General features: G+C 67.8%; 55 protein-coding genes (1 of these 55 running past the window's edge). 29 read left to right on the top strand and 26 right to left on the bottom strand.

Translation table 11 applies throughout. The features are described from left to right. Positions 1 to 3 precede the first annotated feature (3 nt). Positions 4 to 1,419: a hypothetical protein gene (locus tag FHW81_RS28280; protein WP_004346594.1), complete on the top strand. Its 1,416-nt coding sequence runs from the start codon at positions 4 to 6 to the stop codon at positions 1,417 to 1,419. 7 nt (positions 1,420 to 1,426) lie between these two features. On the opposite strand, the gene FHW81_RS28275 is transcribed toward FHW81_RS28280, so the two are convergent. The 10 genes from FHW81_RS28275 to pilG form a co-directional block, all read right to left on the bottom strand. Next, a complete protein-coding gene (locus FHW81_RS28275) occupies positions 1,427 to 2,038 on the bottom strand; it encodes a LysE family translocator (protein ID WP_003084610.1) in 612 nt (203 codons plus the stop codon). 75 nt (positions 2,039 to 2,113) lie between these two features. Further along, entirely contained in the window at positions 2,114 to 2,908 is a 795-nt protein-coding gene (locus FHW81_RS28270) for an AraC family transcriptional regulator (protein ID WP_003117898.1), read from the bottom strand. A gap of 7 nt (positions 2,909 to 2,915) precedes the next feature. Next, on the bottom strand, positions 2,916 to 3,422 hold the full coding sequence (locus FHW81_RS28265; RefSeq protein ID WP_003106119.1) for a chemotaxis protein CheW: 507 nt from the start codon (positions 3,420 to 3,422) through the stop codon (positions 2,916 to 2,918). Continuing rightward, entirely contained in the window at positions 3,419 to 4,450 is a 1,032-nt protein-coding gene (locus tag FHW81_RS28260; RefSeq protein WP_004352093.1) for a chemotaxis protein CheB, read from the bottom strand. Before FHW81_RS28260 ends, FHW81_RS28265 begins: the two co-directional genes overlap by 4 nt. Beyond that, positions 4,443 to 11,861 (bottom strand): chemotaxis signal transduction system protein ChpA, encoded by a 7,419-nt coding sequence (gene chpA / locus FHW81_RS28255; protein ID WP_070698095.1) that lies wholly within the window; start codon positions 11,859 to 11,861, stop codon positions 4,443 to 4,445. Before chpA ends, FHW81_RS28260 begins: the two co-directional genes overlap by 8 nt. Positions 11,862 to 11,872: 11 nt before the next feature. Beyond that, the gene (pilK, locus tag FHW81_RS28250) at positions 11,873 to 12,748 is read right to left on the bottom strand and encodes a type 4 fimbrial methyltransferase PilK (RefSeq protein WP_003100938.1); all 876 of its coding nucleotides are present in this window, start codon (positions 12,746 to 12,748) and stop codon (positions 11,873 to 11,875) included. 60 nt (positions 12,749 to 12,808) lie between these two features. Continuing rightward, positions 12,809 to 14,857 carry a chemotaxis chemoreceptor PilJ gene (pilJ, locus tag FHW81_RS28245; RefSeq protein ID WP_003084592.1) on the bottom strand — a complete coding sequence of 683 codons (2,049 nt, stop codon included), beginning with the start codon at positions 14,855 to 14,857 and terminating at the stop codon, positions 12,809 to 12,811. A gap of 84 nt (positions 14,858 to 14,941) precedes the next feature. After that, positions 14,942 to 15,478: a chemotaxis protein CheW gene (locus tag FHW81_RS28240; protein ID WP_003084590.1), complete on the bottom strand. Its 537-nt coding sequence runs from the start codon at positions 15,476 to 15,478 to the stop codon at positions 14,942 to 14,944. 50 nt (positions 15,479 to 15,528) lie between these two features. Then, positions 15,529 to 15,894 (bottom strand): twitching motility response regulator PilH, encoded by a 366-nt coding sequence (gene pilH, locus FHW81_RS28235; RefSeq protein WP_003084587.1) that lies wholly within the window; start codon positions 15,892 to 15,894, stop codon positions 15,529 to 15,531. A gap of 46 nt (positions 15,895 to 15,940) precedes the next feature. Next, positions 15,941 to 16,348, bottom strand: coding sequence for a twitching motility response regulator PilG (pilG, locus tag FHW81_RS28230; protein ID WP_003084583.1), 408 nt, complete (start codon positions 16,346 to 16,348; stop codon positions 15,941 to 15,943). A gap of 254 nt (positions 16,349 to 16,602) precedes the next feature. Here pilG and gshB point away from each other — a divergent pair, with 254 nt between their 5' ends. From gshB to FHW81_RS28195, 7 genes are all read left to right on the top strand, one after another. Further along, positions 16,603 to 17,556 carry a glutathione synthase gene (gshB, locus tag FHW81_RS28225; RefSeq protein ID WP_003100943.1) on the top strand — a complete coding sequence of 318 codons (954 nt, stop codon included), beginning with the start codon at positions 16,603 to 16,605 and terminating at the stop codon, positions 17,554 to 17,556. A gap of 146 nt (positions 17,557 to 17,702) precedes the next feature. Further along, positions 17,703 to 18,596, top strand: coding sequence for an energy transducer TonB (locus FHW81_RS28220; protein WP_003162015.1), 894 nt, complete (start codon positions 17,703 to 17,705; stop codon positions 18,594 to 18,596). A gap of 48 nt (positions 18,597 to 18,644) precedes the next feature. Further along, positions 18,645 to 19,214: a YqgE/AlgH family protein gene (locus FHW81_RS28215; RefSeq protein WP_003084577.1), complete on the top strand. Its 570-nt coding sequence runs from the start codon at positions 18,645 to 18,647 to the stop codon at positions 19,212 to 19,214. Continuing rightward, a complete protein-coding gene (ruvX, locus tag FHW81_RS28210) occupies positions 19,214 to 19,648 on the top strand; it encodes a Holliday junction resolvase RuvX (RefSeq protein WP_003084575.1) in 435 nt (144 codons plus the stop codon). The genes FHW81_RS28215 and ruvX overlap by 1 nt, the downstream gene beginning before the upstream one ends. 111 nt (positions 19,649 to 19,759) lie before the next feature. Beyond that, positions 19,760 to 20,272, top strand: a complete 513-nt coding sequence (pyrR, locus tag FHW81_RS28205) for a bifunctional pyr operon transcriptional regulator/uracil phosphoribosyltransferase PyrR (RefSeq protein ID WP_023097137.1) — start codon at positions 19,760 to 19,762, stop codon at positions 20,270 to 20,272. A 23-nt stretch (positions 20,273 to 20,295) separates the two neighbouring features. Then, a complete protein-coding gene (locus FHW81_RS28200; RefSeq protein WP_049305985.1) occupies positions 20,296 to 21,300 on the top strand; it encodes an aspartate carbamoyltransferase catalytic subunit in 1,005 nt (334 codons plus the stop codon). Beyond that, on the top strand, positions 21,297 to 22,568 hold the full coding sequence (locus FHW81_RS28195; RefSeq protein ID WP_070698094.1) for a dihydroorotase: 1,272 nt from the start codon (positions 21,297 to 21,299) through the stop codon (positions 22,566 to 22,568). Before FHW81_RS28200 ends, FHW81_RS28195 begins: the two co-directional genes overlap by 4 nt. 227 nt (positions 22,569 to 22,795) lie before the next feature. On the opposite strand, the gene FHW81_RS28190 is transcribed toward FHW81_RS28195, so the two are convergent. The 3 genes from FHW81_RS28190 to FHW81_RS28180 form a co-directional block, all read right to left on the bottom strand. After that, complete coding sequence (locus FHW81_RS28190) at positions 22,796 to 23,980, bottom strand: cystathionine gamma-synthase (protein WP_070698092.1); 1,185 nt, start codon at positions 23,978 to 23,980, stop codon at positions 22,796 to 22,798. Continuing rightward, on the bottom strand, positions 23,977 to 25,350 hold the full coding sequence (locus tag FHW81_RS28185) for a pyridoxal-phosphate dependent enzyme (RefSeq protein ID WP_003100955.1): 1,374 nt from the start codon (positions 25,348 to 25,350) through the stop codon (positions 23,977 to 23,979). The genes FHW81_RS28190 and FHW81_RS28185 overlap by 4 nt, the downstream gene beginning before the upstream one ends. Before the next feature lie 242 nt (positions 25,351 to 25,592). Continuing rightward, the gene (locus tag FHW81_RS28180) at positions 25,593 to 25,997 is read right to left on the bottom strand and encodes an NINE protein (RefSeq protein WP_003084560.1); all 405 of its coding nucleotides are present in this window, start codon (positions 25,995 to 25,997) and stop codon (positions 25,593 to 25,595) included. Positions 25,998 to 26,150: 153 nt separating this feature from the next. Between FHW81_RS28180 and czcD the strand changes: the two genes are divergently transcribed. Next, positions 26,151 to 27,050 carry a CDF family zinc transporter CzcD gene (czcD, locus tag FHW81_RS28175; RefSeq protein ID WP_003100957.1) on the top strand — a complete coding sequence of 300 codons (900 nt, stop codon included), beginning with the start codon at positions 26,151 to 26,153 and terminating at the stop codon, positions 27,048 to 27,050. A 7-nt stretch (positions 27,051 to 27,057) separates the two neighbouring features. Here czcD and pilU read toward each other — a convergent pair whose 3' ends face one another. Continuing rightward, positions 27,058 to 28,206, bottom strand: coding sequence for a type IV pilus ATPase PilU (gene pilU / locus FHW81_RS28170; protein WP_003100959.1), 1,149 nt, complete (start codon positions 28,204 to 28,206; stop codon positions 27,058 to 27,060). Between the two features lie 177 nt (positions 28,207 to 28,383). Then, positions 28,384 to 29,418 (bottom strand): type IV pilus twitching motility protein PilT, encoded by a 1,035-nt coding sequence (pilT, locus tag FHW81_RS28165; protein ID WP_003084552.1) that lies wholly within the window; start codon positions 29,416 to 29,418, stop codon positions 28,384 to 28,386. Positions 29,419 to 29,632: 214 nt separating this feature from the next. Between pilT and FHW81_RS28160 the strand changes: the two genes are divergently transcribed. From FHW81_RS28160 to FHW81_RS28105, 12 genes are all read left to right on the top strand, one after another. Beyond that, positions 29,633 to 30,325: a YggS family pyridoxal phosphate-dependent enzyme gene (locus FHW81_RS28160; protein ID WP_003084549.1), complete on the top strand. Its 693-nt coding sequence runs from the start codon at positions 29,633 to 29,635 to the stop codon at positions 30,323 to 30,325. A gap of 11 nt (positions 30,326 to 30,336) precedes the next feature. Continuing rightward, the gene (gene proC, locus FHW81_RS28155; RefSeq protein ID WP_003084546.1) at positions 30,337 to 31,158 is read left to right on the top strand and encodes a pyrroline-5-carboxylate reductase; all 822 of its coding nucleotides are present in this window, start codon (positions 30,337 to 30,339) and stop codon (positions 31,156 to 31,158) included. A 10-nt stretch (positions 31,159 to 31,168) separates the two neighbouring features. Then, entirely contained in the window at positions 31,169 to 31,762 is a 594-nt protein-coding gene (locus FHW81_RS28150; protein ID WP_003084544.1) for a YggT family protein, read from the top strand. Then, entirely contained in the window at positions 31,759 to 32,055 is a 297-nt protein-coding gene (locus FHW81_RS28145; protein WP_031628073.1) for a DUF167 domain-containing protein, read from the top strand. The genes FHW81_RS28150 and FHW81_RS28145 overlap by 4 nt, the downstream gene beginning before the upstream one ends. Positions 32,056 to 32,162: 107 nt before the next feature. Then, complete coding sequence (locus FHW81_RS28140) at positions 32,163 to 34,130, top strand: dynamin-like GTPase family protein (protein WP_003121751.1); 1,968 nt, start codon at positions 32,163 to 32,165, stop codon at positions 34,128 to 34,130. A gap of 88 nt (positions 34,131 to 34,218) precedes the next feature. Beyond that, positions 34,219 to 35,358: a homoserine O-succinyltransferase MetX gene (gene metX, locus FHW81_RS28135; RefSeq protein ID WP_003084535.1), complete on the top strand. Its 1,140-nt coding sequence runs from the start codon at positions 34,219 to 34,221 to the stop codon at positions 35,356 to 35,358. Between the two features lie 7 nt (positions 35,359 to 35,365). Continuing rightward, a complete protein-coding gene (metW, locus tag FHW81_RS28130; RefSeq protein ID WP_003084530.1) occupies positions 35,366 to 35,986 on the top strand; it encodes a methionine biosynthesis protein MetW in 621 nt (206 codons plus the stop codon). A gap of 131 nt (positions 35,987 to 36,117) precedes the next feature. Next, positions 36,118 to 36,537 (top strand): DUF4426 domain-containing protein, encoded by a 420-nt coding sequence (locus tag FHW81_RS28125; protein WP_003084528.1) that lies wholly within the window; start codon positions 36,118 to 36,120, stop codon positions 36,535 to 36,537. After that, positions 36,534 to 37,127 carry an RdgB/HAM1 family non-canonical purine NTP pyrophosphatase gene (gene rdgB / locus FHW81_RS28120; protein ID WP_003084527.1) on the top strand — a complete coding sequence of 198 codons (594 nt, stop codon included), beginning with the start codon at positions 36,534 to 36,536 and terminating at the stop codon, positions 37,125 to 37,127. Before FHW81_RS28125 ends, rdgB begins: the two co-directional genes overlap by 4 nt. 120 nt (positions 37,128 to 37,247) lie before the next feature. Next, a complete protein-coding gene (gene hemW, locus FHW81_RS28115; RefSeq protein ID WP_058187009.1) occupies positions 37,248 to 38,402 on the top strand; it encodes a radical SAM family heme chaperone HemW in 1,155 nt (384 codons plus the stop codon). A gap of 80 nt (positions 38,403 to 38,482) precedes the next feature. Further along, positions 38,483 to 38,806 (top strand): DUF3392 domain-containing protein, encoded by a 324-nt coding sequence (locus FHW81_RS28110; protein WP_003084525.1) that lies wholly within the window; start codon positions 38,483 to 38,485, stop codon positions 38,804 to 38,806. Positions 38,807 to 38,867: 61 nt separating this feature from the next. Continuing rightward, positions 38,868 to 39,125, top strand: a complete 258-nt coding sequence (locus FHW81_RS28105; RefSeq protein ID WP_003084524.1) for a hypothetical protein — start codon at positions 38,868 to 38,870, stop codon at positions 39,123 to 39,125. A 12-nt stretch (positions 39,126 to 39,137) separates the two neighbouring features. Here the strand turns inward: FHW81_RS28105 and FHW81_RS28100 are convergent, their stop codons facing one another. The 5 genes from FHW81_RS28100 to FHW81_RS28080 all read right to left on the bottom strand — a co-directional run bounded on the left by FHW81_RS28100 (position 39,138) and on the right by FHW81_RS28080 (position 43,008). Then, the gene (locus FHW81_RS28100; protein ID WP_003114884.1) at positions 39,138 to 40,484 is read right to left on the bottom strand and encodes a DUF1329 domain-containing protein; all 1,347 of its coding nucleotides are present in this window, start codon (positions 40,482 to 40,484) and stop codon (positions 39,138 to 39,140) included. A 162-nt stretch (positions 40,485 to 40,646) separates the two neighbouring features. Then, positions 40,647 to 41,318, bottom strand: a complete 672-nt coding sequence (gene trmB / locus FHW81_RS28095) for a tRNA (guanosine(46)-N7)-methyltransferase TrmB (RefSeq protein WP_216660322.1) — start codon at positions 41,316 to 41,318, stop codon at positions 40,647 to 40,649. 153 nt (positions 41,319 to 41,471) lie between these two features. Further along, positions 41,472 to 42,269, bottom strand: a complete 798-nt coding sequence (locus FHW81_RS28090) for a thiazole synthase (protein WP_003084517.1) — start codon at positions 42,267 to 42,269, stop codon at positions 41,472 to 41,474. A gap of 58 nt (positions 42,270 to 42,327) precedes the next feature. Next, a complete protein-coding gene (gene thiS / locus FHW81_RS28085; protein ID WP_003084514.1) occupies positions 42,328 to 42,528 on the bottom strand; it encodes a sulfur carrier protein ThiS in 201 nt (66 codons plus the stop codon). 102 nt (positions 42,529 to 42,630) lie between these two features. After that, positions 42,631 to 43,008 carry a DUF423 domain-containing protein gene (locus FHW81_RS28080; protein ID WP_003084513.1) on the bottom strand — a complete coding sequence of 126 codons (378 nt, stop codon included), beginning with the start codon at positions 43,006 to 43,008 and terminating at the stop codon, positions 42,631 to 42,633. Positions 43,009 to 43,044: 36 nt separating this feature from the next. Between FHW81_RS28080 and mtgA the strand changes: the two genes are divergently transcribed. Continuing rightward, complete coding sequence (gene mtgA / locus FHW81_RS28075) at positions 43,045 to 43,776, top strand: monofunctional biosynthetic peptidoglycan transglycosylase (protein ID WP_003100972.1); 732 nt, start codon at positions 43,045 to 43,047, stop codon at positions 43,774 to 43,776. Positions 43,777 to 43,780: 4 nt separating this feature from the next. Here mtgA and FHW81_RS28070 read toward each other — a convergent pair whose 3' ends face one another. The 5 genes from FHW81_RS28070 to ftsY all read right to left on the bottom strand — a co-directional run bounded on the left by FHW81_RS28070 (position 43,781) and on the right by ftsY (position 48,443). Next, on the bottom strand, positions 43,781 to 44,386 hold the full coding sequence (locus FHW81_RS28070; protein ID WP_003084511.1) for a hypothetical protein: 606 nt from the start codon (positions 44,384 to 44,386) through the stop codon (positions 43,781 to 43,783). Between the two features lie 64 nt (positions 44,387 to 44,450). Beyond that, the gene (gene rpoH, locus FHW81_RS28065; RefSeq protein WP_003084510.1) at positions 44,451 to 45,305 is read right to left on the bottom strand and encodes an RNA polymerase sigma factor RpoH; all 855 of its coding nucleotides are present in this window, start codon (positions 45,303 to 45,305) and stop codon (positions 44,451 to 44,453) included. A 113-nt stretch (positions 45,306 to 45,418) separates the two neighbouring features. After that, on the bottom strand, positions 45,419 to 46,426 hold the full coding sequence (ftsX, locus tag FHW81_RS28060; RefSeq protein ID WP_070698088.1) for a permease-like cell division protein FtsX: 1,008 nt from the start codon (positions 46,424 to 46,426) through the stop codon (positions 45,419 to 45,421). Then, a complete protein-coding gene (gene ftsE / locus FHW81_RS28055; RefSeq protein WP_003084505.1) occupies positions 46,426 to 47,097 on the bottom strand; it encodes a cell division ATP-binding protein FtsE in 672 nt (223 codons plus the stop codon). Before ftsE ends, ftsX begins: the two co-directional genes overlap by 1 nt. Continuing rightward, positions 47,094 to 48,443: a signal recognition particle-docking protein FtsY gene (ftsY, locus tag FHW81_RS28050; protein WP_019396052.1), complete on the bottom strand. Its 1,350-nt coding sequence runs from the start codon at positions 48,441 to 48,443 to the stop codon at positions 47,094 to 47,096. Before ftsY ends, ftsE begins: the two co-directional genes overlap by 4 nt. 120 nt (positions 48,444 to 48,563) lie before the next feature. Between ftsY and FHW81_RS28045 the strand changes: the two genes are divergently transcribed. From FHW81_RS28045 to FHW81_RS28020, 6 genes are all read left to right on the top strand, one after another. After that, on the top strand, positions 48,564 to 49,961 hold the full coding sequence (locus FHW81_RS28045; RefSeq protein WP_029610090.1) for a M16 family metallopeptidase: 1,398 nt from the start codon (positions 48,564 to 48,566) through the stop codon (positions 49,959 to 49,961). Next, positions 49,954 to 51,441, top strand: coding sequence for a M16 family metallopeptidase (locus tag FHW81_RS28040; RefSeq protein ID WP_003459246.1), 1,488 nt, complete (start codon positions 49,954 to 49,956; stop codon positions 51,439 to 51,441). The genes FHW81_RS28045 and FHW81_RS28040 overlap by 8 nt, the downstream gene beginning before the upstream one ends. Beyond that, a complete protein-coding gene (gene rsmD / locus FHW81_RS28035) occupies positions 51,441 to 52,037 on the top strand; it encodes a 16S rRNA (guanine(966)-N(2))-methyltransferase RsmD (protein ID WP_003102864.1) in 597 nt (198 codons plus the stop codon). The genes FHW81_RS28040 and rsmD overlap by 1 nt, the downstream gene beginning before the upstream one ends. A gap of 2 nt (positions 52,038 to 52,039) precedes the next feature. Next, positions 52,040 to 52,606 (top strand): hypothetical protein, encoded by a 567-nt coding sequence (locus FHW81_RS28030; protein WP_003084491.1) that lies wholly within the window; start codon positions 52,040 to 52,042, stop codon positions 52,604 to 52,606. A gap of 36 nt (positions 52,607 to 52,642) precedes the next feature. Beyond that, positions 52,643 to 53,641, top strand: coding sequence for a hydrolase (locus FHW81_RS28025; protein ID WP_031756650.1), 999 nt, complete (start codon positions 52,643 to 52,645; stop codon positions 53,639 to 53,641). 62 nt (positions 53,642 to 53,703) lie between these two features. Further along, a complete protein-coding gene (locus FHW81_RS28020) occupies positions 53,704 to 54,114 on the top strand; it encodes a GNAT family N-acetyltransferase (protein ID WP_003084489.1) in 411 nt (136 codons plus the stop codon). On the opposite strand, the gene FHW81_RS28015 is transcribed toward FHW81_RS28020, so the two are convergent. Further along, a complete protein-coding gene (locus FHW81_RS28015; protein ID WP_003084488.1) occupies positions 54,099 to 54,746 on the bottom strand; it encodes a TetR/AcrR family transcriptional regulator in 648 nt (215 codons plus the stop codon). The two genes, FHW81_RS28020 and FHW81_RS28015, sit on opposite strands and share 16 nt — an antisense overlap. A 288-nt stretch (positions 54,747 to 55,034) precedes the next feature. Between FHW81_RS28015 and FHW81_RS28010 the strand changes: the two genes are divergently transcribed. After that, positions 55,035 to 55,134, top strand: partial view of a coniferyl aldehyde dehydrogenase gene (locus tag FHW81_RS28010; RefSeq protein ID WP_003102868.1) — the 5' end (the start) only. Its footprint extends 1,331 nt past the window's final position; the window shows 100 of its 1,431 coding nt (coding positions 1–100); the start codon lies at positions 55,035 to 55,037; the stop codon falls past the right edge of the window.

The following is a 55,134-nucleotide window of genomic DNA, read 5'->3' as shown; positions in this document are numbered from 1 at the left end:
CCAGTGAATACCGTTGCGCAACCCACTTCGCAACGGATCGCACGCATGGACACGCCCGTTACCTTCGATTGGAAGATCCGCCTGCCCGACGTGCTCGGCGTACTCCGCCGAGACTATGCCGGACGCTTCCCGCAGTTGGCCTCCGCCGCACTGGAGACGCTGCTGGAGCGCCTGCGCGACGACCTTCCCGAGGATTTCCTGCCAGCCCTCGGCCAGGAGCTGGAATCCCTCGGACTGGCGTTGGTGGAACGCCTGGACGAAGACGACAGCCTGAACCTGTACGTGGTCGGCGCCCCCCACAGCCAGCGCCTCCTCGATGCGCTCGCAGCGCAGGGCCACAACGCCCGCACGCTGCGCCAGGAAAACGCCCCCGAGGGCGCCCGGGCGGCCCTCCCCGCCGCCGCGCCGGCCGGCCTGGCGCCGGCTTCGGCCTACATCTGCCTCGAACACGCCGAGCACCTGGCGCCCGGCCTGGCCATCGCCCGCCTGCCGGGCGAGGACAGCCGCGACCTGCTGGACCTGCGCCAATGGCCCAGGCTGCAACGCCTGCCCGATGGCGCGGAGGAAACCCAGGGCGCGTTGCTCTGCCGGGCCAGTTCGGCGGACGGCCTGCACGCCTGGGTCAGGATGACCCGTTCGGGAAGCCCCTACGCCTGGCTGCATCGCTCCCGCGACCTCGCCTCGTTGACGCCCGAACTACCGCCCTTGCCGCTGCCGCCGGCGCAGTCGTTGCGCCAACGCCGCACCCCGGAACTTGCCATCGGCCTGGCCGGGGACGACCTGCTCCTGGCCGACCGCGGCCTGTTCTTCCTCTATCCGGGCTTCGCCCAGGGCAACGACGAACCGCGGTTGCTCTTCGAGGTGCCGCAAGCGCGGCGCTCCATCGAGAATCCGCCGGCGGTCTTCACCACTCCGGACCAGCGCGTCTGCCTGCTCTCCCGCGGGCAGTTCTTCGAATGGCGCGAGGCACGCATCCAGCCCCTGCCGTTCCCCGTCGGCAAGGATCTGCCCGCCGATCCGGCGCAACCGACCTCGGCGGCGCCCGGGACCATCGTCTGGCTGGAGCGTGAAACGCTCTGCGAAGGCCGGCTCGACAGCGGCGAGATCCGCAGCCACTCGCTGGACGGCCTGGCCGAAGGCCCCTACCTGAAGCTCCAGGCCCTGGACGGAGGCTGGCTGCTCCTGGCGCCGTGGCTGGAACCGCATCGCTCGCGGGACCTCGCCCAGCTCTGGCACCTCGAATCCGGCCGGGCGCTGCGCATCCGCTACGGCGAACTGGACCTGGAGGGCGGACTACAGCACTGGGCGGAGCTGCCCGACGGCCGGATCGTCGTCGGCGACCATGCCCGGCATGTCGACCTCGGCAGGTTCGAAAGCCTGCGCCAACGCCTGCTACGGCGGCGCCTGGCGCCGGCCTGAGGCGCGTCTACAGCCCGCGCAGCGCCAGTCCCGCCAGGCCGAGCAGGAGCACGCCGCAACCGGCGTAGCTGACGCGGTGCCAGAACAGCGAGGTGTTGCGCCGCAGCCAGTCCACCAGCGCCGCGCAGCAAAAGCACCAGATCAGCGACGAGAGCATGAAACCGGCGAAGAACACCAGCGACTGCGCCTGGTTCGGCGTGCCGTCGACGATCCCCGCCAGGGCGCTGCCGAGGGCACCCCAGTAGACCACGTTCTTCGGATTGGACAGGGAGATCGCCGCGCCGGCGCCGAAGGCGTTGCGCCCCTGCTCGCCGGCATCCTCCGCCGCCAGCGGCGGACTCCAGGCGTCGCGCAAGCCTTGCACGCCGAGCCAGGCCAGGTAGGCGGCACAGGCCAGGGTCAGGGGAATCCGCACCTGCTCGTAGCCCAGCAGCAGCGCCAGTCCGGTAAGCCCGAGCAGGGCCCAGACGGCATCGCCGATCAGCGACCCCAGTTGCACCAGCAACGCCGGGCGGAAGCCGCCGGTCAAACCGCGGCGCAGCGTTTCGCTGAACACCGCGCCAGGGGAAACATTGAAGGCGAAACCGAACAGCAAGGCGGCGAGGAAGATGGCGAGCATGGAACGACGACTCCGTGGTGGGACGTCGGATTATCCCGGCCGGCGGCTCCGCCGACTTGAACCGGATTGCGCAGTTCAGCCGCGCACGGCGCGCTGGTAGCGGCCCGGCGAAATGCCGTAGGCGCTGGTGAAGTAACGGGTCAGGTGGCTCTGGTCGGCGAAGCCCAGGGCGTGGGCCACCTCGCCCACCGCCAGGCCACGGCGCAACAGGCCGAGGGCGCGGCGGGTGCGCAGTTGCATGCTCCACTGGCGCGGGCTGAGCCCGGTGGCCTTCTTGAACGCCCGCAGCAGGTGGTATTTCGACAGGCCCACCTGCTCCGCCATCTCATCCAGGTCCGGCGGTTCGGCCAGGCGCTCGGCGAGCAGCGCCTGCAGGCGGGCGACAGCCGGGCGCCCAGGATCGGCCCTCTGCGGCAGGCGGGTGCCGCTCGCCGCCAGCAGGCGGCCAAGGAAATCCAGCAGGCGCTCCTCGCCCCGTTCGCGGGCGAAACGGTCGCTGGCCAGCAAGGCTTCGATGCTGGCGGCCAACTCGCGGCCCAGCGCCGGACTGCGCAGCAGCGGGCGGTCGAACTCGACGGAGGAAAGATCCAGGCTGCTCGCCAGTTCGGCGGCAGGCAGATAGAGGCTGGCGAAGCGCCAGGGCTGGCCGTCGCGGACGCCGCCGCCCTGGATCTGCCCCGGGTTGTAGAGGGTCAGGTCGCCGCTGTCGGCCTGGAAGGTACGGCCATCCAGCCAGACATCTTCCAATCCGCAGAGGTTGGCGCTGATGACGAACTCGTCGTGGCTGTGCTTCTCGAAGCGGTGCCCGGCCAGGCTGGCGCTGGCGACCTCGAGGGAGGCGCCGATCCGCGCGTGCTGCAGGCCGGCCATGGACGGCTCAGATCAGGCCGGCGTCGGCGAGCTTCTCTTCGAGGCCGGCCAGGTCCGGAATCCGTGCGGTTTCGCCGCCGATGTCCACCGCCGCCAGTTCCAGCGCCGCCAGCGGCGCGGCGGTGCTCGCGAGATTGGCGTCCAGCCGCACCGAGCGCGGAATGCCCTGCACCAGCAGGGCGAGGAACTTCACATGGGGTCGTCCGCCGAGGGCGTTGATGACCACCACCCGCGCGCTGCTGCCGAGTACCGGCTGCTGTTCGCCGCTGGAGGCCGCCTCGAAGGACAGCAGCGGCAGGCGCAGGTCGCGCCAGGCCACCTGGCCCAGGTACCACTGCGGCAGGCCGGCGGCGACCTGTGGGTTGCGATAGGCGATCAGTTCGGCCACGGCGACGTTGGGCAACAGCAGGGTGCGGTCGCTCAGCGGCAGGAGCAGCCCGGTGAGGCTGTCCGGGGTCGGGTTGGCTGGGGTGTTCCGGCTCATGCCATCCTGCTCGATCACGGCCTGGTTCATGTTTCGACTCCTGTCGGCGCGCAGCGTGCGGCCAGATGCTTGACCAATGCCTCGGCCAGTTCGCGGGGGCTGGCATTGAAACTGCTGTAACCGGCTTCGCGCAAGCTGTCCGGCATGCTCGAACAGACGCAACTGTCGGCGCGCTGGGTCCATACCTCGCCACCCTGGCGCCGCACGTAGGCGGCAGCGGCGCTGCCGTCGCTACCCATGCCGCTGAAAACGATCACCCCGCAGTCGGGCCCGAACTGCTGGGCCAGGTTGAGCATCATCTGGTCGATGGACGGGGTGTAGGGTTCCGGCCAGGGACGCTGGCTGCATTTCAGTCGCCCGTCGTGGTGGAAACCGAGCTCGTGCAGCACCGGCACCACCATGACCTCGCCGCAACGCAGCGCTTCGCCGTCGCGGACGTTCTTCACATGCCACTGGCTGTGCCGGCCGACTGCCTGCGGCAGGTTCTGCTCGAAGCTGGCGTCGATGTGCTGGGCATAGAGGAAGCCGATCGGCAGGCCGCCGGGCAAGGCGTCGAGAAATGCCTTCACCGCCGCCGGGCCGCCGAGCGAGGCCGCCAGCAGCCACACCTCGCGGGCCGCTTCGCCGGCCTGCAGCGGCATCGCCGCGAGGTCGCCGGGAATCTCCAGGCGCGGCGGACGCTCCTCGTCGAGCAATGCGCCGAGGCTGTCGCCAACGCCATCGCTGGGGTCGCCGATCAAGCGCTTCAGCTTGCCGATCAGCCGCCGCTCCCAGCGCGGGTAATGTTCGGTATGCCGCTCCGGCGCGTGGCCCTCGCCGAACAGCACCGGCGCACGGTCCTGCTCCAGCAGGCTGTCCAGCAGCGGCGAGTCGTCCTGCTGGGTCAGGTCCACCAGCCACAGGTCGGGCGCGCACTCCAGCGCGGCGTCGTCGACCCTGGCCGGGTCGGCGTTGAGCACCACCTCGTAACCATGGCCGAGCAGCGCCTGTTGCAACACGTGGCGCTGCAACGAGGTGTCGGCGATCACCGCGACCCGTGGCGTGACGCGCTCACTCATGCTGGCCGACCAGGGACTGGATGGCTTCGAGCAGCTCGGTTTCCTGGTAAGGCTTGCCGAGGTACTGGTTGACGCCGATGCCCAGCGCGCGCTCGCGGTGTTTCTCGCCGGTCCGCGAGGTGATCATGATGATCGGCAGGTTGCCCAGGCGCTCGTCGTGGCGCACCAGGGTGGCGACCTCGAAACCGTCCATGCGCGGCATCTCGATGTCCAGCAGGAGGATGTCCGGACGGTGCTCCTGGAGCTGGGCGATGGCGTCCACGCCGTCCTTCGCGGTCAGCACGTTCATGCCGTTGCGCTCCAGCAGGCGGGTGGTGACCTTGCGCACGGTGACCGAGTCGTCCACCACCATGACCAGCGGCGGCCGCTGCTGCTCGCTTTCGCTCGCCGCCATTTCCTGGCGCAGCGCCAGGCGTTCGCGACGGCTTTCCTGGCCGAGCAGCGCGTGCCGGGAGCGGATGGTCGCCAGCAGGTCGAGGATCACCACCACCCGGCCATCACCGAGCAGGGTCGCCCCGGAAATCCCGGCGACCCCGGCGAACTGCGGACCGAGGCTCTTCACCACGATCTCGCGGGAACCGGCCAGCGAGTCGACCTGCACCGCCACCGCATGCTCCGAGGAGCGCACCAGGATCACCGGCAAGGGCAGCGACTGGCCGACCAGCTTGGGTTCCTGGCCGTTGTTCAGCAGCTCGCCGAGGTACTTCAGTTCGTAGGACTGCCCGGCGTATTCGAAGCTGGGCGTATCCAGCCCCGCCTCGCCGCGCTGGTCGTAGAGCGCCTCCAGTTCGTAGGGCGAAACCCGCACGATGCCCTCGATGGTGTTCAGCGGCACCGCGTAGAGATCCTCGCCGGATAGCACCATCAGCGCCCGGTTCACCGACACGGTGAACGGCAGCCGCACGTTGAAGCGGGTGCCCTGGCCCGGCTCGGTCTGGATGCTCACCGAGCCGCCGAGCTGCTTGACCTCGGAGTTGGCCACGTCGAGGCCGACGCCGCGCCCGGAGATCTGGGTGACCTTTTCGGCGGTGGAGAAACCGGACTCGAGCACGAACTGCAGCACTTCATGATCGCTGAGGTCGCTGTCGGCGCTCATCAGGCCACGCTCGATGGCCTTGCGCCGTACCGCGTCGAGGCGGATGCCGGCGCCGTCGTCGGAGAGGGTGAGGAGGATGTCGCCGCCCTCGCGGCCGATGTTCAGGCGGATCGTACCGTGCTCCGGCTTGCCCGCCGCGCGGCGCGTCTCGCCGGACTCGATGCCGTGGTCCACGGCGTTGCGCAGCATGTGCTCCAGCGGCGCGACGATGCGTTCGAGGACGGTACGATCCATCTCGCCGTCGGCGTTGCCGACCACGAATTCGACCTGCTTGCCAAGCTCGCCGGCCACCTGCCGGACGATCCGCCGCAAACGCGGTACCAGCCGATCGAACGGCACCATGCGGGTGCGCATCAGGCCTTCCTGGAGTTCGGTGTTGACCCGCGCCTGTTGCAGCAGCAGGGTCTCCGCGTCGCGGTTCTTCGCCGCCAGGGTTTCCTTCAGGTCGAGAAGGTCGGAGGCCGATTCGAAGAGTGCGCGCGAGAGCTGCTGCAACTGCGAATAGCGGTCCATTTCCAGCGGGTCGAATTCTTCGTAGCCGGCGCGTTCGGCATCGGCCTGGTGACGCGAGAGGATCTGCGCCTGGGTCTCGGTGTCGAGGCGGCGCAACTGGTCGCGCACCCGCTCGATGGTGGACTCCATCTCGCCGAGGGTGAAGCCGACGTCGCTCACCTGCTGCTCGACCCGGCCGCGGAAGATCGAGGTCTCGCCCGCCAGGTTGACCAGGTTCTCCAGCAGTTCCGCCGGCACCTTCACCAGCTCCTGCGGGGCACGTCGGGAAGCGGCCTCCTGGGCCGCCTCCTGGGCCTTGCGCACGAACGGCAGGGTGGTGGCCGGGGCGGCCGGAGGCGCCGCCTCGGCCGCCATGATCGCGCCGGCCGCCGGGGCCAGGCGGGTCAGCTCTGCCAGCGCGGAGGCCACCGCGCGGTCGGTATCGTCGGCCTGGACCAGCGCCTGGGCGGGCTCGGGCCGCTCACCGGCCTCGTCGTCCTCGGCCAGCCGCTCGCGCAACAGGTCGACCTGCCGCTGCAGGCCTTCCAGCCCCGACTGCGCATCCAGCAGCAGGCTGTCCGGCCACGGCGCGCCCTGTTGCTGCGCATCGGTGAGATGCTGCTCGAGGTCGTGGGCCAGGTTGCCCAGCTCGGTCTGTCCGGCCAGGCGCGCACCGCCCTTGAGGGTGTGCAGGATCCGCAGCAGGTCGTCCAGCGGCTGGGCGTCGCCGTTGCCGCCGTCCCAGCGGCCGAGCGCCAGTTCGAGGTTCTCCAGCAGGTCGTCGGCTTCCTCAAGGAAGATGTCGAGGATCTCGCTCTCGTCGGCTGCCGCGCCCTTCGCCGCCAGCGGCTTGAGGCTGACGCTGGTGGGTACGCTCAGTTGCTCGTCGGGATCGCTGCGCAGGCGCCTGATCTCCGCGATCAGCGCCTGCCCGTCGGGCAGCGTGCGGTGGCCACGCACCGCCTCGAGCATCTCGGCCAGCTCGTCGTGGCAGCGCTGCAGCAGGCCGAACAAGGCCGGGCTGGCGCGCAGGCGTCCACCGCAGAGGCCTTCGTAGAGGAATTCAAGCTCATGGGCGAGGTCGCCGATCTCGCCGATCTCGGCCATCCGCGCACCGCCCTTGAGGGTATGCAGGTCGCGCTGCAAGGCTTCCAGTTCGATGGTGTTGTCGACGTCGTCCATCCAGCGCTGCAACGCGGCGGCAGCGCTGTCGAGGATATCGAAGCCTTCCTCGAGGAAGATCTCCACCAGTTCGGGATCGCGCTCTTCGAACGCCTCCGCAGCAGGCGTGGCGGGCTCCTCGACGGCAGGTGCAACGAGTTCCTCGACAGGGCTTTCCGCCTCGCCCGGTGTCGCGGCCTCGGCCACCGGGCCCTGGCGGAACCGGCGGATCGACTGGATAAGGTCGTGCGGGTCGGCCAGGGGCTGGCCGGCGCTCAACTGGTCGAGCTGTTCGGCCAGGCGGTCGTGACAGGCTTGCAGCAATCCGGCCAGTTGCGGGGAGTGCTGGTAACGGCGGTCGACCAGTCCTTCGTAGAGGGCCTCCAGCTCGTGGGCCAGGTCGCCGATCTCGGCGATCTCGGCCATCCGTGCGCCGCCCTTGAGGGTGTGCAGGTCGCGCTGCAGGGCGCTGAGCGAAGACAGCGCGCCCGGCTCGGCCTGCCATTGGGCCAGTGCCTGGCCGGCGCTTTCGAGGATGTCCACCGCCTCTTCGAGGAAGATCGACACCATTTCCTCGTCCAGCTCGCGGCCGGGAGCCGGTGCAGGCGCTGCCGGCACGGTCTCCTCGGCAGGCGTCCCGGCCTCTTCGAAGACCGCCTCGGGGAGGGCCGGTTCTTCGTCTTCCGGGGGGAAATCGTCGGCGCCGAGACTCTCCGGGTCGATGAACGGAACGGCCTCGGCGGCGGGCGCTTCCAACAGCTCCTGCAGGGCCGCGACCCGCTCCGGACGCGGCGTGACCTGCAGGCCGGCGGCGACCTGGTCCATCATCCCGATCAGCGCCTCGTGGGCCTGGCGGGCTTCCTCGAAGAACGCCGGGCTGACCGCCAGGCGGCCTTCCTCGACGGCATCGTAGAGCGCCAGCAAGGCCTGGCAGAGTTCTTCCACCTGTGGCAGCTCGGCATGCCGGGCGCCCCGGTCCAGAGTGCTGAGCTCCTCGCGCAGCGCACTCAGTTCCTGGCGCTCCTGCGGATGCTCGTGCCAGCGCTCGAGCAGGTCCTCGGCGTCCAGCAGGATGTCCATGCCTTCGACGAGGAACGCCTCGATCAGCAACGGATCGCGGCGCTCGCCGGCATCGCTGTAGCGCTCGGCCTCGATCGAGGCGATGCGTTCCTGATGCAGTGCCTCGATACGCTCCAGCAACGCGTCGCTGCCGGGGATCGGGTTCAATGGCCGTTGCGCGCCGACCTGCTCCAGGCCGATACGGAACAGTTGCTCGGCGTCGTGCAGCAACTCGGCTTCGCGCAGGTCGAAGGCGAGCAGGTTGGACTTGTATTCCTTGACCAGTTTTTCCAGCGGCGTGGCGATCTCCGCGATCGGCAGGATGCCGGCCATGTGTGCGCTGCCCTTGAGGGTATGCAGGGCACGCTGCAAGGCATCGGTGACCGGCTGCGGCAGTTCGCGGGCGCAGTCGGCGAGGAAGCCGACCAGGGCCTCGAGATGGGTTTCCGCCTCGTTGGTGAAGATCTCCAGCAGTTGCGGATCGAGCAGTTCGACGTCGCTCTGCGCCTCGGCAGCGGCCTGCGGCGCGTCGGCCAATGGCGGCGCCTGGACGCCGTTGTCCAGGCTCGACGGCTGCTCCGCCCCGGCTTCCGGCGGTACTCCGCCGTCGTCCGGCGCCGGCGGTTCCGGCAGCGGCTCGCCCTTGGCCAGGGCATGCGCGGTGGCCGCCAGCAGGTCGACATCGTCGCGCTGGCGCTGGGCATTGGCGGCGAACTCCTCGACCAGCTCCGGCAACAGGGCCACGACCTGGTCCACCACTCGCTGCACCGGCTCGCTGGCGGCGATGCTGCGATCGAGCACGCGGTTGAACAGGTTCTCTATCGACCAGGCCAGTTCGCCGATCACCAGGGCACGGACCATCCGTCCGCTACCCTTGAGGGTATGGAAGGCACGGCGTACCTCGGTCAGCGCTTCGCGGTCGTCGTGGTCGGCTTTCCAGGCCGGCAGGTAGCGGCCGATGGTCTCCAGGACCTCGCCGGCCTCCTCGATGAAGACCTCGCGCAGTTCCTCGTCCACCGGTTCCTCGTCGGCCGGCGGTGGCAGCAGGCTGACCGGAACGTTCTGCGCCGGCGGGTTGATCGGCTGCACCGGCGCAGCCATCACCTCGGCCAGAGACAGGGCCGGCGCTTCGCTGGCGAGCGCCTCGGCGGCAGGCGGCGCCTCGGCCTCAGCCTCGGGCAATTGCACCTCGGGGAGATCGAGGTCGGAAAGATCCAGTTCCTCCAGGCTCGAGCCCTCCCAGGCGGACACCTCGCCCTCCGCCTCCGGCAAGGCTACATCCAGCGGCAGCGGATCGAGCGCATCGAGAACCAGCTCCTGTTCAGCGGAGCCGTCGAAAGGCTCCAGCGCCGGCAACGGCTCGAGGCTTTCCAGCGGCGCGTCGAAGGACAGCGCCGGCTCCTCCAGGCTCAGATCCAACGTCTCGCCGGCCTGCGCCGGCTGCGCCAGGTCATCGCCGAGCCCCCACTGCTCCGGCAGCGACCAGTCCGCCAGGGCCGCCGGCCCGGAGGCCGGGGCCGCATCGGCGGGCAGGTCGAGGCCGGAGAGATCGATCTCGTCGAGGCTGAAATCGTCCAGGCTGCGGGCAGGCGCCGGGGTCGACTGCGGCTGGCCGCTCTCCTCGACCACCTCCGGCAACGCCGGCGGCACTTCGGCGGAATCGTCCAGCGGCAGGTCCAGGGCCAGGTCGAGGGACGGCTCGCCGGCGTCGGGCGCGACTTCGCCAAGGGTCCAGTTGTCGTCGCTGGCCAGCTGCGGGGCATCTTCCCTCGCGGCCTCGGCAGGAGCCGTGTCGGCGGGCGGTTGCTCCGCTGTCTCGGCGACCTCGACGACCGCCTCCGGCCTCTCCGGCTCGGCAGCCGGGGACTCGATGGCAGCGGGCCCGGACAGGCCAGGCTCGGCCGGGGCCGACGAATTCGGTTTCAGCGTATAGCCGAGGTTCGCCAGGCTGTCCTCGGCGACGTCGAGGATCAGGTCGCTCTGGCTGGCATGGTCCTCGCTCAGGCGCTCCAGGTAATACTCGACGCTGGTGATGGCATCGGCCAGGGTATCCAGGCTCTGCCAGTCCGGCACCGCCTTGCGCGCCAGCAGCTGTTCCTGGATATAGCGGTTGCAGGTTTCCAGCAGGGTCGCGGCGCGCTCCAGCGGGATCATCGCCAGGCCGCCGCGGACCTGGGTCAGCAGCTCCGGCACGCGGGCCAGGTGCTCGTGGTTCCACTGCGAGGCGATGAACTCGATGATCGCGTCCTTGGCCTGCTCCAGACCGTTGCGCGCTTCCTTGATCACCAACTGGTGGATCTGCGCCACATCGGTGGTGGGCAGGCGGCTTTCCTCGCTGTTGCGCTCGTCGCCGGGACCGGCCATGCCGGCCAGGGTGGCCTCGACGTAGAGCAACGCGCCGGCGACGTCCATCAGGATCGCGTCGCTCGGCTCGCGGCGGCCCTGGGCCAGGGCGTGGATGACGTCCAACTGGTCGAGGATGACCTTGCGCGGTTGGCCGAAGCCGAGTACCGCCAGGGTATCGGCGATCTGCTTGAGCGGCGCCAGGAGGGCGTCCAGTTCCGAGGGGTGGCCACGGTCGCTGCGCACGAACAGGTCGAGGCTGTCCTTGATCCGCACCAGTTCCTCGCACAAGGCACCGACCACCGAACGCATCGCGTCGCGGTCGGGTCCGGCGAGGCGGGCGCGCTCGGCGTCCACCGTCTCGTGGTCGGGCAGCGCCTCGTCGAGGCGGTACTGTTCCTTCAGAGCGCGGATCCGCGGCGACTGCGAAGGCGCCTTGGCCACGTAGAACAGCAGGTTCTTCACCAGCTCGTCCGGCGCGGCCTGGTTCAGGCCGTCGGCGCCCTGCTCGACCAGGCGCTTGAGTTCGCGGTCGAGCTGGCGCAGCAGGGTGCGCACCGAGGCGCTGTTGACCACGCTACCGTTGGCCAGGCCCTCGACCAGGCCGGAAGCGATGCTCCACAGTGGCCCCAGCGGTGCCTCGCGGCACAGGCCCTCCAGGCGCGCATAGACACGCGCCAGGTAGCCGAGGCTGGTGGCCACGTCCTGGTTGCGCAGCAGGCCGACCAGGGCCATCTGCTGGGTCTGGCGCAGCTTGCGCAGCAAGCCGCCAAGTTCGTCGGTGCGCAGTTGCGCGATGGCCTCGCCGTCCAGTTGCGGCTGGCGCTGCGACAGGTCGGGCGCGAACAGGCTGGTTTCCGAGAGCAGCTTCTCGCCGCGCGCGGCGCGCAGGTCGTTGAGCAGCGGCAGGACCACCATCGGCAGGTCGCGCCGGGCGGTCTGGATCCGGTCGAGGTAGACCGGCAGTTGCAGGATCGCCTGCATCAGCACTTCCAGGGCCTCGCCCTGGTTCGGCACGCGACCGTCCAGCAAGGCCTGGACCAACTGCTCCATTTCCTCGGCGAGCAGGGCCGCGCCGTAGAACTCGACCATCTGCAGGGTGCCCTGCACCTGGTGCACGTAGGTCAGGCAGAACCGCATGCGGGTCGGGTCCTGCGGGTTCTCGACGAACGCTTCCAGCGCCTGGCGCGCCTGTTTCAGGGTTTCGGCGATCTCGCCTTTCACCCACTCCAGAGCGACGTAGTCGTGCCGGTCACCCATAGCCACTCCATTCATGTGCCTGAGTACCCCTTACGGGTAAAGGCCAGGACCCGCTCGTCGGCGACCGGCTCGAGCTCCGGATGGCTCCAGTCGACCACTTCGCCGACCCCGATCACCAGCAAGCCTCCCGGCGCCAGCCGTTCGGCCAACCGGTTGAGGATCTCGCGCCGTCGCCAGCGACGGAAGTAGATCAGCAGGTTCTGACAAAAAATCACGTCCATGCCGGACCAGGGCGCCTTCGCCAGGTCCAGCACATTCAGCCGGGCGCAGCAGACGCGCTCGGTCAGTATCGTTTTCACGCTGAAGCTGCCGTCGGCCTGGCGTTCGCAATAGCGTTCGACCAGCCCGGCCTCCAGTTGCTCCAGCTTGCGGGCCGGATAGTTCGCCTGCCGCGCCCGCTGCAGGGCGTGAAGGCTGATATCCGTCCCGGTGACGCCGAAAAAATCTTCCCGTTCCTGCCCGCGCAACACCTGCGCGGCGCACATCGCCAGCGAGTAGGGTTCCTCGCCGCTGGAGCAGCCGACGCTCCACAGGGCCCAGGGCCGCGGCATGCCTTCGCGGCGCAGGCGCTCGCCCAGGTAGCGCTCGAGCAGCTCGAAAGACGGGGGATGACGGAAGAAACGGGTTTCCTGGACGGTCAGGCGGTCCAGCAGGGTCGCCCACTCCACTGCGCCACGCGGACCGTCGGTCACCTGGCGGTAGTAGCTGTGGTAGTCGCCGATGCCCAGTTCACGCATGCGCGCGGTCAGGCTGGCCTGCAGGAACGTCCGGCGTTGCTCGTTGAGCACCACGCCGGTGCGGTTCTCCAACAGGACCTGCCAGTCGCGGAACTCCGCTGCCGACATATCGGCCAGCGGCTGCAGTGACCAGACGCCGTTCGCCTGCATGCCGTGCCCCTCGTCCAAGGTGTCGACGCGGCGCCCGCCAGGCGGCCGCCGCGCCTATGCTCAGGCCTGCTCCACGCCCTCCGGCAGTTTGAAGCCGGATACCGAGTTGCGCATCTCGCTCGCCATCTTCGCCAGGTTGCCGATGCTCCGTGCGGTGGCGGTGGTACCGGCGGAGGTCTGCGAGGTGATCTCCTGAATGACGTTCATGGTGTTGGAAATGTGGCCGGCCGACGATGCCTGCTGACGGGCGGCGTTGGAGATGTTCTGGATCAGTGCCGCGAGGGTCTTGGATACCTTCTCGATCTCCTCCAGGGCCACACCGGCGTCCTGGGCCAGGCGCGCGCCGCGGACCACCTCGGAGGTGGTCTGCTCCATCGAGATCACCGCTTCGTTGGTGTCGGTCTGGATGGTCTTCACCAGCGCCTCGATCTGCTTGGTCGCCGCCGAGGAACGTTCCGCCAGTCGCTGTACCTCGTCCGCTACCACGGCGAAGCCGCGGCCCGCGTCCCCGGCCATCGACGCCTGGATCGCGGCGTTCAGGGCGAGGATGTTGGTCTGGTCGGCGATGTCGTTGATCAGGCTGACGATGTCGCCGATCTCCTGGGACGATTCGCCGAGGCGCTTGATTCGCTTCGAGGTGTCCTGGATCTGCTCGCGGATGTTGTCCATGCCGGTGATGGTGTTGTGCACCACCTCGTTGCCCTTGTTGGCAATGGCTACCGAACGTTCCGCTACCGCCGAGGATTCCGAGGCGTTCGCCGATACCTGGTCGATCGACACCGCCATTTCGTTGATCGCCGCCGAGGCGCCGGCGATTTCCTGCGCCTGGTGCTCGGAGGCTTCGGCCAGGTGCATCGCGGTGGACTGGGTTTCCTGGGCCGCTGCGGCCACCTGCACGGCGGTCTGGTTGATGGTCTCCACCAGTTCGCGGAGCTGGTCGATGGAGTAGTTGATCGAGTCGGCGATGGCGCCGGTGAAGTCCTCGGTCACGGTCGCGGCCACGGTCAGGTCGCCGTCCGCGAGGTCGGCGATCTCGTCGAGCAGACGCAGGATCGCGGCCTGGTTGCGGTCGTTCTTCTCGGCGGTCTCGGCCAGCCGGCGGTTGGTCTCGCGCACCATCACCAGGCCGATCAGGATGATCGAGGCCAGGGCCAGGGCGCCGAGGACGTAACCGGCGAACAGGTTGATGCTACGCCCGCCGGCCAGGTTCTCGAAGCCGTCGGCCAGTTGCGAGGCCTTGTCCAGCAGGGTCTGCGAAACGCTGAAGATGTTGTTCGCCGCTTCCCGGACCTGGAACAGGTCGGGCGAGGTCTCGAGGATCTCGTCCACCGAGCCGGAGACGAACTCGAAGAGTTCGGCGATCTCGTTCAGGCGATCCACCGCCTCGGCGTTGGTCACCTTGGAGATGCTCATCGCCGCGTTGCCTTCCTGCATGCCCTTCAGTACGCGGCCGAACAGGCTGGCGTCGCGGCCGAAGCTGTCGGCGGCCTGCACCGAGTTCTCGTCGCCGGCCAGCACCTTGTTCACCGAGCCGAGGATACGTTCGGCGAGCAGCGACTGGCGTTGGGCGACCGCGACCTGGTCGGCCGGGGCACCGTTCTCCAGCAGGATGTCGACCACCTCTTCGTATTCCACCTGCAGCTGCGGGATGGTTTCGGCGAGGGTCGAGGCCACCTGGTGCAGGGACAGTACGGTCTGTTCGCTGGCGAGGATGGAGTCGGCGTTCTTGCGCAGGCCATCCCAGTCCTGCTGCACCACGTCCATCTGCGGCTTCACCGCTTCGGGACTGGGCGGCAGGGATGTGCTCTCGTCGCCGTTGACCAGGATGTTCCAGCGTTTCTCGAAGTCGTTGCGCGCATCCTTCAGGAGCTTGAACGCCTCGCCCTTGCCCGCCGCCGCTTCGGTGGCGTTCTTCGCGATCCGCTGCGACAGGACGCGCAGTTCGCCGGCATGGCCGATGTACTGCTTGTCATGGTTCGACTGGGTGTTGAGGTAGGCAAAGTTGGCGAACAGCAACACGATCGAGACGATGAGGACGATGAACAGCCCCGCGATCACCGAGCTGCTGCGCATGCCCGCGAAAAGATTGCCTGCGTTGATTTTCTTCATATTTGGCCCCCGCCCGGACCGACCACGATTACGATTTCCATGTCACGACACGGGCCGGCAGACCGGCCCAACCGGTGAAGCTGTTTATACGGCGACGTCGAGGAAGCCCTGGTGTTGCGCCAGCGCATGCGGGCTGAACACCAGCCACGGCTGCTCTCGATGGAAGACGCCATGAATGAAGGGTTGCAGTGCCGCTTCTAGTGGCGGCAGCTGTTCGCTGAAGGTGTCCACCGGGAAGTGCTGCATGCCGAACACCTCATCGACGATGAGGCCGGCGAACACGTCCAGGTGCTCCACCACCAGCACCCGCCGCTGCTTGCGCAAGGGCGACAGTTCGGTGCCGAGGAAACCGCAGAGGTCCATGATCGGCAGCAGGCGGCCACGTACGTTGGCCACCCCCTTGACCCAGGTCTTCACGCCCGGCAGCTGGGTGTAGCGCGGTTCGTGCAGGACTTCGCCGACCTCCCCCATGGGGGCGACGAAGAACCGCCCGCCCATGCGGAAGCCGATCCCGCTCCAGCTCTGCACCGCCTCCTGCTGGGCCGGCAGGCCGGCGGCCAGGCGTCGGCAGCGCTGATCGATGTCGACGAGGAGCTGGAAGGGGGTCTGAACGTCCGACATGCGGGGCCTGGTCTTTCCGGGGTCAGGGTGAGCGATGCGCTGCGACGGGCTCAGCCCGCCAGCACCGCATTGATGGTTTTCAGCAGGGTCTCTTCGTCCACCGGCTTGGTCAGGTAGTCGCGCGCGCCCTGGCGCTTGCCCCAGACCTTGTCGGTCTCCTGGTCCTTGGTGGTGACGATGATCACCGGGATGGCGCTGGTCTCGGCGTCCTTGGTCAATTGACGGGTCGCCTGGAAGCCGTTGAGGCCGGGCATGACGATGTCCATCAGGACCACGTCGGGCTTTTCCTGGCGGGCCAGGGCGACGCCGTCGCCGCCGTTCTCGGCCTTGAGTACCTGGTGACCATGCTTTTCCAGCATGGCGGTCAGCTTGTACATCTCGGTCGGAGAGTCATCAACAATCAAAATACGAGCCATGGGATCCCCATCACGAAATAAGCATCAACGGCCATGCGGCCGGATATCAGGAAACGGCGTCCACCGGGGTGAAGCTGGGTACGTGTGCCTTGATCGCGCCCAGCAGCTCTTCCTTGCTGAACGGCTTGGTGAGGTACTGGTCGGAGCCGACGATGCGCCCCTTGGCCTTGTCGAACAGGCCGTCCTTGGAGGACAGCATGATCACCGGGGTGGACTTGAACGCGCTGTTGTTCTTGATCAGGGCGCAGGTCTGATAGCCATCCAGGCGCGGCATCATGATGTCGACGAAAATGATGTTCGGATGGGTATCGGCGATCTTCGCCAGGGCATCGAAGCCGTCGATTGCCGTGATCACGTCGCAACCGACCTTTTTCAGCAGTGTTTCGGCGGTGCGACGAATCGTTTTCGAATCGTCGATCACCATCACTTTCAAACCGTCGGATTGCTGTTCCATGTTCGCCCTATATCGACTCGGTGAATCATTCTTCTGTGTTTTCTTCAGTGCGCTAACGCCCTGTCACCGACGGGCTGCGACCCAATCGCGGGCCTTTTTAGCACACTCGACGCAACTCTATCCATAATGCCCGGAACAGGCCGGCTTTTTCCTTGACCAAGCGCAAACGGGGCGCCAACCTGAGCGTCAAACCCGCTTGCCACGCGGCCTCCCCGCCGCGACCGGACAACCCACCCCCTTTCGGAGGAATTCCCATGAGCGTACGCCTCGGGATCGTCATGGACCCCATCGCGCGCATCAACTTCAAGAAGGACAGCTCGCTCGCCATGCTGCTGGCTGCCCAGGCCCGCGGCTGGTCGCTGTTCTACATGGAACAGCAGGACCTCTACCAGAAGGCCGGCGTCGCGCGTGGACGCATGCGCCCGCTGAAGGTCTTCAACGATGCCTCCCGCTGGTTCGAACTGGAAGCGGAAAGCGACCAACCGCTGCACGAACTGGACGTGATCCTGATGCGCAAGGACCCGCCCTTCGATAACGAATTCGTCTATTCGACCTACCTGCTGGAACAGGCCGAGCGTGCCGGCGCCCTGGTGGTGAACCGGCCGCAGAGCCTGCGCGACTGCAACGAGAAGTTCTTCGCCACGCAGTTCACCCAGTGCACTCCGCCGACGATGGTCAGCCGGCGATCCGATATTCTGCGCGAGTTTGCCGCCGAGCATCGTGACATCATTCTCAAACCCCTGGACGGAATGGGCGGTTCGTCGATATTTCGTCACCGCGAAGGCGACCCGAACCTCTCGGTGATCCTCGAGACCCTCACCCAGCATGGCAGCCAGCAGATCATGGCACAGCGCTATCTGCCGGAAATCAAGGACGGCGACAAGCGCATCCTGATGATCGACGGCGAACCGGTGCCCTACTGCCTGGCGCGCATCCCCGCCCAGGGCGAGACTCGCGGCAACCTCGCCGCCGGCGGCCGCGGCGTGGCCCAGCCGCTGAGCGAGCGCGACCGCTGGATCGCCGCCGAGGTCGGCCCGCACCTGCGCGAGCGCGGCCTGCTGTTCGTCGGCCTCGACGTGATCGGCGATTATCTGACGGAAATCAACGTCACCAGCCCGACCTGCATCCGCGAGATCGACCAGGCCTTCGACACCCGCATCGGCGACAAGCTGATGGACGCCATCGCCGCCCAGCTGGCTGCCCGCTGAATCGCGCGGGCGGGCCTCGGTCCGCCCGCCTCGGCCCGGCCGATGCGCCACGGCGAGCGACCGCGTGTCCAAGGCGCGGAGTGCGTCATAGACTTTTCCGCCCCCCATCGGCAGACTTCGCCCCACGCCAGCCACCACGATCCGCAATGAACGCCGCCGTCCTCAAGTCCCCCTCCGCCGCTGCCGGCGTCCGCCCGGCGGACCGTTTGGGCTTCACCCTGTTCATCGCAGCCATCCTGCACGTCGCCCTCATCCTCGGGGTGGGCTTCTCCATGCCCGCGCCGAGCCAGATCAGCAAGACCCTGGAAATCACCCTGGCCACCTTCAAGAGCGACAAGGCGCCGGAGAAGGCCGACTACCTCGCGCAGATGAACCAGCAGGGCAGCGGAACCCTGGAGCACAAGGCCGCGCCGAAGACCACCGAGGTCGCGCCGTTCCAGGACAACCAGGTGAAGAAAGTCGCGCCGCCGGCTACGCCGAAGCAGGCCAGGAGCGAAGAGGCGCCCAAGGCCGCGGTGACCACCACCCGCCAGCGCCAGCAGAAGGCACCGAGCAAGACCCAGGCACAGAAGGCCGAGCAGGTCGCCAAGCCGGCGCCGCATTTCGACTCAACCCAGCTCTCGGCGGAAATCGCCAGCCTCGAGGCCGACCTGGCCAAGGAGCAGCAGGCCTACGCCAAGCGCCCGCGCATCCACCGCCTGAGCGCCGCCTCGACCATGCGCGACAAGGGCGCCTGGTACAAGGAAGACTGGCGCAAGAAGATCGAACGCATCGGCAACCTCAACTACCCCGACGAGGCCCGCCGGCAGAAGCTCTACGGCAGCCTGCGGCTGCTGGTGTCGATCAACCGCGACGGCACCATCTACGAGGTGCAGGTGCTGGAGTCTTCCGGCGAGCCGATCCTCGACCAGGCCGCCCAGCGCATCGTCCGCCTGGCCGCGCCCTATGCGCCGTTCAGCGGCGACCTGGCCGACATCGACCGGCTGGAGATCATCCGTACCTGGCGCTTCGAACGCGGCGACCGGCTGTCCAGCAAGTAGCGCCGGCAAGGCTGGCTTTCTCGCGTCCGAAGCAGGACACTAGCGGCCATGAAACAGAGCAGCCCAACCTACCTCAAGCATCATTTCCTGATCGCCATGCCGCACATGGCCGACCCCAATTTCGCCCAGACCGTGACCTACCTGGTCGAACACAACGAGCAGGGCGCCATGGGCCTGGTGATCAACCGTCCCAGCGGCCTCAACCTGGCGGAAGTCCTCGAACAGCTCAAGCCGGACGCCCTGCCGCCGGCGCGCTGCCAGCACATCGACATCTACAACGGCGGCCCGGTGCAGACCGACCGTGGCTTCGTCCTCCACCCCAGCGGCCTGAGCTACCAGTCGACCCTGGAACTGGGCGAGCTGGCGATGTCCACCTCGCAGGACGTGCTGTTCGCCATCGCCGCCGGCACCGGCCCGGAAAAGAGCCTGATCAGCCTTGGCTATGCCGGCTGGGAAGCCGGCCAGCTGGAGGCCGAACTGAGCGACAACGCCTGGCTGACCTGCCCGGCGGACCCGGCGATCCTCTTCGACCTGCCGGCCGAGGAGCGCCTCAGCGCCGCCGCCGCGCGCCTGGGCGTCAACCTCAGCCTGCTCACCGCCCAGGCCGGTCACGCCTGATGGCCAGCGACAAGCCGCTGCGCCTGCTGCTGGGCTTCGACTACGGCACCCGGCAGATCGGCGTCGCCGTCGGCCAGGCGGTGACCGGCCAGGCCCGCGAGCTGTGCGTATTGAAGGCGCAGAACGGCGTGCCGGACTGGAACCGGGTGGAAGCGCTGATCAAGGAATGGCAGCCGGACGCCATCGTCGTCGGCCTGCCGCTGAACATGGACGGCAGCCCAAGCGAGATGAGCGAGCGCGCGGAAAAGTTCGGCCGCCGCCTCAACGGCCGTTTCAACCTGCCGGTCTTTACCCACGACGAACGCCTCACGACCTATGCCGCCAAGGGCGAGCGCCTGGCCCAGGGCCAGCGCGACGGCTACCGCGAGCGACCGGTGGACGCCTTGGCCGCCGCCCTGCTGCTGGAAGGCTGGCTGGCCGAACACCCGGATTGACCCATGGCAGCCGGCACGCCGCCGGTTGCCATTATGCTTTCGCCACCGCGGGCGCCTCCCTACAGCGGGCTCTCCCGGCGGCCATCCCATCGATGTCAGCGAGGAGCCACCATGAGCCTACCCAATCCCGCCGAACTCCTGCCGCGCATGGCCAGCGACCTGCGCGCCCATCTCGCCGAGCGCTGCATCGAGCGGCCGCGCTTCGTCGGCATCCACACTGGCGGCATCTGGGTCGCCGAGGCGCTGCTGAGGGAACTGGGCAACCAAGAGCCGCTGGGCACCCTCGACGTCTCCTTCTACCGCGACGACTTCACCCAGAACGGCCTGCATCCGCAGGTCCGCCCGTCGGCGCTGCCGTTCGAGATCGACGGCCAGCACCTGGTCCTGGTGGACGACGTGCTGATGAGCGGCCGCACCATCCGCGCCGCACTCAACGAACTGTTCGACTACGGCCGTCCGGCCAGCGTGACCCTGGTCTGCCTGCTCGACCTGAACGCCCGGGAGTTGCCTATCCGCCCCGACGTGGTCGGCCAGACCCTGTCCCTGGGTCGCGATGAACGGGTAAAATTGGTCGGTCCCGCACCGCTCGCCCTCGAGCGCAAGGTCCTTTCCTCCGCTTCCTGATCCTCTTCACTAGGGCCTGCCCCATGCCGACAGACGCCAAGCGCCCGCTGCAGCTCAACGACCAGGGCCAGCTGCGCCACTTCATCTCGCTCGACGGATTGCCCCGCGAGCTGCTCACCGAAATCCTCGATACCGCCGACTCCTTCCTGGAAGTCGGCGCCCGCGCGGTGAAAAAGGTCCCGCTGCTGCGCGGCAAGACCGTCTGCAACGTGTTCTTCGAGAACTCCACGCGCACCCGCACCACCTTCGAGCTGGCCGCCCAGCGGCTGTCGGCCGACGTGATCAGCCTGAACGTATCCACCTCTTCCACCAGCAAGGGCGAGACGCTCACCGACACCCTGCGCAACCTGGAGGCGATGGCCGCCGACATGTTCGTGGTGCGCCACAGCGACTCGGGCGCGGCGCACTTCATCGCCGAGCACGTCAGCCCCAACGTGGCGGTGATCAACGGCGGCGACGGCCGCCACGCGCACCCCACCCAGGGGATGCTCGACATGCTGACCATCCGCCGACACAAAGGGAACTTCGAGCAGCTATCGGTGGCGATCGTCGGCGATATCCTGCATTCGCGAGTAGCCCGTTCGAACATGCTGGCGCTCAAGACCCTGGGTTGCCCGGACATCCGCGTGATCGCCCCGCGCACCCTCTTGCCGATCGGCCTGGAAGAGCAGTACGGCGTGCGCGTGTTCACCAACGCCGACGAAGGCCTGAAGGACGTCGACGTGGTGATCATGCTGCGCCTGCAACGCGAGCGGATGCAGGGTGGCCTGCTACCCAGCGAGGGCGAGTTCTTCAAGCTCTACGGCCTGACCGAGAAGCGCCTGAAGCTGGCCAAGCCGGATGCCATCGTCATGCACCCTGGCCCGATCAACCGTGGCGTGGAGATCGAGTCGGCGGTGGCCGACGGGACCCAGTCGGTGATCCTCAACCAGGTCACCTACGGCATCGCCATCCGCATGGCGGTGCTGTCCATGGCCATGAGCGGCCAGAACACCCAACGCCAGCTGGAACAGGAGGACGCCGAATGACCATCAGTATCCGAGGCGCCCGCGTCATCGACCCGGCCAGCGGCCTGGACCAGGTCGGCGACCTCCACATCGAGGCCGGCAAGATCGTCGCCATCGGCGCCGCGCCGGCCGGCTTCAGCGCCCAGAAGGCCCTCGACGGCGCCGGCCTGGTGGCCGCGCCGGGACTGGTCGACCTCAGCGTCGCCCTGCGCGAGCCGGGCTACGGACGCAAGGGCAACGTCGAAAGCGAGACCCGCGCCGCCGCGGCCGGCGGCACCACCAGCCTGTGCTGCCCGCCCTATACCCGGCCGGTGCTGGACACCCCGGCGGTGGCCGAGCTGATCCTCGACCGCGCCCGTGAGGCCGGCAACGCCAAGGTCTACCCCATCGGCGCGCTGACCCGCGGCTTCGGCGGCGAGCAACTGTCGGAACTGGTGGCCCTGCGCGACACCGGTTGCGTGGCCTTCACCAATGGCCTGCATGGCTTCGCCAGCAACCGCATCCTGCGGCGCGCCCTGGAGTACGCGGCGACCTTCGACCTGACGGTGATCTTCACCTCGCAGGACACCGATCTCGCCGAAGGCGGCCTCGCCCACGAAGGCCCGACCGCCAGCTTCCTCGGCCTCGCGGGGATCCCGGAAACCGCCGAGACCGTGGCCCTGGCCCGCAACCTGCTGCTGGTGGAACAGAGCGGCGTGCGCGCGCACTTCAGCCAGTTGACCAGCGCCCGCGGCATCGAACTCGTCGCCCAGGCCCAGGCCCGTGGCCTGCCGGTGACCTGCGACGTGGCGCTGTACCAGTTGATCCTCACCGACGAAGCGCTGGTGGGCTTCTCCAGCCTCTACCACGTGCAACCGCCGCTGCGCACCAAGGCCGACCGCGAAGCCCTGCGCGAAGCGGTGAAGAACGGCGTGGTACAAGCCATCGCCAGCCACCACCAACCCCACGAGGCGGACGCCAAGAACGCGCCGTTCGCCGCCACCGAGCCGGGCATCAGCGGCGCCGAGCTGCTGCTGCCGCTGGCGATGACGCTGGTGCAGGACGGCCTGCTCGACCTGCCGACCCTGCTCGCCCGCCTCTCCCACGGCCCGGCCCAGGCCCTGCGCCTGCCTGCCGGGCGCCTGGCGGTCGGCCAGGCCGCCGACCTGGTGCTGTTCGACCCGCAGGGTTCGACCCTGGCCGGTGAGAGCTGGTACTCGAAGGGGCAGAACAGCCCGTTCGTCGGTCACTGCCTGCCGGGACGAGTGCGTTACACCCTGGTGGACGGACACCTGACCCACGAGGGCTGATCCCTACCACCACGAAAAAGCCCGCCATCCGGCGGGCTTTTTCATCTTCGCGTTCGCGATTCCGGGGGGCGTATCCGTTGCCGGGGCGGGCGCCCTATCCCAGCCTCTGCCACCAACCCGCCTTAACGGCAGGGCGAATAACGCAGAGCGTTATCCGCCGAGGCATGCTCGCCGGGAACACCCGATGGCCAGCAGCCGCGCCGGTCGGCGCCGCTCCCTGCGGAGCCTCAGATCTTCGCCAGCGCCTGCGCCAGGTCGGCCTGCAGGTCCTCCAGCGCCTCGACGCCAACCGACAGGCGGATCAGCGAGTCACCGATGCCCAGGTCGGCGCGGGTTTCCGCCGGGATGCTGGCGTGGGTCATGATCGCCGGATGTTCGATCAGGCTTTCCACCCCGCCCAGGCTCTCCGCCAGGGAGAAGATCCGCACGTTCTCCAGGAAGCGCCGGGCGCCGGCCAGGTCGCAGCGCAGGTCGAGGGAGATCATCCCGCCGAAGCCACGCATCTGCCGTTTCGCCAGCTCATGCTGCGGGTGCGAAGCCAGGCCGGGGTAGTAGACCCGCGCCACCTGCGGCTGGCGCTCCAGCCACTGGGCCAGGGCCAGGGCGTTGCTGCAATGGCGCTCCATGCGCAGCGCCAGGGTCTTCACCCCGCGCAGGGTGAGGAAGGCGTCGAACGGCCCGGAGATGGCGCCCACCGAGTTCTGCAGGAAGCCCAGGCGCTCGCGCAGGTCCGGGTTGTCGCCGACGATGGCGATGCCGCCGATCACGTCGGAATGGCCGTTCAGGTACTTGGTGGTGGAGTGCACCACCACGTCGAAGCCCAGTTCCAGGGGGCGCTGGATGTAGGGACTGGCGAAGGTGTTGTCGGCCACGCTGATGATGCCGCGGGCGCGGCAGAGTTGGGCGATGGTGCGCAGGTCGGTGAGGCGCAGCAGCGGGTTGCTCGGGGTTTCCACCCAGACCATGCGGGTTTCCGGGGTCAGCGCGGCCTCGAAGGCCTGCAGGTCGGTCGGGTCGACGAAGCTGAAGCGATGCCCGGCGCTGCGCCGGCGGACCCGCTCGAACAGGCGGAAGGTACCGCCGTAGAGGTCATTGCCGGAAACGATGTGGGAACCGGCGTCGAGCAGCTCCAGCACCGAGGAGATCGCCGCCAGGCCGGAGGCGAAGGCGAAGGCCTGGGTGCCGCCCTCGAGGTCGGCCACGCAGCGCTCCAGGGCCCAGCGGGTCGGGTTGTGCGAGCGGCCGTAGTCGAGCCCCTTGTGTACCCCGGGGCTTTCCTGGATATAGGTGGAGTTGGCGTAGATCGGCGGCATGATCGCGCCGGTCGAGGGATCGGGGGCCTGCCCGGCGTGGATGACCCGGGTCGCAAAGGCCTGGGCCGGGGCGTCGGGATGCTGGTCGTGCTGGCTCATGCGAGCTTTCTCCGCAAATGGTTCAACAGGTCGAAACGGGTGATCAGGCCGTGGAAGCCGCTGGCATCGGCAACGATCGCCACCAGGCCGCGGTCCAGGACCGCCTGCAACTGGGCCAGGCTGGCGCCGGGCGCGAGGGTCTCCGGCGCGGCGTTCATCGCGCTGCTTACCGCATCGCGGAAGCGTGGCGCGTCGGCGTGGACACCGAGCAGGATATCCGACTCGTCGATCACACCGACCAGTTTTCCATCGTCCAGCACCGGCAATTGCGAAACGTCGGCCAGGCGCATGCGCTGGAAGGCGGTGAGCAGGGTGTCGTCCGGACCGACGCTGATCACCCGGCCCTCCTCGAAGCGCCGCGCGATGATGTCGCGCAGGTCGCCGTAGTGCTTGCGTTGCAGCAGGCCCTGGTCGGTCATCCACTGGTCGTTGTAGATCTTCGACAGGTAGCGGGTGCCGGTGTCGCAGACGAAGCTGACCACCCGCTTCGGCTCCTTCTGCTCGCGACAGAAGCGCAGCGCCGCGGCCAGCAGGGTGCCGGTGGAGGAGCCGCCGGGAATGCCCTCGACGCGCAACAGTTCGCGGGCCATGGCGAAGCTTTCCTCGTCGCTGATGGAATAGGCATGGCGCACGCTGGAGAGGTCGGCGATGGCCGGTACGAAGTCCTCGCCGATGCCCTCCACCGCCCAGGAACCCGGCGTACCCAGGGTGCCGGAGCGGGAGTACTCGGCCATGATCGAGCCCTCGGGATCGGCGAGCACCATCTCCAGCTCCGGCTGGACCTTCTGGAAAAACCGGGTAAGGCCGGTCAGGGTACCGGAGGAGCCGACGCCGACGACGATGGCGTCGAGATCGTGGCCGGTCTGCGCCCAGAGCTCCGGGCCGGTGCCGCACTCGTGGGCCAGCGGGTTGGCCGGGTTGTTGAACTGGTCGGCGAAGAAGGCGCCGGGAATATCCTGCGCCAGGCGCGCGGCAACGTCCTGGTAGTACTCCGGATGGCCCTTGCCGACGTCCGAGCGGGTGATGTGCACCTCGGCGCCCATGGCGCGCAGGTGCAGGACCTTCTCGGTGGACATCTTGTCCGGCACCACCAGCACCACCCGGTAGCCCTTGGCGCGGCCGACCAGGGCCAGGCCGAGACCGGTGTTGCCGGCGGTGGCCTCGACGATGGTGCCACCGGGCCGCAGGCGGCCGTCACGCTCGGCGGCCTCGATCATGGCGACACCGATGCGATCCTTGATGGAGCCGCCGGGGTTCTGCGATTCGAGCTTGAGGTACAGGGTGCAGGGGCCGGTATCGAAGCGCGTCACGCGAACCAGCGGGGTGTTGCCGATCAGGTCGAGCACGGCGGGACGTGAGTCGGAAGTCATCTTTTCTCCTTTCGGTGTTTCCGCACGGAGCGATACGGTGCGCGGCCTCGTGAGCCATTGCACCTATCCGTTCTGGGGCTTGCAGACCATAGGGGCTGGCGCGCGCGGGCGCCAATAACCTACAGGTAGAACGTTAGAACCTTTGGTTCCTTAAGTCCCGCCGGAGGAATTCCCTGCCGACCGTGGCGCCACCCATGAAAAAGCCCGCCGGATGGCGGGCTTCTCGCACCTGGCGACGAGCCTCAGATGCGCTGCGGCCCGTTGCGCTCGGACACCTGTCCGTTGAGGGTCCAGAAGTCGTAGAGCACGCCGAGGAAGAACAGGCCGCCGGTGAACAGGTAGATGATCCCGGTGATCCACTTGCCCATGTACATCCTGTGCACGCCGAGCACGCCGAGGAAGGTCAGCAGGATCCAGGCCACGTTGTAGTCCAGGTTGCCGCCCTGGAAGCGCCGGTCGGCCTCGCGGTCCATCGACGGGATGAGGAACAGGTCGATGATCCAGCCGATGAAGAACAGGCCGAAGGTGAAGAACCAGATCGTCCCGGTGATCGGCTTGCCGTAATAGAAGCGGTGCGAACCGGTGAAACCGAAGATCCACAGCAGGTAGCCGATGGCCTTGCTATGGGTGTCGTGCTGTTGAGTCATGCGTCCCCCTCGTTCCGTGCGCGGCTGCGGCCGCGCCTGAGCCGCAGGTTAGCGGAGCGGCGGACGCCGCGCCAGAGCGGCCCGGCGCATGACAGTTTTGCAATTGCCTATCCTGTAGGCTGGTGCTGCCGCCACCGCCCCACAGGAGCCGCCATGAGCGCCGGACACGAGCACAGCTTCGCCCAGACCAACTCGACCCGCCTGAAATGGGCGTTGCTGCTGACCGGAAGCTTCCTCGTCGCCGAGGTCGTCGGCGGCATCCTCACCGGCAGCCTGGCGCTGATCTCCGATGCCGCGCACATGCTCACCGACGCCGTGGCCCTGGCCATCGCCCTGGCCGCGATCAACATCGCCAGGCGCCCGACCAACGATCGCCTGACCTACGGCTACCACCGCTTCGAGATCCTCGCCGCGGCGTTCAACGCCTTCCTCCTGTTCGGCGTGGCCTTCTATATCCTCTACGCGGCCTACGAGCGGCTCAACCAGCCGGCGGAGATCCAGTCCGTGGGCATGCTGGTGATCGCCGTGCTCGGCCTGCTGGTGAACCTGGCCAGCATGCGCCTGCTGGCGCCGGCCCAGGGCAACAGCCTGAACGTCAAGGGCGCCTACCTGGAGGTCTGGAGCGACATGCTCGGCTCGCTGGGGGTGATCGTCGCCGCGATCGTGATCCGTTTCACCGGCTGGGCCTGGGTCGACTCGCTGGTGGCGGTGCTGATCGGTTTCTGGGTCCTGCCGCGCACCTGGATCCTGCTGCGCGAGAGCCTGCATGTGTTGCTCGAAGGGGTGCCGAAGGAAATCCAGTTGGCCGAGCTGCGCGAAGCGCTGCTGGGGATTCCCGGCGTGACCGGGCTGCACGACCTGCATGTGTGGTCGATCACCAGCGGCAAGATCAGCCTGACCAGCCATCTGGTGTACGACCCGGCCCTGGTCGATGCCGAGGCGCTGCTGGGAACGGTGAAGGCGCTGCTGCACGACCGCTACGAGATAGAACACAGCACCCTGCAACTGGAAACCTCGGCCTGCGCCCAGGCCGAGGAGCCGCTGGCCTACTGAAGACGGTTCAGCGGAAGCGCCGGCCGGCAGGGTCGTCGTCGGTGATTTCCAGGCTCAGGCCCTGGGTCAGGCTCGACAGGTGGTCGGCGTCGCTTTCCGAACCGAGCTTGATCATCAGGCGCAGGTCGTTGGCCGAGTCGGCGTGGGCCAGGGCGTCCTCGTAGGTGATCTCGCCCTGGGTGTAGAGCTGGTACAGCGCCTGGTCGAAGGTCTGCATGCCCTGCTCGGTGGAGCGCTTCATCAGCGGCTTCAGCTCGTGCACCTCGCCCTTGCGGATCAGGTCGGCGGCCAGCGGGGTGTTCAGCAGCACCTCGATCACCGCCCGCCGCCCCTTGCCGTCGGGGGTCGGCACCAGTTGCTGGGCGACGATGGCCTTGAGGTTCAGCGACAGGTCCATCCACACCTGGCCATGACGGTCGGCCGGGAAGAAGTGGATGATCCGCTCCAGCGCCTGGTTGGCGTTGTTCGCGTGCAGGGTCGCCAGGCACAGGTGGCCGGTCTCGGCGAAGGCCACGGCGTGGTCCATGGTCTCCCGCGAGCGCACCTCGCCGATCATGATCACGTCCGGCGCCTGGCGCAGGGTGTTCTTCAGCGCCACCTCGAAGGAGTCGGTGTCCAGCCCCACCTCGCGCTGGGTGACGATGCAGCCCTGGTGCTGGTGGATGTACTCGATCGGGTCCTCGATGGAGATGATGTGCCCGGTGGAGTTCTTGTTGCGGTAGCCGATCATCGCCGCCAGCGAGGTGGACTTGCCGGTGCCGGTGGCGCCGACGAAGATCACCAGGCCGCGCTTGGTCAGCGCCAGCTTCTTGAGGATTTCCGGGAGCTTCAGCTCTTCCAGGGTCGGGATGTTGGTCTCGATCCGGCGCAATACCATGCCCACCAGGTTGCGCTGGTAGAAGGCACTGACCCGGAAGCGGCCGATGCCGCGGGCGCTGATGGCGAAGTTGCACTCATGGTTCTCGGCGAAATCGCGGCGCTGCTGCTCGTTCATCACGCCTAGCACGGTCTCGCGGGTCTGCTCCGGCGACAGCGGCGTCTTGGTCACCGGCATCACCCGGCCGTTGACCTTCATCGACGGCGGTACGCCGGCGGTGATGAACAGGTCGGAGCCGCCCTTTTCCACCATCAGGCGCAGCAGCTTTTCGAATTCCATGATGTTCTCGCTCACTCAGGGGCGCGCCGCGACGGCGAGCCGGATGCGGGCGAGCGGGCGCTGGACGCGCTCGCCGGCAAGGATAGGTAGGAATGCGCCTACGGTACCGCTCTCCCGCTCTTGAATCCTAGACGCAGTTCCGGGATTCGGGCGAAGCGCGGCGGATCGGCGCCAGGATCAGAAATTTTCCGGGATCTTCGCCTTCTCGCGGGCATTCTCGCGGCTGATCAGGCCCTTGGCGACCAGGCCCTTGAGGCACATGTCAAGGGTCTGCATGCCCAGCGAGCCACCGGTCTGGATCGCCGAATACATCTGCGCGACCTTGTCCTCGCGGATCAGGTTGCGGATCGCCGGGGTGCCGATCATGATCTCGTGGGCCGCCACCCGGCCGCCGCCGATCTTCTTGATCAGGGTCTGCGAGATCACCGATTGCAGCGACTCGGAGAGCATCGAGCGAACCATGGCCTTTTCCTCGGCCGGGAACACGTCGACCACCCGGTCGATGGTCTTCGCCGCCGAGGTGGTGTGCAGGGTGCCGAATACCAGGTGGCCGGTCTCCGCCGCGGTCAGGGCCAGGCGGATGGTTTCCAGGTCGCGCATCTCGCCGACCAGGATGATGTCCGGGTCCTCCCGCAGCGCCGAGCGCAGCGCTTCGCTGAAGCCGAGGGTGTCGCGATGCACCTCGCGCTGGTTGACCAGGCACTTCTTCGATTCGTGGACGAATTCGATCGGGTCCTCGATGGTGAGGATGTGGTGGTACTTGGTGTTGTTCAGGTAATCGAGCATCGCCGCCAGGGTGGTGGACTTGCCCGAACCGGTCGGCCCGGTGACCAGTACCAACCCGCGCGGGACGTCTGAAACACGTTTGAACACTTCTCCCATGCCAAGCTCCTCCATGGTCAGTACCTTGGAGGGAATGGTCCGGAATACCGCGCCGGCGCCACGGTTCTGGTTGAAGGCGTTGACCCGGAAACGCGCGACGCCCGGCACCTCGAAGGAGAAGTCGGTCTCGAGGAATTCCTCGAAGTCCTTGCGCTGCTTGTCGTTCATGATGTCGTAGATCAGCGCATGCACCTGCTTGTGTTCCAGCGGTGGCAGGTTGATCCGGCGTACATCGCCATCCACCCGGATCATGGGCGGCAGGCCGGCGGAGAGGTGCAGGTCCGAAGCGCCCTGTTTGGCACTGAAGGCGAGCAGCTCGGTAATATCCATGGGACTCCCCAATTACAAGCAAGCAGGTAGAATGCCGCCAAAGCCGCCGTCTCGGACAAGGAAAACACCGGATGAGCCAGGGTGCTTCCAGGACACGCGTGGTGTCCTGCGCCAGACGCGGAACCTCGACACTGGAACAGGAAGATGGCCATCGAGGCCGGCGGTTTCGAGGGCGTCGAGCCGACGCCGACCGCACTTCCATAGGGCGCAGGTAATGTCCACGATAGCAGAGAATATTGCAAAGGTTGCCGCGCGCATCCGTGAGGCAGCGCAAGCTGCGGGGCGCGATCCGGCCACGGTCGGCCTGCTCGCCGTGAGCAAGACCAAGCCCGCCGCCGCGGTGCGCGAGGCGCACGCCGCCGGCCTTCGCGACTTCGGCGAAAACTACCTGCAGGAGGCCCTCGGCAAGCAGGCCGAACTGGCCGACCTACCCTTGAACTGGCACTTCATCGGCCCCATCCAGTCGAACAAGACGCGGCCCATCGCCGAGCATTTCCAGTGGGTGCACTCGGTGGACCGGTTGAAGATCGCGCAGCGCCTGTCGGAGCAACGCCCGGCCGGGCTGCCGCCCCTGAATGTCTGCCTGCAGGTCAACGTCAGCGGCGAAGCCAGCAAGTCCGGCTGCGCCCCCGAGGACCTGCCGGCCCTGGCCGAGGCCGTGAAGCAACTGCCCAACCTCCGATTGCGTGGCCTGATGGCCATCCCCGAACCCACCGCCGAACGCGCCGCGCAACACGCCGCGTTCGCCCGCCTGCGCGAACTGCTGCTGGACCTGAACCTTGGCCTGGACACCCTGTCCATGGGCATGAGCGACGACCTCGAGGCAGCCATCGGCGAAGGTGCGACCTGGGTCCGCATCGGTACCGCCCTGTTCGGCGCCCGCGACTACGGCGCGCCGGCTTCTTGAAGGAATCCCCTATGAGCACACCCCGCATAGCGTTCATCGGCGCCGGCAACATGGCCGCCAGCCTGATCGGCGGCCTGCGCGCCCAAGGCGTGCCGGCGGCGCAGATCCGCGCCAGCGACCCGGGCGCCGAGCAACGCGCGAAGATCGCCGGCGAGTTCGCCATCGACGTGGTCGAGTCCAACGCCGAGGCCGTGGCCGACGCCGACGTCGTGGTCCTGTCGGTCAAGCCGCAGGCCATGAAAGCCGTGTGCCAGGCCTTGGCGCCGGCGCTGAAGCCGGAGCAACTGATCGTCTCCATCGCCGCCGGCATCCCCTGCGCCAGCCTCGAAGCCTGGCTCGGCCAGCCGCGCCCGGTGGTCCGCTGCATGCCCAACACCCCGGCGCTGCTGCGCCAGGGCGCCAGCGGGCTGTACGCCAACGCGCAGGTCAGCGCCGCGCAACGCGAGCAGGCCGGGCAGTTGCTGTCTGCGGTAGGCATCGCCCTGTGGCTGGACGACGAAGCGCAGATCGACGCGGTGACCGCAGTGTCGGGTAGCGGCCCGGCGTATTTCTTCCTGCTGATGCAGGCCATGACCGACGCCGGCGAGAAGCTCGGCCTGTCCCGCGAGACAGCCTCGCGCCTGACCCTGCAGACCGCCCTCGGCGCGGCGCAGATGGCGCTGTCCAGCGAGGTCGAGCCGGCCGAACTGCGGCGCCGGGTGACTTCGCCCAACGGCACCACCGAGGCGGCGATCAAATCCTTCCAGGCCAACGGCTTCGAAGCACTGGTGGAGCAGGCCCTGAACGCCGCCAGCCAGCGCTCCGCCGAGCTGGCCGAACAGCTTGGCCAATAAGGAGTAGTCGATGATCGGCCTCAACACCGCTGCTATCTATATCCTCCAGACCCTCGGCAGCCTCTACCTGCTGATCGTGCTGCTGCGCTTCATCCTGCAGTTGGTCCGCGCGGACTTCTACAACCCCCTCAGCCAGTTCATCGTGCGCGCCACCAAGCCGCTGCTGAACCCGCTGCGGCGGATCATCCCCGGCTTCGGCGGGATCGACCTGGCCTCGCTGGTGCTGGCGATCCTGATCCAGCTGGTGCTGATGATCCTGATCCTGATGCTGATGGGCTACGGCGTCGGCGGCTTCATCATGCAACTGCTGATCTGGTCGATCATCGCCGTCACCTCGCTGTTCCTGAAGGTGTTCTTCTTCGCCCTGATCATCAGCGTGATCCTTTCCTGGGTCGCCCCGGGCAGCTACAACCCCGGCGCGCAACTGGTGAACCAGATCTGCGAACCGCTGCTGATGCCGTTCCGCAAGCTCCTGCCGAACCTCGGCGGACTGGATCTCTCGCCGATCTTCGCGTTCCTCGCGCTGAAGCTGATCGACATGCTGGTGATCAACAACCTGGCGGCCATGACCGGCATGCCCCAGCAGTTGAGCATTTTCCTCTGAGCTTCTACCGCTGGGACGGCGAGGACCTGCTCCTCGATTGCCACCTGCAGCCCAAGGCGAGCCGCGACGAGTTCGCCGGGCTGCACGGCGAGCGCCTGAAGATCCGCCTCACCGCACCGCCGGTGGAGGGCAAGGCCAACGCCCATCTGCTGGCCTTCCTCGGCAAGGCCTTCGGCGTGGCCAAGAGCCTGGTGAGTCTCGAAAGCGGCGAGCTGAACCGGCAGAAACGGGTGCGCATCCGCCGTCCGACCCGATTGCCGAAGGAACTGGGGATCGCCGCTCGACCCGCTTGACCGACCTTACGTGCAGGAATGTGAAGCAGGCCAATTGACGCTCCCCCGCTCCCCCGCATAATCCACGCCATCCTTCCCCCGCCGGTCCCGCGCCCTGGAGCCCCTGGATGAGCATGGAAAGACTCAGCCATCAAATCGACGCCTACGTCGCCTGGAAGCGCGAGCTGATGCGGGAAATCACCCGCTATCGCGGCTGGCTGGAGCGCAGCCGGCTGAACAGCCCGGCGGTCGAGGCCAAGCTCGAACGCGCCCTGCGCCAACTGCGCGCGGACCACATCACCCTGGCCTTCGTCGGCGAGTTCTCGCGTGGCAAGACCGAGCTGATCAACAGCCTGTTCTTCGCCGGCTACGGCCAGCGCATGCTGCCGTCCCACGCCGGACGCACCACCATGTGCCCCACCGAGCTGTTCCACGATCCGCGCGCCGAGCGCAGCTACATCCGCCTGCTGCCGATCGAGACGCGCCTGGCCGACGCCAGCGTCGCCCAGTTCAAGCGCGTGCCGCGCCACTGGGTGAACATTCCGCTGGACACCGGCGACCCGGAGGGCATGGCCCAGGCCTTCGCCCAGGTCGCCAAGACCAAGGCGCTGCCGGTGGAACAGGCGATCCAGCTCGGCTTCCACCCGGACGCCCTGGAAGCCGCCGACGAGCCCGACCAGGTGCGCGTCCCGGCCTGGCGCCACGCCCTGGTCAACTTCGACCACCCGCTGCTGCGCCAGGGCCTGCGGATCCTCGACACGCCTGGCCTGAATGCCCTCGGCAGCGAGCCGGAGCTGACCCTGTCGATGCTGCCCAACGCCCAGGCGATCCTGTTCCTGCTGTCCGCCGACGCCGGTGTCACCGCCTCGGACATGGAAATCTGGCAGAAGTACATCCAGCCACTGCGCGAGGACGGCCACAGCAGCCTGTTCGCCGTGCTGAACAAGATCGACGTGCTCTGGGACGACCTTTCCGGCGAGCGCTTCGTACAGAACGCCATCCGCCTGATCCAGGACGGCACGGCCCGCCAGCTCGGCCTGCAGCGCGGCGACGTGCTGCCGCTGTCGGCGAAGCAGGCGCTGCTGGCCAAGGTCCGCGGCGAACCGGCGCTGCTCGAACGCAGTCGCCTGGATCGGCTGGAAGCGCTGCTCTGCGAGCGCATCGTCGCGCAGAAGGAAGCGCTGCTGGAGAACGCCGTGCTCGGCCAGGTCCTTGGCCTGCTGCACAACAGCCAGCATCTGCTGCGCCTGCGCCTGGAGAAGGTCGAGGAACAGCGCGCGCTGCTCGACGACAAGCAGCGCGACAGCGGCCAACTGCTGTTCGAACTGACCGCGAAGACCAAGGACGACCACGGCCGCCACCACCGCCGCCTGCTCAACCTGAAGACCAACCAGCGCCTGCTGCAGCACCAGGGCGCGACGCTGCGCGAGACGATCCGCAGCGAACGCATGGAACAGCACCTGCAGAAGGTGCGGCGCAACCTCAACGGCAGCCTGACCACGGTCGGCATCAACCAGGCGATCCTGGCGTTCTTCCGCGCGGTGGAGCACGACCTCGACAACCTCGAGCACGAGGCCGGCATGGCCAACCGCATGGTCGCCGCCATCTACCGCCGGCACAACGAGGAGAACCCGCTCTACGCCCTCGACGCGCCGCAGCTACGGGTCCAGCGCTACCAGCGCGAACTGTTGCAACTGAAGAAGAAGGGCGACCAGTTCCGCCTGCAGCTGAAGACCGTGCTTACCGAGCAACGCCTGCTGACCCGGCGCTTCTTCGCCACCCTGGTGCAGGAGGTGGTCGGCCTGCACCAGCGCCTGCGCGAGGAAACCGAGCGCTGGGCCAACGACGCGCTGATGCCGCTGATGCAGCACACCCTGGAAAACAAACAGTTGCTCGAAAGCCACATGCTCCGCCTCAAGGGCCTGGCCCAGGAGACCCAGCAGGTACGCCAGCGCAGCCAGGCCTTCGCCGGGTTCGCCGGGGAATTGCAGGAACAGTTGCGCGAAGCCGGCGACATCCTCCGCCAGTTGCGCCGCCCCTCGCCCCTGCAGCGCCAGGCCAAGGTGGTCAACCTGCCCGGCTCGCAGCGCGCCTGACCCCGCTCCCACGGCGCGCGCCAGCGCGCTTGCCGCTGGGGGCGACGCTCTTTAGACTGGCGCCCTCCTTTGTTCGAGAGCAGGGTCGATGCCCACAGTCTTCCCCGACGACTCCGTCGGTCTGGTCTCCCCCCAGACGCTGCACTTCAACGAACCGCTCGAGCTGACCAGCGGCAAGTCCCTGGCCGAGTACGACCTGGTGATCGAAACCTACGGCGAGCTGAATGCCACGCAGAGCAACGCGGTGCTGATCTGCCACGCCCTCTCCGGCCACCACCACGCCGCCGGCTACCACAGCGTCGACGAGCGCAAGCCGGGCTGGTGGGACAGCTGCATCGGTCCGGGCAAGCCGATCGACACCCGCAAGTTCTTCGTCGTCGCCCTCAACAACCTCGGCGGTTGCAACGGATCCAGCGGCCCCGCCAGCATCAATCCGGCGACCGGCAAGGTCTACGGCGCGGACTTCCCGATGGTTACGGTGGAAGACTGGGTGCATAGCCAGGCGCGCCTGGCAGACCGCCTCGGCATCCGCCAGTGGGCCGCGGTGGTCGGCGGCAGCCTCGGCGGCATGCAGGCGCTGCAATGGACCATCAGCTATCCCGAGCGCGTCCGTCACTGCCTGTGCATCGCCAGCGCGCCGAAGCTGTCGGCGCAGAACATCGCCTTCAACGAAGTCGCCCGGCAGGCGATTCTTTCCGACCCTGAGTTCCTCGGCGGCTACTTCCAGGAGCAGGGCGTGATTCCCAAGCGCGGCCTCAAGCTGGCGCGGATGGTCGGCCATATCACCTACCTGTCCGACGACGCCATGGGCGCCAAGTTCGGCCGTGTACTGAAGACCGAGAAGCTCAACTACGACCTGCACAGCGTCGAGTTCCAGGTCGAGAGTTACCTGCGCTACCAGGGCGAGGAGTTCTCCACCCGCTTCGACGCCAATACCTACCTGCTGATGACCAAGGCGCTGGACTACTTCGACCCCGCCGCCGCCCACGGCGACGACCTGGTGCGCACCCTGGAGGGCGTCGAGGCGGACTTCTGCCTGATGTCCTTCACCACCGACTGGCGTTTCTCGCCGGCCCGCTCGCGGGAAATCGTCGACGCCCTGATCGCGGCGAAAAAGAACGTCAGCTACCTGGAGATCGACGCCCCGCAAGGCCACGACGCCTTCCTCATGCCGATCCCCCGGTACCTGCAAGCCTTCAGCGGTTACATGAACCGCATCAGCGTGTGAGGACCCGATGCGCGCCGATCTTGAAATCATCCAGGAATGGATTCCCGCCGGCAGCCGCGTCCTCGACCTCGGCTGCGGCGACGGCGAACTCCTGGCCTGGCTGCGCGACCACAAGCAGGTCAGCGGCTACGGCCTGGAGATCGACCCCGACAACATCGCCCGTTGCATCGAAAACGGGGTGAACGTGATCGAGCAGGACCTCGACAAGGGCCTGGGCAACTTCGCCAGCGACAGCTTCGACGTGGTGGTGATGACCCAGGCGCTACAGGCCGTGCACTATCCGGACAAGATCCTCGAAGAGATGCTGCGGGTCGGCAAGACCTGCATCATCACCTTCCCCAACTTCGGCCACTGGCGCTGCCGCTGGTACCTGGCGCGCAACGGCCGGATGCCGGTCTCCGAGTTCCTGCCGTATACCTGGTACAACACGCCGAACATCCATTTCTGCACCTTCCAGGACTTCGAGCGCCTGTGCCGCCAGTTGCGCATGCGCGTGCTCGACCGCCTGGCCGTGGACCGTGACCACCGGCATGGCTGGGCCAGCCGGCTGTGGCCTAATCTATTGGGTGAGATTGGAATCTACCGGGTCACCGGACCCGGAGTGCAGACCCGCAACCTCGCCGTCTAGGAACGCGCCAGGCTGCGGGCCAGGGCCGGGCGCCCCTCCGCTCGTCCTCGGGAGAGCGCTGCCGAAGCCGGCCAAGGCCGCCGGCAGCAGACCATGGACAACGTCCATGCCACCTTTCAGGAGAAACCACCATGCGCCGCTTCACCGCTTTCGTCCTCGGCCTCTGCCTGAGCCTGCCGGTCCTCGCCGAGCAGGTGCAGCGCTTCGGCGACCTGGACGTCCACTACAACGTGTTCAACTCCAGCTTCCTCCAACCCAACGTGGCCAGCGCGGTCGGCCTGGTACGCAGCAAGGCGCAGGGCGTGATCAACGTGGTGCCGATGGAGAAAGGCAAGCCGGTGGAAGCCAGCGTGACCGGCTCCGCCAAGGACCTGACCGGCAAGGTCATTCCCCTGGAGTTCCGCCGGGTCAGCGAGGAAGGCGCCATCTACAACCTGGCGCAATTCCCGATCAGCCAGCGCGAGACCCTGGTCTTCACCATCAAGGTCGAGGCCAAGGGCGAACCTGCGCAAACCTTCAGTTTCAACAAGGAAATCTTCCCGGACGAATGATCAAGCTCGAACAGCTGGTGCTGGCCAGCCACAATGCCGGCAAACTCAAGGAACTCCAGGCCATGCTCGGCGCCAGCGTGAAGGTGCGCTCGATCGGCGAGTTCAGCCAGGTGGAACCGGAGGAAACCGGTCTTTCCTTCGTCGAGAACGCCATCCTCAAGGCACGCAACGCCGCACGCCTCTCCGGCCTGCCGGCGCTGGCCGACGACTCCGGGCTGGCGGTGGACTTCCTCGGCGGCGCGCCGGGCATCTACTCGGCGCGCTATGCCGACGGCCGGGGCGACGCGGCGAACAACGCCAAGCTGCTGGAGGCCATGAAGGATGTCCCGGACGCCGAGCGCGGCGCACAGTTCGTCAGCGTGCTGGCGCTGGTGCGCCACGCCGACGACCCGCTGCCGATCCTCTGCGAGGGCATCTGGGAAGGCCGCATCCTCCGCGAAGCCCGCGGCGCCCACGGCTTCGGCTACGACCCGCTGTTCTGGGTGCCGGAACGCGACTGCTCCAGCGCCGAGCTGGCGCCCGAGGAGAAGAACCGCCTCAGCCACCGAGCCCGCGCCATGGCCCTGCTCAAGCAGCGCCTGGGTCTCTGAGCCGCAACCGCCGGCGCCGCCCCCGGGCGGCGTCGGCACGGCGTTTCGTCCGGCCGCCTTGGAGGTTGGCCGAACTCATGCCACGATAGCGCCCCGAAACCGCCTCCACCCCGCCCCGCCGTGACCCAAGCCACCCCGTTCCAGCTCCCGCCCCTGGCCCTGTACGTGCACATCCCGTGGTGCGTGCGCAAGTGCCCGTATTGCGACTTCAACTCCCACGCCGCTGGCCCGGAGCTGCCCGAAGAGGCCTATGTCGACGCCCTGCTCGCCGACCTGGAGCATGACCTGCGCCATGTCCACGGCCGGCGCCTGGGTTCGATCTTCTTCGGCGGCGGCACGCCCAGCCTGTTCTCGGCCAAGGCCCTGGGCCGGCTACTGGAAGGCGTCGAGCGCAGGGTCGGCTTCGCCGACGGCATCGAGATCACCCTGGAAGCCAATCCCGGCACCTTCGAACAGGTCAAGTTCGCCGACTACCGGCGCCTCGGCATCAATCGCCTGTCCATCGGCGTGCAGAGCTTCCAGGCCGACAAGCTGCAGGCCCTGGGGCGCATCCACGACGGCGCCGAGGCAGTGCGCGCCGCCTACATGGCGCGCCAGGCCGGCTTCGACAACTTCAACCTCGACCTGATGCACGGCCTGCCCGGGCAGAGCCTCGACGACGCCCTGGCCGACCTGCGCCAGGCCCTCGCCCTGGCCCCCACGCACCTCTCCTGGTACCAACTGACCATGGAGCCGAACACGGTGTTCTGGAGCCAGCCGCCGGAGCTGCCCGAGGACGACATCCTCTGGGACATCCAGGAAGCCGGCCAGGCCCTGCTCGACGAGCACGGCTACCGCCAGTACGAGACCTCCGCCTACGCCCGCGACGGCCTGCGCGCCCGGCACAACCTGAACTACTGGAGCTTCGGCGACTTCCTCGGCATCGGCGCCGGCGCCCACGCCAAGCTGAGCGCGCCGGGCGGACGCATCGTGCGGACCTGGAAGACCCGCCTGCCGAAGGACTACCTCAACCCGCAAAAGGCCTTCCAGGCCGGCGAGCGCCCGCTGGAAGCGGCCGACCTGCCATTCGAGTTCATGATGAACGTGCTGCGCCTGGTCGACGGCGTCCCCGCCGCGCTCTACCCGCAGCGCACCGGCCAGCCACTGGCGGCGATCGCCGATGCCTGCGCCGCCGCGCGCGACGCCGGGCTGCTCGCCGACGACCCGCAGCGCCTGCGCCCCAGCGAACGCGGCCAGCTGTTCCTCAACGACCTGCTGCAACATTTCCTGCCGTGACGACGGATGCACGCCCATCCGTGCCGGCAGGCAGGTAAACTCCGCCGACCGACACGCCGATTCGTTACAAGGAACCCTCGATGGATTACGCGCTGGACCTGATCGCCACCCTGTCGCGCTGGAGCCGCAGCCACCTGTCGGACATTTCCCTGGCCATCATGGCCACCCTGCTGGTGCTGTTCGGCCCGGCGATCAACGCCTGGGTACAGCAGCGCATCGGCAGCCTCAACTTCGTCTTCCGCACCCTGCTGTTCGTGTTGATCTGCGCGGTCGGCTACGGCCTGGCGATGGTCTTCGTCACCCCCTGGCTGGCCAAGGGCCTCGGCTACTTCAACAACTACACCCTGGCGCCCGTGCTCCTGCTAGTGTTCTTCGTGATCGGCATGATCGCCGATCGCAGCTGAGCCCCCGGTCTCCCGGCGGCCAGCGCCGTCCCCAAGAGCGTCATGGCCTCCGGGAGCCCGCATGAAACCGATCAAGCACCTCTACCTGCATTTCACCGACGGCCAGCGCCTGTCGCTGCGCTTCCCGCGCCAGCAGGACGACCCGGCCGAGGTTGCCCGCAGCATCCGTCAGCAACTGGACACGCCCTATCTCAGCGTCGAGGTCGACGGCGACCTGCTGCTGATTCCGCGGGACAGCATCAAGTACCTGCAGATCAGCCCGGCGCCGGCGCGCCTGGACGACGACGGCACGCTACGCGGCGCCGAGCTGATCGTCTGAGGGCCGTCCGCCTCAGTTCCCCTCCCGGCGCAGCGCCTGCGGGGTGAAGTCGCGCGGCCCGACCTGCACGCCGAAGTCGTACATCGGCTCGTTGTTGTCCAGCCCATCGACGAAGTAGCGGCCGCCCTTGAAGTCGTAGATCGCTTCCAGGGTGCTGGAGACCAGCGGCACATCGTAGTAGTTGATCGGATGGACCTCCTGGGCCCGGGTCAGCACGCCATCCTTGTCGTAGATGTCGGCGGCGAGGATCTGCCAGCTGTCTTCGTCGAGGTAGAAGCGGCGCTTGGCGTAGGGATGGCTGAAGCCCTTGCGCAGGGTCGCCTCGACCACCCAGACGCGATGCAGCTCGTAGCGCAGCAGGTCGGGATTGATGAAGCGGCTCTTGAGGATGTCGCCATAGGCGAGGCCCTTCTGGTGCACCGCGTAGCTGTTGTAAGGCACCAGCATCTCGCGCTTGCCGAGCAACGCCCACTCGTAGTGGTCCGGTGCGCCGTTGTAGACATCCACGGTGTCCGCCGTGGCCATGCCGTTGGTATCCGGCTGCAGGCTGTCGTAGGCCAGGGTCGGCAAGCGCCGCACGCGCCGCTCGCCACGGTTGAAGCGCCAGGCCTTGCGGATCGACAGCACCTGGTCGAGGGTTTCCTGCACCACCAGCGCCGAACCGGCCAGGCGCGCCGGCGCGACCACCTTGTACTTGTAGTAGAACAACGTGTTGTCGAGGTTCTCCGGGATCATCCCCTCGCGGCCATAGACGAAGTACAGGTAGCGGTCGAGCTTGAGCAGGTTGTAGCTGCCGTTGGCCAGCACCGCCGCCTGGTTGGTCTGCAGGTGCAGTTGCTCGCCGCGGTAGCGCATGATGTGGTTCCAGATCGCTTCCTGGCCGCTCTGCGGCAGGGGGAAGGGCACGCCGGCGGCAGCGCCCTGCACGCCGTTGCCGTCGGCGATCAGCTCGGCGCGGCTGGCGTTGGCGCGGGTAGCGTCGTACAGGCGCTGCGGCAGGGATGCGCTGCGGCGGGTGGGGAAGACCCGCAGGTGGTAGTCCGGGTTGGCCTGCAGCAAGGCCTGGGTGCCCGGCGTCAGCAGCGCCTGGTAGGCGGCCATGTTGCGGCTGTCGAGGACCAGGCGCGGACGATCGGCGGCGAACGGGTCGAGGTGATGCATGCCGGGCCGGTAGCCGGCCGGCGCCTGGGTGATGCCGCCGGTCCAGGGCGGGATGCTGCCATCGGCGTTGCCGGCCCGCTCCGCCCCCAGCGGGGTCAGGTCCTGGTCCAGGCGTGCGGCCTGGACTTCGTCTACCTTGGCCTGCGCCGCCCAGGCGCAACCGGCCCCGAGCAACAGGATGCCCAGTTTCTTCAACACAGCAGTCTCCTTTGCAGCCGGCCGAGCCGTGCCGCTCTTATTATTGGATCCGGCCGAAGCCGGGAAACGTGCAGCTTGAAGGTGAGGTCCGCCGGGTGTTCCCGGTCTGCTTGGAGTCCCGGCGCCGGTTCGGCGCCAGGGGTACGTCGCTGGTGCGGTGGGTCAGTCGATGCGCTCGAACTTGAGGTCCCAGACGCCATGTCCCAGGCGCTCCCCGCGCCGTTCGAACTTGGTCACCGGACGCTCTTGCGGGCGCGGCACGAAGCGGCCGTCTTCGGCCTGGTTGCGGTAGCCCGGCGCCGCGCTCATGACGTCCAGCATGTGCTCGGCATAGGGCTCCCAGTCGGTGGCCATGTGCAGCACGCCGCCGACCCTCAGCTTGCGCCGCACCAGTTCGGCGAATTCCGGCTGGACGATCCGCCGCTTGTGGTGGCGCTTCTTGTGCCAGGGATCGGGGAAGAACAGCAGCAGCCGATCGAGGCTGGCGTCGGCCACGCAGTGGCGCAGCACTTCCAGCGCGTCGCAGCTATACACCCGCACGTTGCCCAGGCCCTGGGTCAGCAGGCCGTTGAGCAGCGCGCCGACGCCCGGCTTGTGCACCTCGACGCCGATGAAGTCGATGTCAGGCGCAGCGGCGGCCATTTCCAGGGTGGAATGGCCCATGCCGAAACCGATCTCGAAAGTCCGCGGCGCCTGGCGACCGAAGATCGCGTCGAAGTCCTGGACCTCATCGCTCAGTTCCAGGCCGAACTTCGGCCAGCCCAGGTCGAGGCCACGCTGCTGGCCTTCGGTCATGCGCCCGGCGCGCATCACGAAGCTCTTCACGGTGCGCATCGGCCGTGCTTCGTCGTGTTCCGCCAGGGAGTCCTGGGCCGGGGATTGCGGGGTATCGCTCATGGAAAAGAAAACCTTGCTAGAGACAGAAGGGCGGGCTGCCTGCCGGACGCTTCCCGCATCCGGCGGACAGCCCGCCCCAGGTAGTCGGTATCAGTCGATCAGGCCGTCCAGCGGCGACGAGGCGCTGGCATACAGCTTGCGCGGCATGCGTCCGGCCAGGTAGGCGAGACGACCGGCGACGATCGCGTGCTTCATGGCCTCGGCCATCATCACCGGGTCCTTGGCATGGGCGATGGCGGTGTTCATCAGCACCGCCTCGCAACCCAGCTCCATGGCGATCGCTGCATCGGAAGCGGTGCCCACGCCGGCGTCGACCAGCACCGGGACCTTGGCTTCCTCGAGGATGATGCGCAGGTTGTAGGGGTTGCAGATGCCCAGGCCGGAGCCGATCAGGCCGGCCAGCGGCATCACCGCGATGCAGCCGATCTCGGCCAGTTGGCGGGCGATGATCGGGTCGTCGCTGGTGTACACCATCACGTCGAAGCCGTCCTTCACCAGTTGCTCGGCGGCCTTGAGGGTCTCGACGACGTTGGGGAACAGGGTCTTCTGGTCGGCGAGGACTTCCAGCTTGACCAGGTTGTGCCCGTCCAGCAGCTCGCGGGCCAGGCGGCAGGTGCGCACGGCCTCGACCGCGTCATAGCAGCCGGCGGTGTTCGGCAGGATGGTGTAGCGATCCGGCGGGATCACATCCAGCAGGTTCGGCTCGTCGGGATTCTGCCCGATGTTGGTGCGCCGCACCGCCACCGTGACGATCTCCGCTCCGGAGGCCTCAATGGCCCGGCGGGTCTCGTCGAGGTCCTTGTACTTGCCGGTCCCCACCAGCAGGCGCGAGCCATAGGTACGGCCGGCGATGACGAAGGGGGTATCGGTACTGGATGCTTGGCTCATCGGATGACTCCTGGATGGAAAGGCTTGCGGGGCCGATGGAAGGGTTCGGGGGCCAGGCCTAGCCGCCGCCGATGGCGTGGACGATCTCCACGCGGTCGCCATCCTTGAGCGCGGTGCTGGCGTGCTGGCTGCGCGGCACGATATCCAGGTTCAGCTCGACGGCCACGCGGCGGCCGCCAAGCTCCAGGCGGGCCAGCAGGTCCGCGACGCTCTGCGCGTCGGGCAGCTCGAAGGGCTCGCCGTTCAGTTGAATCTGCATGGCTGGACGGTCACGAAAGTGAAAGGGAGCGGCATTCTAGCCCGATCCACCCCGATGACCAAGGCGCCTTGTCGACAAGTGCGCCGCCTGAGGCAACCGGTCTCAGGCGTTGCCCAGGCGCCAGGCGGCCAGCCCCAGGCACAGCCAGCCGGCGAGGAAGGAGACGCCGCCGAACGGGGTGACGATGCCGAGCTTGCCGATGCCACTTAGGGTCAGCAGGTAGAGGCTGCCGGAGAACAGCAGGATGCCCAGCGTGAACAGGCCACCCGCCGCGCTCACCAGGCGGCCGTCCAGGCGGGTGGCGAGCAGCGCCACGCCGAACAGCGCCAGGGCATGGATCAACTGGTAGTGCACGCCGGTCTGGAATACCGCCAGGTACTCGGCGCTCAGCTGCTTCTTCAGGCCGTGGGCGGCGAACGCCCCGAGGGCCACGCCGGTGAAACCGAAAAATGCCGCCAACAACAGGAAGGGACGAAGCATGGACAAGACTCCGGTGATAGCATCCAGCCCGCTATAATGGCCGCCCCCTTCTTCCAAGCCAAGCCGCGCATGTTGCGATCCCTGTTCCGCCGCCTGTTCAAGTACCTGCTCTGGTTCATGGCCGCCAGCGTCGTGCTGGTCGCGGTCCTGCGCTGGGTGCCGCCACCGGGGACCATGGTCATGGTCGAACGCAAGGTCGGCTCCTGGGTCGACGGCCAGCCCATCGACCTGCAGCGCGACTGGCGCTCCTGGGAGCAGTTGCCGGACAGCCTGAAGGTCGCGGTGATCGCCGGCGAGGACCAGCACTTCGCCGAGCACCACGGCTTCGACCTGCCGGCCATCCAGCAGGCCCTCGCGCACAACGAGCGCGGCGGCAGTATCCGCGGCGCCAGTACGCTCAGCCAGCAGGTGGCGAAGAACGTCTTCCTCTGGTCCGGGCGCAGTTGGCTGCGCAAGGGCCTGGAGGCCTGGTTCACCCTGCTGATCGAGACGCTCTGGACCAAGCAACGGATTCTCGAGGTCTACCTGAACAGCGCCGAATGGGGCCCGGGCGTCTTCGGCGCGCAGGCTGCGGCACGCTATCACTTCGGCCTCGACGCCGAGCGCCTGAGCCGCACCCAGGCCAGCCAGCTCGCCGCGGTGCTGCCCAGCCCGCTGAAATGGAGCGCGGCCAGGCCGGGCCCCTACGTACGCCAGCGCGCGGCCTGGATTCGCCAGCAGATGTGGCAGTTGGGCGGCGACGACTACCTGCTGCGCCTGGAGCGCTGAAAGCTCAACGCGGCGGTTTTTCCAGGGCCTGGCGCGGCACCGCGAGCATCAGTCGCAAGTCGTCGTCCGGCAGGTGCGCGGTCAGGCCCAGTTGCGGATAGACCCAGGCCTCGCCCTGGGCCAGTTGCAGGCGCAGGCGCGGCTGGCCGAGACTGGCCAGCAGCCGCTCGGCACCGACCCTGCCTTCGGGAATCATGCTCAGCGCCACGATCGGCTTGTCGCCCAACTGTCCTTCCAATCCGGCGCTCAATGGCTGCGGCGCGCTGCCAGGCTGCAACGCAGATGCCCGCTGCAGGCTCAGTTGCTCCTCGGCGCTCAGGCCCAGCTCGCCTTCCACCTGCCAGGGGCCGCCGTCGCCCAGCAGGCGGCCACGGAAGGCTAGGCGCACGCCATCTAGGCGCGGGTCCACCCACAACTCGCCATCCACCGCGTCGTGCAGCTGGCGCAGGGTCAAGGCGTTGTCCGCCAACGGCGCCAGCACCTGCTCCTGCCAGTCGGCCAGCCACGGCAACGGTCGCGCCGGTTCCGGCGTACGGACCAGCCAGGCGCCGACGACGAAGGTCAGGACCGCCAGCGACAAGTAGAACAGCCAGCGGGTATTGCGCGGCATGGGATTCCTCCGGGCAGAAAAAAACCGCACCCTTGCGGGGTGCGGTTTTCGCGAGGCGCGGCGATCAGGCGAGAATCCGCCCTTTCAGCTTGCTCATGGCGTTCTTTTCCAGCTGCCGGATACGCTCGGCGGAAACGTTGTACTTTTCCGCCAGGTCGTGCAGCGTGGCCTTCTCCTCGGACAGCCAGCGCTGCTGGAGAATGTCGCGGCTGCGCTCGTCGAGGCCTTCCAGCGCCTCGTGCAGGTTGGCGCTGGAGCTGTCGCTCCAGTCGGCGTCTTCCAACTGGCGCGCCGGGTCGTAGCGGTGGTCTTCGAGGTAATGCGCCGGCGACTGGTAGGCGCTCTCGTCGTCCGCGTCGGCGGCCGGGTCGAACGCCATGTCCTGGCCGGTCAGGCGGCTTTCCATCTCGCGCACTTCGCGGGGCTCGACCCCCAGACTCTCGGCGACGCGATGGACTTCCTCGTTGTTCAACCAGGCCAGGCGCTTCTTCTGGCTGCGCAGGTTGAAGAACAGCTTGCGCTGCGCCTTGGTGGTGGCGACCTTGACGATCCGCCAGTTGCGCAGGATGAACTCGTGGATCTCCGCCTTGATCCAGTGCACGGCGAAGGACACCAGGCGAACGCCCATTTCCGGGTTGAAACGCTTCACGGCCTTCATCAGGCCGACGTTGCCTTCCTGGATCAGGTCGGCCTGGGCCAGGCCGTACCCCGAATAACTCTTGGCGATATGAACAACGAAGCGCAGGTGCGCCAACACCATCTGCCGCGCCGCTTCCAGGTCTTGCTGATAGAAGAGGCGTTCGGCCAGTTCACGCTCCTGTTCCGGCGACAACAGCGGAATGCTGTTCACCGAGTGCACGTAGGCTTCCAGGTTTGCGCCTGGAACCAAGGCATGTACAGGTTGCAAAGAAGTGGTCATGCGAATCCTCCGATTCACGAAACTCGCGCAGTGTAGCACTCGGATATCTGACTGCAAGCGGGTGTATAAGTTCCTTTACAGCGACCCGCTGGCCGGTCGTGATCCGCCTGTCCTCAGCGCGGCGCCAGCTCGCGCAGGTGGCGGGCCACGGCCAGCCAGGCGCCGACCCAGCCAAGCAGCACCGCGCCAACGGTCAGCGACAGGCCGTCGTCCAGCGGCACGCCCTGCAAGCCGAAGTCGCTGCCGTACAGCCCTGAAAGGTTGACCACCGAACCGTTCAGCCAGTTCAGCGAATAGGCCAGCAGCGCCCAGGACAGGATGCCCGCGCCCAGGCCGTACAACGCGCCCATGTACAGGAATGGCCGGCGCACGTATCCGTCCGTCCCGCCGACCAGCTTGATCACCTCGATTTCGTTACGGCGATTTTCGATGTGCAGGCGGATGGTGTTGCCCACCACCAGCAAGAGGGTCAGCACCAGCAGGATGGTCAGGCCGAAGACGAAGCGTTCGCCGAGCTTGAGGATCGCGCTCAGGCGCTCGACCCATACCAGGTCGAGCTGCGCCTGCTGCACATGAGGCAGCTCCGAGAGCTGCTGGCGCAGTGCCTCCAGGCCAGCCCGGTCGATCTGCTTGGGCGTGACCGAGATCACCGGCGGCAGCGGGTTCTCCGGCAGCTCCTTGAGCGCTTCACCCAGGCCGGACTGTTCCTGCAATTCGCTGAGCGCCTGCTCGCGGCTGATCAATTGGGCCTCGATCACGTCCGGCAGGCGCTCGATCTGCTCGCGCAGGTCCTGGCCCTGGTTTTCGCTGGTCTTCAGGTCGAGGAACAGGGATATCTGCGCCGCCCGCTGCCAGGAGCCGCCGAGCCGTTCGACATTGTTCAGCAGCAGCGAGAGGCCCATCGGCAGGCTCAGGGTGATACCCATCACCAGGCAGGTGAAGAAGCTGCCGAACGGGTGGCCGAACAACCGGCGCAGGCTGTCCACCAGGCTGGCGCGATGGCTTTCCAGGTAGGCGCTGAACGAGCCGCTCCAGTCGGTCTGCTCCTGGCTCGGTTTCTCGCGGGTCTTGCGTTCCGGTGCGCCCTCTTCGGGGCCACGGGGAAGATCGTTGGCGCTCATCAGGCCTCATCCTCACGGTCAGCGATGATCCGGCCACGCTGCAGGGTCAGCATGCGATGGCGCATACGGGCGATCAGGGCCAGGTCGTGGCTGGCGATCAGTACGGTGGTGCCCAGGCGATTGATATCCTCGAACACGCCCATGATTTCCGAGGCGAGTCGCGGGTCGAGGTTGCCGGTGGGTTCGTCCGCCAGCAGCAGGGCCGGCTGGTGGACGATAGCGCGGGCAATGCCGACCCGCTGCTGCTGGCCGGTGGAAAGGTCGGAAGGCAACGCCTCGCCCTTTTCCTTCAGGTTCACCCGCTCCAGGGCCGAGGCTACGCGCTTGGCGATCTCCGGCTTGGGCATGCCGAGGATCTGCAGCGGCAGGGCGATGTTGTCCGCCACCGTACGATCGGTGAGCAGTTGGTGGTTCTGGAACACCACGCCGATCTGCCGGCGCAGGAAAGGGATCTGCGCGGTGGTGATGCGCCCCAGGTCCTGGCCGCCGAGCAACAGCTTGCCGCTGGTCGGTCGCTCCATCGCCAGGATGAGGCGCAGCAGGGTGCTCTTGCCGGCGCCGGAGTGGCCGGTGACGAAGAGGATCTCGCCACGGTGCACGCGGAAGGACACCTCGTGCAGGCCTACGTGGCCGTTGGGATAGCGTTTGCCGACCTGCTCGAAGCGGATCATGCGTTCTCCCGCTCTGCGAAGAGTGCCTGGACGAAGGCGTCGGCCTCGAAGGTACGGAGATCGTCGATCCCCTCGCCGACACCGATATAGCGGATCGGCAGGCCGAACTGCTTGGCCAGGGCGAAGATCACCCCGCCCTTGGCGGTGCCGTCCAGTTTGGTCAGGGCCAGGCCGGTCAGCTCCACCGCGAGGTTGAACTGCTTGGCCTGGTTGATGGCGTTCTGCCCGGTGCCGGCGTCGAGCACCAGCAGGACCTCATGGGGCGCCGTCTCGTCCAGCTTGCCGATCACCCGGCGCACCTTCTTCAGCTCCTCCATCAGGTTGTCCTTGGTATGCAGGCGTCCGGCGGTATCGGCGATCAGCACGTCGATGCCGCGGGCCTTGGCGGCCTGCACCGCGTCGAAGATCACCGAGGCGGAGTCGGCGCCGGTGTGCTGGGCGATCACCGGGATGCGGTTGCGCTCGCCCCAGACCTGCAACTGCTCCACGGCGGCGGCGCGGAAGGTGTCGCCGGCGGCCAGCATGACCTTCTTGCCCTCGAGTTGCAGCTTCTTCGCCAGCTTGCCGATGGTGGTGGTCTTGCCCACGCCGTTCACCCCGACCACCAGGATCACATAGGGCTCGCGCGCGACGTCGACCTGCAACGGCTGCTCCACCGGGCGCAGCAGGCTGGCCAGCTCTTCCTGCAGCGCCTTGTACAGCGCGCCGCTGTCGGCCAGCTCCTTGCGCGCCACGCGCTTGGTCAGGTTCTGCACGATCAGGGTGGTGGCCTCGACGCCGACGTCGGCGGTCAGCAGGCGCGTCTCGATGTCGTCGAGCAGGTCGTCGTCGATTTCCTTGCGACCGAGGAACAGGCTGGCCATGCCTTCGCCAATGCTGGCGCTGGTCTTGGACAGCCCCTGCCGGAGGCGGGCGAAGAAGCCCGGCCTGGTCGCCGGCTCGCTGACTGCCGGAGCGGCGGCCAGCGGCGCAACGGGCTCGGGCTCGGGCTCGGGCTCGGGCTCGGGCTCGGGCTCGGCAGCCAGGATAGGCTCGGGTTGCGCGACGGGCGCCTCGGGCCGGGGCGAATGCTCCTCGGCCGACGCTGGCTCGTCACTGGCGAGCGGTGCTTCGGCAACCGGCGCCGGCTCGGCAGCGGAGGGCTGCTGCCGACCTGGCTGTTCTGTCAGGGATTGCGCCACGTCATCGGCAGGCGCGCGCTGCTCGGCGGCCGCTGTCTCGGAGACCGGCTCGACAGGCTGATCGGCAGGCTGCTCGCCGGCTTGCGGCTTTTTCCGCCACCAGCCGAACAGACCTTTCTTTTCCCCGCCCTGCGGGGCCTTCTTGTCGTCGTTGGAACCAAACATGAATGCTTGTATCTCAAGGGAGCGGCACGGGACGTGGCCGCCCGGAAAACGGATGGGTATCCTAGCATCTCCTCGCCCGACGGGGCTAAGGGTCCTGCCCCGCAGTGACCTGAGACCCCGGTGGCGGCACGAAAGGTCCAGATCACCATGAAAACCCCAGCTCGCCGCCGCGTCGGCCTGCTCCTAGCCAGCCTTTGTCTCCCGCTTTTCGCCCAGGCGGCGGAAACCCAGCCCACCCACGAGTTCAGCCTCGACAACGGCCTGAAGGTCATAGTGCGTGAAGACCACCGCGCCCCGGTGGTGGTTTCCCAGCTCTGGTACAGGATCGGCTCCAGCTACGAGACACCCGGGCTCACCGGCCTGTCCCACGCCCTCGAACACATGATGTTCAAGGGCAGCCGCAAGCTCGGCCCGGGCGAAGCCTCGCGGGTGCTGCGCGACCTGGGTGCGGAAGAGAACGCCTTCACCACCGACGACTACACCGCCTATTACCAGGTCCTGGCCCGCGACCGCCTGCCGGTGGCGCTGGAGATGGAAGCCGACCGCATGGCCCACCTGAGCCTGCCGGCCGACCAGTTCAAGAGCGAGATCGAGGTGATCAAGGAGGAGCGCCGCCTGCGCACCGACGACAATCCCAACGCCCTCGCCTTCGAGCGCTTCAAGGCCGCCGCCTACCCGGCCAGCGGCTACCACACCCCGACCATCGGCTGGATGGCCGACCTGCAGCGCATGACCATCGACGACCTGCGCCACTGGTACGAATCCTGGTACGCGCCGAACAACGCCACCCTGGTAGTGGTCGGCGACGTCACCGCCGACGAGGTCAAGACCCTCGCCAAGCGCTACTTCGGCGAGATCCCCTGGCGCCAGCTGCCGCCGGCGCGCAAGCCGCTGGAACTGGCCGAGCCCGGCGAGCGCCGGCTCAAGCTGTACGTACGCACCCAGCTGCCGAACCTGATCATGGGCTTCAACGTGCCCAGCCTGGGCAGCAGCGAGAACCCTCGCGAAGTCAACGCCCTGCGCCTGATCGGCGCGCTGCTCGATGGCGGCTACAGCGCCCGCCTGGCCTCGCGCCTGGAGCGCGGCGAGGAGCTGGTCGCCGGCGCCTCCACCTACTATGACGCGTTCAACCGCGGCGACAGCCTGTTCGTCCTCTCGGCCACGCCGAACGTGCAGAAGGGCAAGACCCTCGAGCAGGTCGAGGCCGGTCTGTGGAAGCAGCTCGATGACCTCAAGCAGAACCCGCCCAGCGCCGCGGAGATCGAGCGCGTGCGCGCGCAGATGATCGCCGGGATGGTCTACGAGAAGGACTCCATCGCCGCCCAGGCCAGCAGCATCGGCCAGCTGGAAAGCGTCGGCCTGTCCTGGAAGCTGATCGACCAGGACCTGGAGGCCCTCAAGGCAGTGACTCCGGACGATATCCAGAAAGCCGCCCGCACCTATTTCACCCTGTCGCGCCTGACCCTGGCGCAAGTGCTGCCTGTGAAGGCCGAGGAAAAGGAGGCCCGTCATGAGTGAGCGCACAGGGCTGCGTTATGGCCTGCTCGGCCTGATCGTCATCGCGTTGCTGGCCGCGCTGGCCTATTTCGTCGCGCGTCCCCCCCAGACCCCGGCAGCGGCCCATGCCGCGGCGGTCGAGGAAAACCAGTTGCAGTCGCTGAAGGACGTCGCCAAGCAGGCGCCGGTCCATCGCAAGCTGGACATCCAGGAATGGAAGACCGCCGAAGGTGCCAAGGTACTGTTCGTCGAAGCCCATGAACTGCCGATGTTCGACCTGCGCCTGACCTTCGCCGCCGGCAGCAGCCAGGACGCCGGCACCCCCGGCCTGTCGATGCTGACCAACGCCATGCTCAACGAAGGCGTGCCGGGCAAGGACACCACTGCCATCGCCGCCGGCTTCGAGGACCTCGGCGCCTCGTTCAGCAACGGCTCCTACCGCGACATGGCGGTGGCCGGCCTGCGCAGCCTGTCCGATGCCGACAAGCGGACCCAGGCGCTGAAGCTGTTCGAACAGGTGATCGGCCAGCCGACCTTCCCCGAGGACGCTCTGGCACGCATCAAGAACCAGGTCCTGGCCGGTTTCGAGTACCAGAAGCAGAACCCCGGCAAGCTGGCCGGCCTGGAGCTGTTCAAGCGCCTCTATGGCGAGCATCCCTACGCGCACTCCAGCGACGGCGACGAAAAGTCCGTTCCAACGATCAGCCGCGAACAATTGCAGGCGTTCCACAAGAAGGCCTACGCCGCCGGCAACGTGGTCATCGCGCTGGTCGGCGACCTCTCGCGGCAGGAGGCCGAAGCGATCGCCGCGGAAGTCTCCAAGGCGCTGCCCCAGGGCCCGGCGCTGGCCAAGACCGTCCAGCCGGAAACGCCCAAGCCCGGCCTGACGCACATCGACTTCCCCTCCGAGCAGACCCACCTGATGCTCGCCCAGCTTGGCATCGACCGCCAGGATCCCGACTACGCGGCGCTCTACCTGGGCAACCAGATCCTCGGCGGCGGCGGCTTCGGCACCCGCCTGATGGACCAGGTGCGAGAAAAGCGCGGCCTGACCTACGGCATCTATTCCGGCTTCACCGCCATGCAGGCACGCGGTCCGTTCATGATCAACTTCCAGACCCGCGCCGAACTCAGCGAGGGGGCGCTGAAGCTGGTCCAGGACATCGTCCGCGACTACCTGGCCAACGGCCCGACCCAGAAGGAACTGGACGACGCCAAGCGCGAACTGGCCGGCAGCTTCCCGCTGTCCACCGCGAGCAACGCCGACATCGTCGGCCAGCTCGGCGCCATCGGTTTCTACGGCCTGCCGCTGGACTACCTGGAAAGCTTCCTCAAGCAGGTCGAGGGACTCAGCGTCGAACAGGTCAGGAGCGCCATGGCCAAGCACCTGGACGCCGACGCCTTCGTCATCGTCAGCGCCGGCCCGAGCGTGCCGCAGAAACCCCTGCCGCCACCCACCGCCAAGCCGGCCCAGCAACCCAGCGGCGTTCCGGAGCATTAATGAGCAAACCTACTGCGAAAGCCCCCGGCCGCCACGGCGGCCAGGGACAGCTGCGGATCATCGGTGGCGAATGGCGCAGCCGGCGTTTCGTCTTTCCCGACGGGCCCGGCCTGCGACCGACCCCGGACCGGGTCCGCGAGACCCTGTTCAACTGGCTGGCACCCTATGTCGAAGGCGCACGGGTGCTCGATCCCTTCGCCGGCAGCGGCGCGCTGTTCCTCGAGGCGTTGTCGCGCGGCGCCCGCGAAGGGCTGGCCCTGGATACCAACGGCGAAGCGGTGGCGGCCCTGCGCAACCACCTCGACGCGCTCAAGTGCGGCACCGCCCAACTGGTCCTCGGCGATGCCGTGCGCTACCTGGGAAACCAGGCTCCGAGCGCCTTCGACCTGGTGTTCCTCGACCCGCCGTTCCATCAGAACCTGCTGCAGGACGCCTGCCGCCTGCTCGAAACCCGCGGCTGGCTGAACCCCGACGCCTGGATCTATACCGAGAGCGAGAGCGTCCCCTCGTCCCTCGGCCTGCCCGGAAACTGGCGGCTGCACCGGGAAAAGAAAGCCGGCAACGTACATTACGCGCTCTGGCAGCGGGGAGCCTGAGGATGAGCCCGGCTTCCGCGAGCATTCGCCAACGCCTGCTGGCGCTTGGCGAGCCTTGCGCGGCGCAACCCGCCGCCGACTGGCAGGGCGATATCGCCCTGCCCGCCGAGCTGGAGCGTTTCTACCGCGAGGTCGGCCCACTCGACTGCACCCTGGAGAGTGCCGGCAACCCATTTTTCCTGCCGTCCCTGGCCCGCCTCTGGCAGCGCCAGGCCGGCTATCGCTGGCACGGCATCAGCGGCGAGCGCCTGTCGGGCTGGCAGGACGACTGGCTGGTGGTGGCCGACCAGGGCGCCGACCCGTTCATCCTCGAGACCGGCAGCGGGCGCATACTCTTCGACCTGCATGGCGGCAGGGGCTGGGACCCGGCGCCGTGCTTCGACGACCTGTGGCAGATGGCGGCCAGCCTGGCCTGCTTCGGCGAGGTCTGGAGCGGCGCCGGCGAGGACATCCTGCTGGACGACTGCAGCGTCGCGCCCCGCTATCGGCAGCAGCTCGTCGACGAACTGCAACCGATCCTCGGTTCGCGCCAGCGGGCGGAGGACCTCGCCGACGAGTTCGGCTGGTAAGCTGGTGGCCACACCACCACCGCCCATGACCTGCGCATGACCGCGTCCCCGACCTTCCAGCCCGCCTGGTGGCTGCCCAATCCGCACCTGCAGACCCTGTGGAGCCCGTTCTTCCGCCGCGGGCCGACCCTGGAACGGCAGCGCGAACGCCTGTGGCTGGCCGATGGCGACTTCATCGACCTCGACTGGGCCGGCCCGCACGATGCCGAGACCCCGCTGGTGCTGGCGCTGCACGGCCTCACCGGGTCATCCTCGTCGCACTACATCCTCGGTCTGCAGCGCGCCCTGCTGGAGCGCGGCTGGGCCAGCGTGGCGCTGAACTGGCGCGGTTGCTCGGGGGAGCCGAACCGCCTGCCGCGCGGCTACCATTCCGGGGTCAGCGACGACCTCGCCGAGGTGGTCGCACACCTGCGCGCCAGGCGCCCGCAAGCGCCGCTGTACGCGGTCGGCTATTCGCTGGGCGGCAACGTGCTGCTCAAGTACCTGGGCGAAACCGCTGGGGACTGCCCGCTGCTCGGCAGCGTCGCGGTGTCGGTGCCGTTCCGCCTGGACGAGTGCGCCGACCGCATCGGCCTGGGCTTTTCCCGGGTCTACCAGGCGCACTTCATGAAGGCCATGCTGGCCTACGTGCAGGACAAGCAGCGGCTGTTCGGCGAGCAGGGCCAGGCGGAAGGCCTGGCCGCCCTGCAACGCCTCGGTCCGCTGGAGGGCATGCGCACCTTCTGGGACTTCGACGGCCGGGTCACCGCGCCGCTGCACGGCTTCGCCGACGCCAGGGATTACTATCGGCGCGCGTCCAGCCGCTACTACCTGCCGGACATCCGCACGCCGAGCCTGATCATCCATTCCAGCGACGACCCCTTCGTGTTCGCCCGCAGCCTGCCCGATCGCAGCGAACTGGCACCCTGCACCGAGCTGGAGCTGCACGCCCGCGGCGGTCACGTCGGCTTCGTCGACGGCTCTCCGCGCCAGCCCACCTACTACCTGGAACGACGCATCCCCGACTGGCTGGAGGCCCACCTGCGGCAGCACTGAGCTGGCCGGCGTCCGGCGACGGGCGGCAGAATAGGAACAGGCTGAAGGAAAAAGGGGGGCGAATGGAACTGACGCTGCGGCACAACCCGATGCTCGACGACGCCGACTGCGAGGCGATCCTGGCGATCCACGCGGCGGTCGGCTGGGACCGGCGCATGCCGCCTGCCGAGCTACGCACGCTGTACCAGCATTCCGGGTATTCCCTGCTGGCCGAACGCGACGGCCGCCTGGTCGGCCTGCTGCGCGCCGAGGAAGAAACACCGATTCGCGTCTGGCTGGCGGAAATCGCCGTGCTGCCCGGCGCACAGCGCAGCGGCGTCGGCGCAGCCCTGCTGCGGCGCTTCGCCGAGGATCACCGCGGCGCCTACCTGTTCACCGACGCCACCCTCGGTACCGAAGCCTTCTTCCGCCGCCACGGCATCCACATCCAGCAGGTGCTGGAGAAAACCCTGCGCGATCAGAGCGGCACGTAGAGCCGCTCGGAAATCCCGTCCACCGCATCCTGGGCCTGCGCCTCGATGTGCCCGCTCTCCAGCGCCAGCACCTGGTAGATGCCGCGACGCAGTTGCGCCTCGCTGAGGTCGCCGTCGAGATCGAGGGTGGTGCAGAGGAAGCGCACCCAGGAGGTGAGGATGATCCAGGCGTTGAGGGTCAGGGCCTCCAGCTGGGTCTCGTTCATCCGCAGGATGCCGGCCTCGGTGAAGCCCCGGTAGATCGCCTTGGCGTTGACCAGGCAACGCTGGGCGAAGGCGCGGTAGCGCGCCGCCAGCTCCGGGTCGCTTTCCAGCAGGTGCTCGAGGTCGCGGTGGAGGAAGCGGTAGCGCCACATCGCGGCCAGTAGCGCTTCCAGGTAGAAGGTCTTGTCGTCCACCGTCAGACCCCGCCCTTCGGGCAGGCGCAGGAAGCTCTCGACGTGGCTTTCGTACTCGGCGAACAGCTCGGCGATGATCGCCTGCTTGTTCGGGTAGTGGTAGTAGAGGTTCCCAGGCGATATACCCAGGTGGGTGGCGATATGGTTGGTGGTGACGCTGCGCTCGCCCTGGGCGTTGAACAGTTCCAGGCTGGCCTGGGCGATGCGATCGCGGGTCTTGATGCGTGGTGCCATGGGGACGACGGGCTCGTTCGGGTAACAGTGCGGGGCGCGCCCCGCCGTGACAGCGTAGAAGGTACACAAAGCTGGCCGCCCGGGTCAGCCCCCGGGGTGGCGGCCGGCGACCGGCCCGCCTTTCGTTGGGTACGCAAGCGCCGGGCTGGCAGGCATGCTGTTTGACACTTTAGAGTATTTACTCTAGAAATCCAGCGACGCAGCGAAATTCATCGGACCGAACCAGGTCCGCCATAACGACAGACGCGCGGCCACGCAGCCGCCCACGCTTCGCCGAGGAGCCAGCCCATGGTCGCCGATATCGCCTACCTGCAGCAGAGCCAGCAGGAAATCAACCAGCTCGAAGCCCTCTTCGCCCGCCAGCGCGCCGCCTACCTGGCGCAGCCGA

It is taken from the genome of Pseudomonas sp. RC10-4-2, assembly GCF_050433085.1.
GTDB lineage: Bacteria > Pseudomonadota > Gammaproteobacteria > Pseudomonadales > Pseudomonadaceae > Pseudomonas > Pseudomonas aeruginosa.
The sequence above is the reverse complement of the archived record's forward strand: the minus strand, read 5'-3'. Positions and strand labels throughout refer to the sequence as shown.

Coding starts and splice junctions, on each gene's coding strand:
- FHW81_RS28275 (WP_003084610.1), bottom strand. CDS start 2,038: ATGCTCGCCATCTTCCTCGCCGCCTTGCTGTTCGGTTTCGCCTTCAAT.
- FHW81_RS28270 (WP_003117898.1), bottom strand. CDS start 2,908: ATGGCCGGCCTGCAGCACGCGCGGATCGGCGCCTCCCTCGAGGTCGCC.
- FHW81_RS28265 (WP_003106119.1), bottom strand. CDS start 3,422: ATGAACCAGGCCGTGATCGAGCAGGATGGCATGAGCCGGAACACCCCA.
- FHW81_RS28260 (WP_004352093.1), bottom strand. CDS start 4,450: ATGAGTGAGCGCGTCACGCCACGGGTCGCGGTGATCGCCGACACCTCG.
- chpA (WP_070698095.1), bottom strand. CDS start 11,861: ATGGGTGACCGGCACGACTACGTCGCTCTGGAGTGGGTGAAAGGCGAG.
- pilK (WP_003100938.1), bottom strand. CDS start 12,748: ATGCAGGCGAACGGCGTCTGGTCACTGCAGCCGCTGGCCGATATGTCG.
- pilJ (WP_003084592.1), bottom strand. CDS start 14,857: ATGAAGAAAATCAACGCAGGCAATCTTTTCGCGGGCATGCGCAGCAGC.
- FHW81_RS28240 (WP_003084590.1), bottom strand. CDS start 15,478: ATGTCGGACGTTCAGACCCCCTTCCAGCTCCTCGTCGACATCGATCAG.
- pilH (WP_003084587.1), bottom strand. CDS start 15,894: ATGGCTCGTATTTTGATTGTTGATGACTCTCCGACCGAGATGTACAAG.
- pilG (WP_003084583.1), bottom strand. CDS start 16,348: ATGGAACAGCAATCCGACGGTTTGAAAGTGATGGTGATCGACGATTCG.
- gshB (WP_003100943.1), top strand. CDS start 16,603: ATGAGCGTACGCCTCGGGATCGTCATGGACCCCATCGCGCGCATCAAC.
- FHW81_RS28220 (WP_003162015.1), top strand. CDS start 17,703: ATGAACGCCGCCGTCCTCAAGTCCCCCTCCGCCGCTGCCGGCGTCCGC.
- FHW81_RS28215 (WP_003084577.1), top strand. CDS start 18,645: ATGAAACAGAGCAGCCCAACCTACCTCAAGCATCATTTCCTGATCGCC.
- ruvX (WP_003084575.1), top strand. CDS start 19,214: ATGGCCAGCGACAAGCCGCTGCGCCTGCTGCTGGGCTTCGACTACGGC.
- pyrR (WP_023097137.1), top strand. CDS start 19,760: ATGAGCCTACCCAATCCCGCCGAACTCCTGCCGCGCATGGCCAGCGAC.
- FHW81_RS28200 (WP_049305985.1), top strand. CDS start 20,296: ATGCCGACAGACGCCAAGCGCCCGCTGCAGCTCAACGACCAGGGCCAG.
- FHW81_RS28195 (WP_070698094.1), top strand. CDS start 21,297: ATGACCATCAGTATCCGAGGCGCCCGCGTCATCGACCCGGCCAGCGGC.
- FHW81_RS28190 (WP_070698092.1), bottom strand. CDS start 23,980: ATGAGCCAGCACGACCAGCATCCCGACGCCCCGGCCCAGGCCTTTGCG.
- FHW81_RS28185 (WP_003100955.1), bottom strand. CDS start 25,350: ATGACTTCCGACTCACGTCCCGCCGTGCTCGACCTGATCGGCAACACC.
- FHW81_RS28180 (WP_003084560.1), bottom strand. CDS start 25,997: ATGACTCAACAGCACGACACCCATAGCAAGGCCATCGGCTACCTGCTG.
- czcD (WP_003100957.1), top strand. CDS start 26,151: ATGAGCGCCGGACACGAGCACAGCTTCGCCCAGACCAACTCGACCCGC.
- pilU (WP_003100959.1), bottom strand. CDS start 28,206: ATGGAATTCGAAAAGCTGCTGCGCCTGATGGTGGAAAAGGGCGGCTCC.
- pilT (WP_003084552.1), bottom strand. CDS start 29,418: ATGGATATTACCGAGCTGCTCGCCTTCAGTGCCAAACAGGGCGCTTCG.
- FHW81_RS28160 (WP_003084549.1), top strand. CDS start 29,633: ATGTCCACGATAGCAGAGAATATTGCAAAGGTTGCCGCGCGCATCCGT.
- proC (WP_003084546.1), top strand. CDS start 30,337: ATGAGCACACCCCGCATAGCGTTCATCGGCGCCGGCAACATGGCCGCC.
- FHW81_RS28150 (WP_003084544.1), top strand. CDS start 31,169: ATGATCGGCCTCAACACCGCTGCTATCTATATCCTCCAGACCCTCGGC.
- FHW81_RS28140 (WP_003121751.1), top strand. CDS start 32,163: ATGAGCATGGAAAGACTCAGCCATCAAATCGACGCCTACGTCGCCTGG.
- metX (WP_003084535.1), top strand. CDS start 34,219: ATGCCCACAGTCTTCCCCGACGACTCCGTCGGTCTGGTCTCCCCCCAG.
- metW (WP_003084530.1), top strand. CDS start 35,366: ATGCGCGCCGATCTTGAAATCATCCAGGAATGGATTCCCGCCGGCAGC.
- FHW81_RS28125 (WP_003084528.1), top strand. CDS start 36,118: ATGCGCCGCTTCACCGCTTTCGTCCTCGGCCTCTGCCTGAGCCTGCCG.
- rdgB (WP_003084527.1), top strand. CDS start 36,534: ATGATCAAGCTCGAACAGCTGGTGCTGGCCAGCCACAATGCCGGCAAA.
- FHW81_RS28110 (WP_003084525.1), top strand. CDS start 38,483: ATGGATTACGCGCTGGACCTGATCGCCACCCTGTCGCGCTGGAGCCGC.
- FHW81_RS28105 (WP_003084524.1), top strand. CDS start 38,868: ATGAAACCGATCAAGCACCTCTACCTGCATTTCACCGACGGCCAGCGC.
- trmB (WP_216660322.1), bottom strand. CDS start 41,318: ATGCGCACCGTGAAGAGCTTCGTGATGCGCGCCGGGCGCATGACCGAA.
- FHW81_RS28090 (WP_003084517.1), bottom strand. CDS start 42,269: ATGAGCCAAGCATCCAGTACCGATACCCCCTTCGTCATCGCCGGCCGT.
- thiS (WP_003084514.1), bottom strand. CDS start 42,528: ATGCAGATTCAACTGAACGGCGAGCCCTTCGAGCTGCCCGACGCGCAG.
- FHW81_RS28080 (WP_003084513.1), bottom strand. CDS start 43,008: ATGCTTCGTCCCTTCCTGTTGTTGGCGGCATTTTTCGGTTTCACCGGC.
- mtgA (WP_003100972.1), top strand. CDS start 43,045: ATGGCCGCCCCCTTCTTCCAAGCCAAGCCGCGCATGTTGCGATCCCTG.
- FHW81_RS28070 (WP_003084511.1), bottom strand. CDS start 44,386: ATGCCGCGCAATACCCGCTGGCTGTTCTACTTGTCGCTGGCGGTCCTG.
- rpoH (WP_003084510.1), bottom strand. CDS start 45,305: ATGACCACTTCTTTGCAACCTGTACATGCCTTGGTTCCAGGCGCAAAC.
- ftsX (WP_070698088.1), bottom strand. CDS start 46,426: ATGAGCGCCAACGATCTTCCCCGTGGCCCCGAAGAGGGCGCACCGGAA.
- ftsE (WP_003084505.1), bottom strand. CDS start 47,097: ATGATCCGCTTCGAGCAGGTCGGCAAACGCTATCCCAACGGCCACGTA.
- ftsY (WP_019396052.1), bottom strand. CDS start 48,443: ATGTTTGGTTCCAACGACGACAAGAAGGCCCCGCAGGGCGGGGAAAAG.
- FHW81_RS28040 (WP_003459246.1), top strand. CDS start 49,954: ATGAGTGAGCGCACAGGGCTGCGTTATGGCCTGCTCGGCCTGATCGTC.
- rsmD (WP_003102864.1), top strand. CDS start 51,441: ATGAGCAAACCTACTGCGAAAGCCCCCGGCCGCCACGGCGGCCAGGGA.
- FHW81_RS28030 (WP_003084491.1), top strand. CDS start 52,040: ATGAGCCCGGCTTCCGCGAGCATTCGCCAACGCCTGCTGGCGCTTGGC.
- FHW81_RS28025 (WP_031756650.1), top strand. CDS start 52,643: ATGACCGCGTCCCCGACCTTCCAGCCCGCCTGGTGGCTGCCCAATCCG.
- FHW81_RS28020 (WP_003084489.1), top strand. CDS start 53,704: ATGGAACTGACGCTGCGGCACAACCCGATGCTCGACGACGCCGACTGC.
- FHW81_RS28015 (WP_003084488.1), bottom strand. CDS start 54,746: ATGGCACCACGCATCAAGACCCGCGATCGCATCGCCCAGGCCAGCCTG.